Origin of the sequence: Clostridioides sp. ES-S-0054-01 (assembly GCA_021561035.1) — a bacterium.
Taxonomy (GTDB): Bacteria; Bacillota; Clostridia; order Peptostreptococcales; family Peptostreptococcaceae; genus Clostridioides.
This window is the reverse complement of record CP067346.1, coordinates 3,788,301-3,845,971: the sequence shown is the minus strand read 5'-3', so window position 1 is coordinate 3,845,971 and position 57,671 is coordinate 3,788,301. Positions and strand designations below refer to the sequence as shown.

49 protein-coding genes, 1 rRNA gene and 1 pseudogene (1 of these 51 only partly in view) are annotated in these 57,671 nt (G+C 29.8%); 45 read left to right on the top strand and 6 right to left on the bottom strand.

Translation table 11 applies throughout. The features are described 5' to 3' along the window. The 6 genes from JJC02_17535 to JJC02_17510 form a co-directional block, all read left to right on the top strand. Positions 1-387: the 3' portion of a M15 family metallopeptidase gene (locus JJC02_17535; GenBank protein UDN54636.1), read on the top strand. 330 nt of this gene lie to the left of the window's left edge; only the last 387 of its 717 coding nucleotides appear in the window; its start codon lies beyond the left edge, outside the window; it ends in the stop codon at positions 385-387. A 134-nt stretch (positions 388-521) separates the two neighbouring features. Continuing rightward, on the top strand, positions 522-1,214 hold the full coding sequence (locus tag JJC02_17530; GenBank protein ID UDN54635.1) for a response regulator transcription factor: 693 nt from the start codon (positions 522-524) through the stop codon (positions 1,212-1,214). Further along, positions 1,204-2,391: a GHKL domain-containing protein gene (locus JJC02_17525; GenBank protein ID UDN54634.1), complete on the top strand. Its 1,188-nt coding sequence runs from the start codon at positions 1,204-1,206 to the stop codon at positions 2,389-2,391. Before JJC02_17530 ends, JJC02_17525 begins: the two co-directional genes overlap by 11 nt. Before the next feature lie 275 nt (positions 2,392-2,666). Beyond that, positions 2,667-3,122, top strand: coding sequence for an S-ribosylhomocysteine lyase (locus tag JJC02_17520; protein UDN54633.1), 456 nt, complete (start codon positions 2,667-2,669; stop codon positions 3,120-3,122). Beyond that, entirely contained in the window at positions 3,112-3,837 is a 726-nt protein-coding gene (locus JJC02_17515) for a Vitamin B12 dependent methionine synthase, activation domain protein (protein ID UDN54632.1), read from the top strand. The genes JJC02_17520 and JJC02_17515 overlap by 11 nt, the downstream gene beginning before the upstream one ends. Next, positions 3,809-6,187 carry a homocysteine S-methyltransferase family protein gene (locus JJC02_17510; GenBank protein UDN54631.1) on the top strand — a complete coding sequence of 793 codons (2,379 nt, stop codon included), beginning with the start codon at positions 3,809-3,811 and terminating at the stop codon, positions 6,185-6,187. The genes JJC02_17515 and JJC02_17510 overlap by 29 nt, the downstream gene beginning before the upstream one ends. Positions 6,188-6,391: 204 nt before the next feature. On the opposite strand, the gene JJC02_17505 is transcribed toward JJC02_17510, so the two are convergent. Next, positions 6,392-7,621, bottom strand: coding sequence for an aminopeptidase (locus JJC02_17505; protein ID UDN54630.1), 1,230 nt, complete (start codon positions 7,619-7,621; stop codon positions 6,392-6,394). A gap of 861 nt (positions 7,622-8,482) precedes the next feature. Here JJC02_17505 and JJC02_17500 point away from each other — a divergent pair. The 9 genes and pseudogenes from JJC02_17500 to carB (JJC02_17460) all read left to right on the top strand — a co-directional run bounded on the left by JJC02_17500 (position 8,483) and on the right by carB (JJC02_17460) (position 21,833). Next, positions 8,483-8,572: pseudogene (locus JJC02_17500) on the top strand (transposase). A gap of 10 nt (positions 8,573-8,582) precedes the next feature. Continuing rightward, positions 8,583-9,701, top strand: a complete 1,119-nt coding sequence (locus JJC02_17495; protein UDN54629.1) for a transposase — start codon at positions 8,583-8,585, stop codon at positions 9,699-9,701. 443 nt (positions 9,702-10,144) lie between these two features. Next, positions 10,145-11,059: a hypothetical protein gene (locus JJC02_17490; protein UDN54628.1), complete on the top strand. Its 915-nt coding sequence runs from the start codon at positions 10,145-10,147 to the stop codon at positions 11,057-11,059. A 24-nt stretch (positions 11,060-11,083) separates the two neighbouring features. Continuing rightward, complete coding sequence (locus tag JJC02_17485; GenBank protein UDN54627.1) at positions 11,084-11,719, top strand: DUF1847 domain-containing protein; 636 nt, start codon at positions 11,084-11,086, stop codon at positions 11,717-11,719. A 374-nt stretch (positions 11,720-12,093) separates the two neighbouring features. Further along, positions 12,094-12,810, top strand: coding sequence for an orotidine-5'-phosphate decarboxylase (pyrF, locus tag JJC02_17480; GenBank protein UDN54626.1), 717 nt, complete (start codon positions 12,094-12,096; stop codon positions 12,808-12,810). Positions 12,811-12,835: 25 nt separating this feature from the next. Continuing rightward, a complete protein-coding gene (gene carA, locus JJC02_17475; GenBank protein UDN54625.1) occupies positions 12,836-13,879 on the top strand; it encodes a glutamine-hydrolyzing carbamoyl-phosphate synthase small subunit in 1,044 nt (347 codons plus the stop codon). A gap of 52 nt (positions 13,880-13,931) precedes the next feature. Continuing rightward, complete coding sequence (gene carB, locus JJC02_17470; GenBank protein UDN54624.1) at positions 13,932-17,138, top strand: carbamoyl-phosphate synthase large subunit; 3,207 nt, start codon at positions 13,932-13,934, stop codon at positions 17,136-17,138. 257 nt (positions 17,139-17,395) lie between these two features. Beyond that, positions 17,396-18,445, top strand: a complete 1,050-nt coding sequence (gene carA / locus JJC02_17465) for a glutamine-hydrolyzing carbamoyl-phosphate synthase small subunit (protein UDN54623.1) — start codon at positions 17,396-17,398, stop codon at positions 18,443-18,445. Positions 18,446-18,626: 181 nt separating this feature from the next. Beyond that, positions 18,627-21,833: a carbamoyl-phosphate synthase large subunit gene (gene carB / locus JJC02_17460; GenBank protein ID UDN54622.1), complete on the top strand. Its 3,207-nt coding sequence runs from the start codon at positions 18,627-18,629 to the stop codon at positions 21,831-21,833. A 178-nt stretch (positions 21,834-22,011) separates the two neighbouring features. Here the strand turns inward: carB (JJC02_17460) and JJC02_17455 are convergent, their stop codons facing one another. From JJC02_17455 to JJC02_17445, 3 genes are read right to left on the bottom strand one after another with little or no spacing between them, the layout of a single operon-like run. Continuing rightward, positions 22,012-22,869, bottom strand: a complete 858-nt coding sequence (locus JJC02_17455) for a MerR family transcriptional regulator (protein ID UDN54621.1) — start codon at positions 22,867-22,869, stop codon at positions 22,012-22,014. Positions 22,870-22,889: 20 nt separating this feature from the next. Continuing rightward, complete coding sequence (locus tag JJC02_17450; GenBank protein ID UDN54620.1) at positions 22,890-23,555, bottom strand: RluA family pseudouridine synthase; 666 nt, start codon at positions 23,553-23,555, stop codon at positions 22,890-22,892. Beyond that, complete coding sequence (locus tag JJC02_17445) at positions 23,555-24,427, bottom strand: class I SAM-dependent methyltransferase (GenBank protein ID UDN54619.1); 873 nt, start codon at positions 24,425-24,427, stop codon at positions 23,555-23,557. Before JJC02_17445 ends, JJC02_17450 begins: the two co-directional genes overlap by 1 nt. 167 nt (positions 24,428-24,594) lie before the next feature. Here JJC02_17445 and JJC02_17440 point away from each other — a divergent pair, with 167 nt between their 5' ends. Continuing rightward, entirely contained in the window at positions 24,595-25,338 is a 744-nt protein-coding gene (locus JJC02_17440; protein ID UDN54618.1) for a DUF3298 domain-containing protein, read from the top strand. 218 nt (positions 25,339-25,556) lie between these two features. On the opposite strand, the gene JJC02_17435 is transcribed toward JJC02_17440, so the two are convergent. After that, the gene (locus JJC02_17435) at positions 25,557-25,784 is read right to left on the bottom strand and encodes a single-stranded DNA-binding protein (protein ID UDN54617.1); all 228 of its coding nucleotides are present in this window, start codon (positions 25,782-25,784) and stop codon (positions 25,557-25,559) included. Between the two features lie 623 nt (positions 25,785-26,407). On the opposite strand from JJC02_17435, the gene JJC02_17430 reads away from it, so the two are divergent. The 5 genes from JJC02_17430 to JJC02_17410 all read left to right on the top strand — a co-directional run bounded on the left by JJC02_17430 (position 26,408) and on the right by JJC02_17410 (position 33,340). Next, positions 26,408-26,836, top strand: coding sequence for a family 1 glycosylhydrolase (locus JJC02_17430; GenBank protein UDN54616.1), 429 nt, complete (start codon positions 26,408-26,410; stop codon positions 26,834-26,836). Positions 26,837-27,496: 660 nt separating this feature from the next. Continuing rightward, on the top strand, positions 27,497-28,651 hold the full coding sequence (locus JJC02_17425) for an aminotransferase class I/II-fold pyridoxal phosphate-dependent enzyme (GenBank protein UDN54615.1): 1,155 nt from the start codon (positions 27,497-27,499) through the stop codon (positions 28,649-28,651). 50 nt (positions 28,652-28,701) lie between these two features. Further along, positions 28,702-29,931 carry an MFS transporter gene (locus tag JJC02_17420; protein ID UDN54614.1) on the top strand — a complete coding sequence of 410 codons (1,230 nt, stop codon included), beginning with the start codon at positions 28,702-28,704 and terminating at the stop codon, positions 29,929-29,931. A 782-nt stretch (positions 29,932-30,713) separates the two neighbouring features. Then, positions 30,714-32,129, top strand: a complete 1,416-nt coding sequence (locus tag JJC02_17415; GenBank protein UDN54613.1) for an MBOAT family protein — start codon at positions 30,714-30,716, stop codon at positions 32,127-32,129. A gap of 14 nt (positions 32,130-32,143) precedes the next feature. Then, entirely contained in the window at positions 32,144-33,340 is a 1,197-nt protein-coding gene (locus JJC02_17410; GenBank protein UDN54612.1) for a hypothetical protein, read from the top strand. A gap of 13 nt (positions 33,341-33,353) precedes the next feature. Here the strand turns inward: JJC02_17410 and JJC02_17405 are convergent, their stop codons facing one another. Continuing rightward, positions 33,354-34,061, bottom strand: a complete 708-nt coding sequence (locus tag JJC02_17405) for an SGNH/GDSL hydrolase family protein (GenBank protein UDN56454.1) — start codon at positions 34,059-34,061, stop codon at positions 33,354-33,356. A 530-nt stretch (positions 34,062-34,591) separates the two neighbouring features. Here JJC02_17405 and JJC02_17400 point away from each other — a divergent pair. From JJC02_17400 to JJC02_17285, 24 genes are all read left to right on the top strand, one after another. Next, on the top strand, positions 34,592-35,302 hold the full coding sequence (locus JJC02_17400) for a UPF0489 family protein (GenBank protein ID UDN54611.1): 711 nt from the start codon (positions 34,592-34,594) through the stop codon (positions 35,300-35,302). A gap of 115 nt (positions 35,303-35,417) precedes the next feature. Further along, on the top strand, positions 35,418-35,915 hold the full coding sequence (locus tag JJC02_17395) for an SEC-C domain-containing protein (GenBank protein UDN54610.1): 498 nt from the start codon (positions 35,418-35,420) through the stop codon (positions 35,913-35,915). 9 nt (positions 35,916-35,924) lie between these two features. Beyond that, the gene (locus JJC02_17390) at positions 35,925-36,086 is read left to right on the top strand and encodes a hypothetical protein (protein ID UDN54609.1); all 162 of its coding nucleotides are present in this window, start codon (positions 35,925-35,927) and stop codon (positions 36,084-36,086) included. Positions 36,087-36,195: 109 nt separating this feature from the next. Then, positions 36,196-37,137, top strand: a complete 942-nt coding sequence (locus tag JJC02_17385) for a dipeptidase (protein ID UDN54608.1) — start codon at positions 36,196-36,198, stop codon at positions 37,135-37,137. An 83-nt stretch (positions 37,138-37,220) separates the two neighbouring features. Continuing rightward, complete coding sequence (gene yabG / locus JJC02_17380; protein UDN54607.1) at positions 37,221-38,081, top strand: sporulation peptidase YabG; 861 nt, start codon at positions 37,221-37,223, stop codon at positions 38,079-38,081. Positions 38,082-38,228: 147 nt separating this feature from the next. Then, positions 38,229-38,495, top strand: a complete 267-nt coding sequence (locus tag JJC02_17375; protein ID UDN54606.1) for a Veg family protein — start codon at positions 38,229-38,231, stop codon at positions 38,493-38,495. Between the two features lie 92 nt (positions 38,496-38,587). Next, the gene (locus tag JJC02_17370) at positions 38,588-40,138 is read left to right on the top strand and encodes a DUF3794 domain-containing protein (GenBank protein UDN54605.1); all 1,551 of its coding nucleotides are present in this window, start codon (positions 38,588-38,590) and stop codon (positions 40,136-40,138) included. A gap of 117 nt (positions 40,139-40,255) precedes the next feature. Then, a complete protein-coding gene (locus tag JJC02_17365; GenBank protein ID UDN54604.1) occupies positions 40,256-41,146 on the top strand; it encodes a 4-(cytidine 5'-diphospho)-2-C-methyl-D-erythritol kinase in 891 nt (296 codons plus the stop codon). Beyond that, on the top strand, positions 41,094-41,810 hold the full coding sequence (locus JJC02_17360; GenBank protein UDN54603.1) for a GntR family transcriptional regulator: 717 nt from the start codon (positions 41,094-41,096) through the stop codon (positions 41,808-41,810). Before JJC02_17365 ends, JJC02_17360 begins: the two co-directional genes overlap by 53 nt. A 210-nt stretch (positions 41,811-42,020) precedes the next feature. Further along, a complete protein-coding gene (spoIIR, locus tag JJC02_17355) occupies positions 42,021-42,680 on the top strand; it encodes a stage II sporulation protein R (GenBank protein UDN54602.1) in 660 nt (219 codons plus the stop codon). A 50-nt stretch (positions 42,681-42,730) separates the two neighbouring features. After that, positions 42,731-43,216, top strand: coding sequence for a cell wall hydrolase (locus JJC02_17350; protein UDN54601.1), 486 nt, complete (start codon positions 42,731-42,733; stop codon positions 43,214-43,216). A 201-nt stretch (positions 43,217-43,417) separates the two neighbouring features. After that, a complete protein-coding gene (locus tag JJC02_17345; GenBank protein UDN54600.1) occupies positions 43,418-44,224 on the top strand; it encodes a glutamate racemase in 807 nt (268 codons plus the stop codon). Positions 44,225-44,240: 16 nt separating this feature from the next. Next, positions 44,241-44,669: a DUF1934 domain-containing protein gene (locus JJC02_17340; GenBank protein UDN54599.1), complete on the top strand. Its 429-nt coding sequence runs from the start codon at positions 44,241-44,243 to the stop codon at positions 44,667-44,669. Positions 44,670-44,851: 182 nt separating this feature from the next. After that, positions 44,852-46,240, top strand: coding sequence for a tRNA lysidine(34) synthetase TilS (tilS, locus tag JJC02_17335; GenBank protein UDN54598.1), 1,389 nt, complete (start codon positions 44,852-44,854; stop codon positions 46,238-46,240). 9 nt (positions 46,241-46,249) lie between these two features. Further along, positions 46,250-48,241, top strand: a complete 1,992-nt coding sequence (ftsH, locus tag JJC02_17330) for an ATP-dependent zinc metalloprotease FtsH (protein ID UDN54597.1) — start codon at positions 46,250-46,252, stop codon at positions 48,239-48,241. A gap of 305 nt (positions 48,242-48,546) precedes the next feature. After that, a complete protein-coding gene (locus JJC02_17325) occupies positions 48,547-49,524 on the top strand; it encodes a biotin--[acetyl-CoA-carboxylase] ligase (GenBank protein ID UDN54596.1) in 978 nt (325 codons plus the stop codon). After that, positions 49,517-50,476: a P1 family peptidase gene (locus JJC02_17320; GenBank protein ID UDN54595.1), complete on the top strand. Its 960-nt coding sequence runs from the start codon at positions 49,517-49,519 to the stop codon at positions 50,474-50,476. The genes JJC02_17325 and JJC02_17320 overlap by 8 nt, the downstream gene beginning before the upstream one ends. Positions 50,477-50,659: 183 nt before the next feature. Continuing rightward, positions 50,660-51,250 carry an ECF transporter S component gene (locus JJC02_17315; GenBank protein ID UDN54594.1) on the top strand — a complete coding sequence of 197 codons (591 nt, stop codon included), beginning with the start codon at positions 50,660-50,662 and terminating at the stop codon, positions 51,248-51,250. An 18-nt stretch (positions 51,251-51,268) separates the two neighbouring features. Next, positions 51,269-52,039, top strand: coding sequence for a type III pantothenate kinase (locus JJC02_17310; GenBank protein UDN54593.1), 771 nt, complete (start codon positions 51,269-51,271; stop codon positions 52,037-52,039). 135 nt (positions 52,040-52,174) lie between these two features. Continuing rightward, complete coding sequence (gene dusB, locus JJC02_17305) at positions 52,175-53,143, top strand: tRNA dihydrouridine synthase DusB (protein UDN54592.1); 969 nt, start codon at positions 52,175-52,177, stop codon at positions 53,141-53,143. Between the two features lie 108 nt (positions 53,144-53,251). Beyond that, positions 53,252-53,731, top strand: coding sequence for a transcription elongation factor GreA (gene greA / locus JJC02_17300; protein ID UDN54591.1), 480 nt, complete (start codon positions 53,252-53,254; stop codon positions 53,729-53,731). Between the two features lie 14 nt (positions 53,732-53,745). After that, complete coding sequence (gene lysS / locus JJC02_17295; GenBank protein UDN54590.1) at positions 53,746-55,275, top strand: lysine--tRNA ligase; 1,530 nt, start codon at positions 53,746-53,748, stop codon at positions 55,273-55,275. A 308-nt stretch (positions 55,276-55,583) separates the two neighbouring features. After that, entirely contained in the window at positions 55,584-55,778 is a 195-nt protein-coding gene (locus JJC02_17290; GenBank protein UDN54589.1) for a hypothetical protein, read from the top strand. 284 nt (positions 55,779-56,062) lie between these two features. After that, positions 56,063-57,565: ribosomal RNA gene (locus JJC02_17285) — 16S ribosomal RNA — on the top strand. The last annotated feature ends 106 nt before the right edge of the window (positions 57,566-57,671 follow it).

The following is a 57,671-nucleotide window of genomic DNA, read 5'->3' as shown; positions in this document are numbered from 1 at the left end:
GCTAATGAAGAAGGAGTACAGTTTTTAGGGTCTTCAGCATACAGATCTTACGATACTCAGCTAGATACTTATACAAGAAGGGTAAAATCTCAGGGTCAGAAAAAAGCAGATGAATATGTAGCAAAGCCTGGTTACAGTGAGCATCAAACTGGGCTGTGTATCGACCTAACAAATCCAGAAAGATGGTTTGTTGGAAGCACAAAAGAAGCTATATGGTTGGCAGAAAATGCTCATAAGTTTGGATTTATAATAAGGTATCCTAAAGATAAAGAAGATATAACAGGTACAGCATACGAACCATGGCATATTAGATATGTTGGTAAGGATGATGCTGAGGAAATTTATTCAAAAGGGCTAACTTTAGAAGAATATTTACAAAATAAATAGTATAAATATATAAAATAAATTTTGTGATATTGTAAATTGCGAAATGAATAAATTTATAGATTACACTAACTAAAATATAGTATAATTTTGTATGAACAAAACTATATACAAAGATTAAGTTAGGATGTGTAAAAGTGAATAATACAATTCTTGTTGTGGATGATGAAAAGGAAATAAGAGACCTTATAGAGATATATCTTTTAAATGGTGGATATAATGTAATTAAAGCTGAAGATGGAGAAGAAGCTCTAGATATTTTAAAAAAGGAAAATATTCATTTAATGGTGTTGGATATAATGATGCCCAAAATGGATGGGATAGAAGTTTGCAGAAGAGTTAGAGAAAGTTTGAATATACCAATACTTATGTTGAGTGCAAAATCAGAAGACATGGACAAAATACAAGGGATAATGACTGGTGCAGATGACTATCTAACAAAACCATTTAATCCACTTGAACTCACTGTGAGAGTGAAATCATTGATTAGAAGAGCATATTATTTTAGTGGTGCTAATAATGAAAATAAAAATCTCATAGAAGTTGGAGTGGTATTGATAGATAAGGAAAAGCATAGTGTAACAGTAGCTGGAAAGGAAATAACTTTAACATCAAGAGAATTTGATATACTGTACTTACTGGCAAATAATAAAGGAAGGGTATATAGTACAGAAGAAATATTTCAAAAGGTATGGAAAGAGAAATATTATCAATCTAATAATACTGTAATGGTTCATATGAGTAGAATAAGGGATAAAATTGAAAAATATACAGATGGAGAAAAAATAATTCATACTGTATGGGGAGTAGGATATAAAATTGAAAAATAAAAGCTTATTAAATCATATGTTTCGCCCTATAATAGATTTCACTATAAGTTGTATTATTACCTTAATAATTATGCTAACAAGTATCTATATAATAAAAGTGTTATATTTTAATACTGGTTTATCTACAATTAATTATCTTGTATATAATCTAAGAAATTTAAGAACGCTTATAGGAGAGGGATTATTTTATCCATCTTTATTTCTAACCTCATCATTAGCAATTTATTTTTTAATATCATACAAGAGAAATAAGCAAATTGTAGATTTTATAAGAAGAACTAATAAAAAAAATCAGAAGTTAGAAATCATTATAGATGCGGTAAATTCAATGGCTGAAGGTGATTTACAAAAGAATATAGATATTGAGTATGATTTAGATGTGTTAAAAGATAAAGAAATTGATAATATTGATGAACTGGCGCGTAAAATTAATAGTATCATTAATCAACTTAGAAACATAACTATTGAAGAGAGACAAGCTCAACAGACTAAAACAGATTTAATAACAAATGTGTCACATGATTTAAGAACACCTTTGACATCAATAATGGGTTACTTAGGATTGATAGAAGAAGGTAAATATAAAGATGAAGTACAGATGATGTATTATGTTAATATCGCATATGAAAAATCGAAAAGTTTAAATGTACTTATAAATGATTTGTTTGAATTGACTAAAATGCAAAATAATACGATAAGATTAAATAAAATAGAAGTAAATTTAGTAGAATTATTAAGTCAGATAGTATCTCAATTTGAAATTTATTTTAAACAGGAGTTTATGGTTAGTAGAGTTAATTTTAGTGAAGAAAAATTAATTGTAAAAGCTGACCCAAATAAATTGGTAAGAGTATTTGAAAATCTTATGACTAATGCTATGAAGTATGGAAAATATGGACTTTATGTAGATGTAGTCACAGAGAAAAAAGGAGATATGGCAGTTGTAAAAGTCATAAATTATGGAGAACCAATTCCGGTATTAGATTTACCAAATATATTTAATAGATTTTATAGAGTTGAAAAATCAAGAAATAGAAATGCTGGAGGGTCTGGTCTAGGTCTTGCAATTACAAAAAATATTGTGAATTTACATGATGGGGAAATTACCGTTTCAAGTGATAAACATCAAACTGTATTTGAGGTACAACTACCACTAATACAATCAGATGAGTTATAAAATAAAAGCATATTTTAGATGTACAAATAATATGGCAATAAGGTATTTACAAAAATAAAAAAGTAATATATAATTTAAGTCAGTTTAATAAGATACTTATCAAGAGTTAGGGGAGAGAGTTAGCTCAGTGATCCTATACCAACCTTTTATTAGGTGGTCCTGCTAACAACGATGAGACGATTTGAAATAATATACTCTTCTTATCAATAATGGATAGGGGGAGTTTTTTTTAGAATTAATGTAATAAATTTTAAATGATGATGGAGGATTAAATAATGGAAAAAGTAGAAAGTTTTAAATTAGACCACACAAAAGTAAAAGCTCCTTTTGTAAGAAAGTGTAGCGTTCTTGATGGAGTAAAGGGAGATAAAGTAAGTAAATTTGACTTAAGATTTTTACAGCCCAATGTAGAGAGTTTTGGAACTGCTGCTATGCACGGTTTAGAGCATCTTTTAGCTACTTATTTAAGAGATACACTAGATGGTGTAATAGACTTATCTCCAATGGGATGTAGAACAGGCTTTTATTTAATACTATGGGGAGATGTGGATGCCAATACAGTTAAGATTGGTTTAGAAGAAGCATTAAAAAAAGTTCTTGAATCAGATAAAATGCCAGCAGCTACAGCTATAGAATGTGGAAACTACAGAGACTTATCTTTATTTGGAGCAAAAGAATATGCAAAAGATGTTTTAGATAAAGGATTTTCTTTAAATATATATGGAGAATAATTTAATTGGCAGAGAAAATATAAACATAAATCAAAGTGAAGTTTTAAGATATTTACAATATAGGGGTCAAGAGATAGATAAAGACCTTAGAGATACTATTGGTGAATGTATAGCTATAACTAAAAATAAAATAAATCCTAGATATCTATCTAGGATTTATCCTATTAAAATAAATAAAGATAATATTGTAGAATTAGAGGGGACAAATTTAAATTTAGAGAGTAAAGATATATATGAACTTTTAAAAAAATGTAGTGAATGTGTAATTATGGCAGCTACTATAGGAATAGATATAGAAAAAGAAATAAAGAGATATTCTTACTCAGATTTAACAAAAGGACTAATAATTGATTCATGTGGAACAACAGCAATAGAAGAAGTGTGTGACATTGTTCAAGATAATGTAGAAAAGATTTTTTTAAAACAAAATAAATTTATAACTATGCGATATAGCCCAGGGTATGGCGATTTACCAATAGAGAAAAATATAGATATATTAAACGTTTTAGATGCTCAAAAGCAAATAGGTCTAACAATTACTTCCAATGGAATTATGATACCTAGAAAATCGGTAGTGGCTATAATAGGTATTTCTAATACAAAAATAGATAAATCTAAGAAAGAAAAATCGTGTGAAAATTGTAAAAACTATAGAAATTGTACATATAGAAAAGGAGCGAATTCTTGTGGAAATAAGACAATATATGAAAAATAATATATTAATATTTGATGGTGCAATGGGAACAATGCTTCAGCAAAAAGGTTTAAAGTTAGGTGAAAATCCAGAAGTATTTGGCCTTCAAAATCCAGACAAACTTATAGAAATACATACAGCATACTTAGATGCAGGTTCAAATGTAATTCTTACAAATACTTTTGGATGTAATGAATTAAAATTATATAAGTATACAGTAGAAGAAGTGATTGATAGTGCTGTTTCAGTGGCTAGAAAAGCTATAGAAAATGTAGATAATACTAAACCTAGATATGTAGCATTAGATATTGGTCCTATAGGAGAAATGCTAGAGCCTATGGGGACTTTAAGCTTTGATAAGGCATATGAAATATTTAAAAGACAAGTGCTACAAGGTGTTAAGTCTGGAGTTGATGTAATAGTAATAGAGACTATGATGGATTTATATGAAGCTAAAGCAGCTGTATTAGCAGCTAAAGAAAATTCTGATTTACCTGTTTTCTGTACTATGACATTTGATGAAGGCGGAAGAAGCTTTACTGGATGTATGCCAGAATGTATGGTGGCTACTATAGAAGGATTAGGTGTAGATGCAATAGGAGTAAATTGTTCATTAGGACCAAAACAGCTTTTACCAATAGTTGAAAAAATAGTATCAAGAGCTACAATACCTGTGATGGTTCAAGCAAATGCAGGTCTACCAAATATAGTTGATGGAGAGGCTATATATGATGTTGATGCAAAAGAATTCTTTGAAGGGGTTAAAAAGTTCGTTGAGGTTGGAGCTACTATAATAGGTGGATGTTGTGGTACGAATCCAAGCTTTATAAAAGAAATATCTGATAATATAAATTCTGTTACTAAAGGAAGTATCAAGAAGATTGACAAATGTGTGGTTTGTTCACCATCAAAATTTGTAGAAGTAGAACCGCCTACAGTGATTGGAGAAAGATTGAATCCTACAGGTAGAAAATCTCTACAAGAAGCATTGAAAAATGAAAACGTAGATTATGCGATAAATTTAGCATTAGAACAAGTAAATGCTGGAGCACAAATATTGGGAGTGAATGTTGGTTTACCAGAGATAGATGAAAAAAAATTAATGCCAAAATTAATAAAAGAAATTCAGTCAGTAGTAGATACACCTTTACAAGTCGATTCTTCCAATGTAGAGGCGTTAGAGCAAGGTCTTAGATATTATAATGGTAGAACAATAGTAAACTCTTTAAATGGCAAAGAAGAGTCTTTAGAAAGCATATTACCAATAGTCAAAAAGTATGGTTCATGTGTGGTTGGACTTACACTCGATGAAAAAGGTATACCTAAAAAAGCTGAAGAAAGATTTGAAATAGCAAAAAGGATAGTTGATAGAGCAGTTTCTTATGGGATAAAACCAAAAGATATATTTATAGATTGTTTATCATTAACTGTTTCAGCACAACAAGAAGAAGCAATAGAGACTATAAAGGCTATAACAATGGTAAAGACACTAGGAGTAAAAACTATATTAGGTGTTTCAAATATTTCATTTGGCCTTCCAAATAGAAAAGCACTTAACGCTTCTTTTCTAACATTAGCTTTAGGGGCAGGGCTTGATTTAGCAATTATAAATCCAAATGAATGCAGTATGATGGAAGCTATCAATTCTTTTAAAATATTAAATAACACAGATAAAGGATGTGTAAACTATATAAATCAATATAGTAATATAAATAATTCAAAAAATTTGGATTTGTCTACGAAGATTGACAAAGATTTGTCTCTAGATGTTTTAGTTGAAAGAGGATTAAAAGATGAAGCAAAAAATGTAACATTGAATCTTTTGAAAGAAAAGGATGAAAATTATATATTAGATGAGATTTTAATTCCTGCTCTTGATAAGGTAGGAAAAAGATATGATAGTGGAGATATATTTTTACCACAATTGATTCAATCAGCAGAAACGGTAAAAGTTTCATTAAATACAATAAAGGAAGTTTTATTAAGTAAAAGTAGCAATAATGTATCTAAAGGAAAAATAATAGTTGCTACAGTAAAAGGTGATATCCATGATATTGGAAAAAATATAGTAAAAATAATGCTAGAAAATTATGGATATGAGGTTGTAGATTTAGGTAAAGATGTCCCTATTGAAGAAGTAGTAGAAGTTGCTAAAAAAAGAAATATAAAATTAGTAGGATTAAGTGCACTTATGACTACAACTGTTCAAAGTATGAAAGATACAATTAAGTCATTGAGAGATAATGAGATAAATGCAAAGGTATTTGTAGGTGGTGCAGTTTTAACAGAAGAATATGCTGAAGAAATAGGTGCTGATTATTATTCAAAGGATGCAAAGTCTGCTGTTGAAATAGCAAAGTTAAATTTTTAGCATGTAAATTAAAATAAAGGTTTTACTAAATAGGATATTTTATATATAATATAAATATAAGTTTTAGATACTTATGTTTAAAACAATAGGAATTAATCTATAATAATGAGATTAATTAATATAAAAAATATTTATCATCAACATTAAAAAGGGCTGGGAAGTCTGGTATAACTTCCATCAGCCCTTTTTAGTTAAAATCATATGTTAAAAAGCCCAATTACCATTTTTAAAAATCTGTATTTGCTTTCCATCATAAGTCTCACCAATAATATCCATATCAGCAGAACCAATCATAAAATCTACATGTGTTAAACTGTCATTTACACCATATTCATCTAATTCTTCATCTTTTAAATTGTTTCCACCCTCTAGACAAGTTTTATAAGCAGAACCAATTGCAAAGTGGCAAGAAGCATTTTCATCGTATAGAGTATTATAAAAAATTATATCTGTATTGGATATTGGTGAGTTGTATGGAACAAGAGCAACTTCTCCTAAATAATGAGAGCCTTCATCCGTTTCAATAAGTTTTTCTAGTGTATCTAGTCCCTTTTCAGCAGAGAAATCTATTATTTTACCATCTTTAAAGGTTAAGAAGAATTTGTCGATTATGTTTCCACCATAAACAAGAGGTTTTGTACTATAAACAGTTCCATTTACTTTAAACTTATGTGGCATTCCAAAAATCTCTTCAGTTGGAATATTTGGATTAAAACTTATTCCATTAGGGTCTTTGGATGCTCCACTTAGCCAGATATGACCTTTTGGTAAGTCTAGAGTCAAATCAGTTTTTGAGGATTTATATTTTAAAGTTTTAAAGTTATTTTTATTTAGAAAGTCCATTTTAGACTTAAGATTTTCATTATGCTCTTCCCATGCTTTTATAGGGTCTTGACCATCTACTCTTGAACATTTAAATATAGCATCCCACAGTTTTTCTATTGCTTTATCTTCTGATAAATTTGGAAACACTTTTTTTGCCCAATCTTTTGTTGGCACAGAGACGATACTCCATTTACATTTATCAGTTAGAGTATAAGAACGCCATTCTTTTAAAGCTTTTCCAGATGCCTTTTGAAAATTTGCAACTCTTTCAGGGTCAACATCTTTTAGTAAGTCAGGGTTTTGGGCATAGACTGATAAAAATGCTCCACCTTCTTTTGCTATATCTACATATTGTTCTGCTGTCCATTTTGGGAACTCATGAAATGCTTCATCTGGAGCATATAAGTATTTAATAAGAGTACTTTCTTCATCAGACCACTCTATATATACATTTTTAGCACCACACTTATATGCTTCTTTAAGTGCATTTCTTGCAAAATCAGCACATTCTATTGGTGACTTTATAAGTAGAATTTGACCTGGCTGTATGTTAACTCCAACTTTTATTGCTAACTCAGCGTATTTTTCTAAATTTCTATTTAAATTCATATTTATCCTCCTATATTTTTAATATTGAATAACTTATAAAGTATTATAACATTACTTATGTTTTTAATATTGAACAACTTATAAAATATTATAACTTTACTTAGATTTTGGGTCATATTCAAAATATTTATACTTTATAGATTGAGAAATAAAAAAATATTTTAATTAAAACAGATTATGAGGATAACAAACTTATTTAAGCAGTATGTTTTTTTGTTGATTAAAAAATAGCTACGCACACTCGTGACTTTAGTCATGAGTTAGTAGCTAAAATAGTCAGCATATAGGGAAACCTATATGTAGAGATAGGATAGAACCTATCCAATACTACTTGAATTGCTAAAAACCCCTAAAGTTAACCAAACTAAAACATAAGGATGAAATAAACCTAAGTGTGAAAGTTACGAAAGTAGAAAAAATTGGTTAGATGGTATAAGGTTAAACCCTAAGTACTTTAAAATGGGCAATCAGCAGGTAAACTCCGAATAGGAGAAACTTCAACGACTATTCCTCTTGAGGGAAGTACACTACAAGTTATCGGTAGTGGAAGTGTGTAGACCTTAACGGATAATGCCGAAGGATAAGATATAGTCTGTGCTTGCATGAAAGTGTAAGAAGTTCATAAGAGAACTTCATAGGTAGTAGCGAACTTATGTGAACGACAACCTCAAAAATGATAAAAGTAAAGACTTACGGTTCTTATATAGGTTATTTAAAAATAAATATAAAAAACCTTCAAAATACTTGTTTTAAGTAATTGAATATTTTAATCTTATGATAGGTGATGAAAAGTAGAAGTTACTCATAGTAGAGGATATGCATATAGTATGTCAAATATAGACATCCAGTATTATGGGGAGGCATCTTTGGAATCCTAGTTATTTCGTTGCTACTGTATCAGAAAATACAGAAGAACAGATAAGAAAATATATTAATAATCAGAAAAAGTAAGTAAAGTGAGGTGGTAGTAGTGGAAAAAGCTTATAAGTTTAGAATATATCCAAATAAAAAACAGCAAGAGTTAATTAACAAAACTTTTGGATGTTGTAGATTTGTATATAATAAGTATCTTGCTAAAAGAATAGAAGTTTATAAAAACGATAAAGAAACTTTTACTTATAAACAGTGTAGTTCTGATTTGACCAACTTAAAAAAAGAATTAAAGTGGCTTAAAGAACCTGACAAATTTTCACTACAAAACGCCTTAAAAGATTTAGATAATGCATATAAAAAATTCTTTAAAGAAAAAGTAAGATTTCCTAAATTTAAATCAAAGAAAATTAATAGATTTTCATATAAAACTAACTTTACAAATGGAAACATTATGTATTGTGGTCAACATATAAAACTACCTAAACTTGGTATGGTTAAGATAAGGGATAAACAAGTACCTCAAGGTAGAATACTTAATGCCACTATATCTAAAGAGCCAAGTGGTAGATATTATGTATCATTATGCTGTACTGATGTAGATATTGAAGCATTTGAAAATACTAATAATCAGATAGGTTTAGATTTAGGAATTAAAGAATTTTGTATCTCAAGTTGTGGAGAATTTATAGAAAATCCTAAGTATCTTAAGAAGTCATTAAACAAACTTGCTAAATTACAAAGAGAATTATCGAGAAAAACAATCGGTAGTTTAAATAGAAATAAAGCAAGATTAAAAGTTGCAAGACTTCAAGAACATATAGCTAATCAAAGAAATGATTTTCTACAAAAACTATCTACTAAACTAATAAAAGATAACGATATTATTTGCATAGAAGATTTACAAGTAAAGAATATGATTAGAAATCGTAAACTATCTCGCTTAATTTCTGATGTGTCATGGTCAGAATTTGTTCGTCAATTAGAATACAAGGCTAATTGGTATGGTAGACAAATTTTAAAGGTGGGTAAATTCTTTGCAAGTTCACAAATATGCAATAAATGTGGGTATAAAAACGAGGAAGTTAAAAACTTAAATATAAGAGAATGGATTTGTCCTAGTTGTAATGAAACTCACGATAGAGATATAAATGCAAGTATAAATATATTAAAAGAAGGATTAAGACTAATAACAATTCAAAATAAATAACGTATGTAAGAACCGTAGGAACTACGGGGATGGCCTGTGGAGAATTAGTAAGACATATTTTAGTATGCAAAATTCTATGAAGCAGGAACCTTGTGACTTTAGTCATAGGAGGTTCAGAATAGTATTAAAGTAGAAATAAAAATACTTTTTTAGTGAAAAGCTATACAAGAATACCAAAAAAAACTTATAATATAATAATGAGATAGATATTTATAAATGAAAAAAATTTTTATAGAAAATCAAATAAAAAAATTATGCTAATGTATAGACATTGATAAGGTAGAATTTAAGCCTTTTGAATGCTATATTAAACTAGAGTAGATATTCTTATGAATTTCAAAATAGGGCAGGAGGAAAAAGGAAATAAAACTATAAAAAATATAAAGTATTTATATAAATTTATAGAGTTTATACGTCAGAAGATTTCAGTTAGGAGGGCATAAATGGAGCTTTATGAAGCCATTTTTTATAGAAAATCTGTAAGAAATTTTTCCAGTAATAAGATAAAAAAGCCATTAATGGAAGAAATAAAAAGAAGTTGTAAAAATTTAGAATACTTAAATGAAGATTTAAGTATTAAAGCACATGTTGTTGATAGAGGGCATATAATACATTTTTTAATGGGTAAGGAATGTAAAGTAAAGGCACCTCACTATATAGTAGTTACATCAGATAAAGGTGAAGACTATTTACAGAATATAGGATTTGCTACAGAAGGTGTAGTTTTACGTCTTACAACATTGGGAGTAGCTACTTGCTGGTTGGAAGGAAACTTAAAGAGAGAAGATATATTAGAATTTGTGGATATTGGGAATAAGAACTTTGAAGAAGATGAAGAAGATGATTTAGACTATTTAGCTGGATTAAAAACAGAAGTAGAAGATGAAAACAAAATAGAGAATCCTTATATAATAATAGCTTTTGGATATCCAGCAAAAAATGAAGATTTGTTTAGGACAAGATATGCTAGACCTGATAGAAAGCCAATAAAAGATATGATAAATAAGATAAATAGGAATAGAAAATGGAAAGAAGTATTAGAATTGACAAGAAGGGCTCCATCTGTAAAAAATTCTCAACCATGGTATTTCCACAAGGATGAACGAGGTCTTCATTTATTTGAAAAGAAACCTAAGAAACACTGTGAAGATATGAATAAGGTTAGCTTAGGTGTAGGTTTAAGACATTTTGATATAGCTTGTATAAAAAATAAAATAGATGTTTCATATGAAAAACTTCCTATAAGAAATAAAATAGGAAAATCATATTTTATAACTGTAGTTGAGCATGTGAAACCAGAAGAAGAAATCCAAGAAGAAAATGTAAGTAGTGAAAAAGAAGAATCACAAGATGAATAAGATTTTGGAAGGTGGATATTGGATATGTATAAGTGCGGGAAATGTAACCTTAGAGGCTGTTCTGATGGAAATATGGATAAGTTAATGAAGATATGTCCAACTAGAGAAATTGAGCTACAACAAAAATCAAAACAACTTTATGAAGAAGAAGAGAATAGAAAAATAGCTTATAACGCTGGGCTAGTTGAAGCAGAAGGATACTGTGAATATACTAGACTAAAAGAAATTATAGAGTTTTCTAAGAAATGTGGTTATAAAAAGATTGGTATAGCATTTTGTATTGGATTAAAAAGAGAAATGCAAACAGTACAAAAGATATTTGAACATCATGGATTTGAAGTATTTTCTGTTATATGTAAAAATGGAGCAATGCCTAAGAGTACAATTGGACTAGAAGCATCTCAAACAATATCAAAGTGTGCAGATGAAATAATGTGCAATCCAATAGGACAGGCTTTATTTTTAAATGAAGCTAAAGTTGACCTTAATGTAATTCTTGGATTATGTGTTGGTCACGATACCTTAGCCATGAAATATATGGAAGCTCCTATAACAACTCTAATTGTCAAAGATAGAGTAACTGGGCATAATCCAGCTGCTGCGATATATAATGCAGAGTCATATTTTGAGAAAAAATTGTTTGATAAAGTTGAAGAATAATTCAAAGACTTATTGACATAAAAAGCAATTAGTGGTTTAATTATAAAAAAGATAAAACTTTAAATTATCCTAGGGATACATAAAGTTATGAGAATAAAGAAAAATATTACAGCTAAATTCCTTAAAGTAGTCCAGAGAGACTAAAGGGTTATAGATAATGTTAATATATAACCTCTAGTAAATCTTCTAGAGGTTTTTGATGAGTATAAAATAAAAATTTAAATATAATAAAGTCTTTTAAACTAGTCCAGAGAGACTGGGAAAGATATCTCATAGCTAAGAATTGAGTTATGTATAGATAAAATCCTTGTGCCTCTTTTGGTGTAAGGATTTTTTTATGAGGATTTAGGCTTTATTAAAAAGGAGATGTAAAAATGATAAATGGAAAAGAGAAGTTGATAGTTGCAATTGATACTGACGAATTTGATAAAGCTAAAGAACTAATAGACAGATTAGAAGATAGTGTAGACATATTTAAGGTAGGGCTAGAGCAATACGTTGCCACAAAAGGGAAAACAATAGATTATCTTAAAGAAAAAGGTAAAAAAATATTTTTAGACCTTAAATTCCATGATATACCAAATACTATGAAAAGTGCAGTGAGAGCTGCAGTGAGAGATAATGTTTGGTTAATGACAATACATGTATCAGATATGGAAGGAATGAGACAATGTGCATTAGTTGCTAAGGAAGAAGCAGAAAGATTAAATATAGAAAAGCCATTAGTAGTTGGAGTAACGGTTTTAACTTCATTAAGTAACCAAGATTTACAGGACATAGGATGTAATATGACAACAGAAGAGTTAGCTATAAAGAGAGCTAAACTGGCAAAAGAAGCAGGAATAGATGGGGTTGTTTGTTCAGCTCAAGAAGTTGATAAGATAGTGGAAGCATGTGGAACTGATTTTATAACAGTTTGCCCAGGAATAAGACCTAAATCAGCAGAGGTTGGAGACCAAAAAAGAGTTGTGACTCCATCAGATGCAATAAGAAGAGGTGCTCATTATTTAGTTGTTGGAAGACCTATAACAAAAGCAGAAAATCCAAGAGAATCAGCTATTAATATTGTAAAAGAAATAGAAAATGCTTAGATAAAATATTTGGGAGGTAGCTTACATGAAGGGGAAATTAATTTTAGAAGATGGAACAGTATTTGAAGGAAAAGCATTTGGATATCTAAAGGAAACTGTTGGAGAAGTTGTATTTAATACTTCAATGGCTGGATATGGAGAAATATTGACAGATGCAACTTATTATGGACAAATAGTTACTATGACCTATCCACTTATAGGAAACTATGGAATAAATTTAGAAGATGTTGAATCAAATAAGGTACAAGTAAAAGGACTTATTGTAAGAGAAAAAAGTGATAACCCAAATAATTTTAGATGTGAGATGGATATAGACACATATTTAAAGCAAAATAAGGTAATAGGACTTGAAGGAATAGATACAAGAGCATTAACTAAAATTATTAGAAACAATGGAACTAAGAGAGGAATTATAACTTTAGAAAATACATCGTTACAAGATGTTCAGTCTAAACTAGAAGAGCATTGTAACAAAGATTCAGTAAAAAATGTTACAAGAAAAGAAATTGAAAATATCAAAGGTACTGGTGCTAAGGTTGTAGTTATAGACTTTGGTGTTAAAAATAGTGTACTAGAGTCTCTTAAAGCTTGCAACTGTGATATAACTATAGTACCAGCAATGACTACAGCAGAAGAAATTTTAAATATAAATCCTGACTTAATCTTACTATCTAATGGACCGGGAAATCCAGAAGATGTAAATGATATAGTTGAAAATATAAAAAACTTAGTAGGCAAAAAGCCATTGACAGGAATAGGTTTAGGACATCAAATTTTAGCATTGGCATTAGGAGGAAAGACTTCAAAGCTTATATTTGGACATAGAGGAGGCAATCATCCAGTTAAATGTTTAGAAACTGGAAAAGTATTTATAACTTCTCAAAATCATGGATATAATGTTTCAGAAATGCCAGAAAATACAGAGGTAACTCACATAAATTTAAATGACAATACTATAGAAGGAATGAGACATAAAGAATTGCCAATATATAGTGTTCAGTACATTCCAGAATACACAACAAAAGAAGATTTAGATTGTATATTTAATAAATTCTTAGCATTAATATAGATTTAGTATTATTTACAGATAGTAAAAACCATTTAGATAAGGAGAAAAATTTATGCCTAAATTAGATAGTATAAAGAAAACTTTAGTATTAGGGTCAGGACCAATAATAATAGGTCAAGCAGCGGAATTTGACTATTCAGGAACACAAGCTTGCCAATCTTTAAAAGAAGAAGGAATAGAAGTTGTATTAATAAATAGTAATCCAGCTACAATAATGACTGATAAAGAAGTGGCAGATAAAATATATATAGAACCATTAACAATAGAATTTATAGAAAAAATAATAGAAAAAGAAAGACCAGATAGTTTACTTGCAGGTATGGGTGGACAAACAGGGCTAAATTTAGCAGTTGAACTTTATGAAAAAGGCATACTAGATAAATATGGAGTAAAGATAATAGGTACTTCAGTAGAATCTATCAAAAAAGGTGAAGATAGAGATATATTTAGAGAAGTAATGAAAGAAATAAATCAGCCTGTAATAGTTAGTGATATAGTTACAGATTTACAAGCAGGTCTTGATTATGCACTTACAATTGGTTATCCAGTAGTTGTAAGACCAGCATACACACTAGGTGGAACTGGTGGAGGTATAGCTGAGAATGAGGAAGAATTAAGAGAAATACTTTCACATGGACTACAATTAAGCCCTGTTGGACAAGTATTAATTGAAAAGAGTATAAAAGGCTGGAAAGAAATAGAATATGAAGTAATAAGAGATTCAAAGGGAAATTGTATAGTTGTATGTAACATGGAGAATATAGACCCAGTTGGAGTTCATACAGGAGATAGTATAGTTGTTGCCCCAACTCAAACTTTAAGTAACAAAGAATGTGCGATGCTTAAAAAAGCATCTTTAGATATATTAAATGCAGTAGAAGTTCAAGGTGGATGTAATGTTCAGTTTGCATTAAATCCACACAGCTTTGAATATGCAGTTATTGAGATAAATCCAAGAGTTAGTAGATCATCAGCTCTAGCATCAAAAGCTACAGGATATCCAATAGCTAAAGTTTCATCAAAAATAGCTTTAGGTTACACTTTGGATGAGATAGAAAATGCAGTAACTAAAAAAACTTATGCTTGTTTTGAACCAACTATAGATTACGTAGTAGCAAAAATACCAAAGTGGCCTTTTGATAAATTTAAAAAAGCAAATAGGAAATTAGGAACTAAGATGATGGCAACTGGTGAAATCATGAGTATAGGAAGCAACTTTGAAGCTGCTATTCTTAAAGGGATAAGATCGCTTGAAACAGGAAAATATTCATTAGTTCACACACCATCTGAAGAGAGAAGTATTGAGGAGTTAAAGAAAAGAGTTGTAGTGCCTGATGATGAGAGACTATTTGACTTAGCTGAAATGATAAGAAGAGGCTATAAAGTAGAAATGATAGAGCAAATTACAGGTATAGATAAATGGTTTATAAATAAATTTAAATGGATAGTAGAGCAAGAAGAAAAACTAAAAGTTATGAAGATTGAAGATTTAACGAAAGATTATCTTCTTGAATTAAAGAAAAAAGGATTCTCTGATAAGGGTATATCTGACTTAATGAAGATAAGCCCAGAAAAATTATATGAATTGAGAAGTCTATATAATATAAAACCAGCATATAAGATGGTTGATACTTGTGCAGGTGAGATAGATGCTATATCTCCTTACTATTATTCAACTTATGAGCAATATGATGAGGTAGTTGTTAGTGATAAGAAAAAGGTGATAGTATTAGGTTCTGGTCCAATAAGAATAGGTCAAGGTATAGAATTTGATTATTGTTCAGTTCACTGTGTAAAATCTTTAAGAAAGATGGATATAGAAACTATAATCATAAACAATAATCCTGAGACAGTGAGTACAGATTTTGATACATCAGATAAGCTATATTTTGAACCATTAACAGAAGAAGAAGTTTTAAGTATAATCGAAAAAGAAAAACCAGAAGGTGTAATATTACAGTTTGGTGGACAGACAGCTATAAAATTGGCTAAGTTCTTACATGAAAAAAATATACCTATATTGGGTACTGATTTTGATGATATAGATGCAGCAGAAGATAGAGAAAAGTTTGATGATTTACTAGAGAGACTAGATATAAATAGACCAAAAGGAAAAGGTGTATGGTCACTTAGTGAAGGTATTGAAGTTGCTAATGAATTAGGTTATCCAGTATTGGTTAGACCATCTTATGTACTTGGTGGTCAAGGTATGGAAATAACTTATAACGAAGAAAAATTATCTCAATACCTACAAGATGCATTTGATAGAGACCATAAGAATCCAGTACTTATAGATAAATATCTAACTGGTAGAGAAATAGAAGTAGATGCTATATGTGATAAGGAAGATATATTAATACCTGGTATAATGGAGCATTTGGAAAGAGCTGGGGTTCACTCTGGAGACAGCACAACAATGTATCCAAGTCAAAATATTTCTGATGAAATAAAAGAAAAGATAGTAGAATACACTAAGAAGATAGCTTTAGACCTTAATGTACTTGGTATGGTTAATATACAGTTTATAGAATTCCAAAATGAATTATATATAATTGAGGTTAATCCTAGAGCTAGTAGAACAGTTCCATATATAAGTAAAGTGAGTGGAGTACCAATAGTTGACTTAGCAACTAAGTGTATGTTAGGGTCTAAATTAAAGGATTTAGGATATGGTACAGGAGTTTACAAAGAGCCAAAACTAGTATCAGTAAAAGTGCCAGTATTCTCAATGTCTAAATTATCTAAGGTTGAAGTAAGTCTAGGTCCTGAGATGAAATCTACAGGAGAAGTTCTAGGCGTAGGAGAAAATTTAGAAGAAGCTTTATATAAAGGATTCTTAGCAGCAGGTAGACATATGTCTGATGAAAGAGGAGTAGTGCTTGCCACTGTCAATAATCATGATAAAGATGAGTTTATAGAGATAGCAAAAGATATGAAAGAGTTAGGATATACTTTTGTTGCTACAGAAGGGACAGCTAAGAGTCTAAGAGAAAGTGGAATAGAAGCTAATATAGTAAATAGAGTAGAAGAATCTAGACCAAATATACTAGATGCTATAAGAAATAAACAAGTTGATATAGTAATAAATACACCAACTAAAGGAAATGACTCTACAAGAGATGGGTTTAAGATAAGAAGAACGGCTATTGAATTCTCTACTGAAATAATGACGTCTTTGGATACACTAAAAGCTTTAGTAGAGGTTAAGAAGAAACACTTAAATAAAGATAAGTTAAAAGTTTACAATATAGCTGAATAGAGGTTAAATTGATTGTATAGTTTAAGAATTTAATTATTAAATTAAAAAGAAGAAGTTATTTTTTCTATGAGTTTTTACTTTTGAGATAACTTCTTTTTTTTAAGAAATTTGTAGTATAATAGAAAAAGATAAAAAATAAATGTAAATAAGTATAAAACTAGAATGTAAAAGTGAAAAATAGATATAGATATTTAAAAGCTTATATTTAGCTAATGTTCTTTAGCTTGCCTAAAGAGAATTATAGGAGGTACTGTAATATGAAAGCAAGGTTAATATTAGAAGATGGGACAATTTTTATAGGAAAGGCATTTGGATATTTAGAAGAAAGTGTAGGCGAAGTAGTGTTTAATACTTCTATGATAGGATATGGTGAAGTTTTAACAGACCCTTCTTACTATGGTCAAATAGTTACTATGACTTATCCTCTTGTAGGAAATTATGGTATAAATTTATCATCAGCAGAGTCTGAAAAAGTTCAAGTAAAGGGATTTATAGTAAGAGAAAAAAGTGATTCTCCAAGTAATTTTAGATGTGAAATTGATATAGACCAATATTTAAAGCAAAATAAAGTTATTGGACTTGAAGGAATAGATACAAGAGCTTTGACTAAAATACTTAGAAATAATGGAACAATGAAAGGGATAATTACATTAGAAGACAGTACGTTAGAAGATGTTAAACATAAATTGGATAAGTTTTCAAATACAGAAGCAGTTAGAACAGTTACAAGAAAAGAAGTAGAGCATATAAAAGGAAATGGTCCAAAAGTAGCTGTTATGGATTTTGGAGTTAAAAGAAATATATTAAAATCATTTATAGCTCGTGGATGTGATATAACAATATTTCCAGCTACAACATCTCCAGAAGATGTATTAAGTATAAATCCTGACTTGATATTCTTGTCAAATGGACCTGGAGACCCAGAAGACCTAGAAGATGTTATAGAAAATATAAAAGCTCTTATTGGTAAAAAGCCTATAGTTGGAATCTGCTTAGGACATCAACTTTTAGCTTTAGCTCTTGGAGGAAAAACTGCTAAGCTTAAATTTGGACATAGAGGTGGAAATCATCCAGTTAAAGATTTAGAAGAGGGAAAAGTATTTATAACTTCTCAAAATCATGGATACTATGTTTCAGAAGTTCCTGAACAAATGAAAGTGACACATATAAATTTAAATGATAATACTGTTGAAGGAATGAGACATGAGAAGCTAGGTGTATACAGTGTTCAATACCATCCTGAGGCTTGTCCAGGACCAAAAGATAACGACTATATTTTTGATAAATTTTTAGAGTTAGCAAAATAAATAGTATTAGAATGTATAACTAGAAAATAAGAATAACTTAAATCAGAAAAATTTGATTTAATTAATATAGATGTATATAATGAGTAAACTTAAATTTAAAATGAAATAAAGTAATTAAAATTGATTATATAGATGATGAAGATAAGAGCTGTGAAAATTGTTTAGATAAGGAGAAAGAGTTATGCCTAAATTAGATAGTATAAAGAAAACTTTAGTATTAGGGTCAGGACCAATAATAATAGGTCAAGCGGCAGAGTTTGATTATTCAGGAACACAGGCCTGCCAAGCATTAAAAGAAGAGGGAATTGAAGTTGTATTAGTTAATAGTAATCCAGCTACGATAATGACTGATAAAGAAGTGGCAGATAAAATATATATAGAACCATTAACAATAGAATTTATAGAAAAAATAATAGAAAAAGAAAGACCAGATAGTTTACTTGCAGGTATGGGTGGTCAGACAGGATTAAACTTAGCTGTAGAATTATATGATGCTGGTATATTAGATAAATATAATGTAAAAGTTATAGGGACATCTATAGAGTCTATAAAAAAGGGCGAAGATAGAGATTTATTTAGAGAGGTAATGAAAGAAATAAATCAACCTGTAATAGTTAGTGACATAGTTACAAACTTAGAAGCAGGTCTTGAATTTGCCAATAAAATAGGATATCCAGTGGTTGTAAGACCAGCATATACGTTAGGTGGAACTGGTGGAGGTATAGCTGATACAGAGGAAGAATTAAGAGAAATTCTTACACATGGATTGCAATTAAGCCCAGTAGGACAAGTTCTTCTGGAAAAGAGTATAAAAGGTTGGAAAGAAATAGAATATGAAGTAATGAGAGATGGAAATGGAAACTGTATAACTGTATGTAATATGGAAAATGTAGACCCAGTTGGAGTTCATACAGGAGATAGTATAGTTGTTGCCCCAAGTCAAACTCTAAGTGATGAAGAGTATCAATTACTTAGAAAGGCATCAATAGACATAATAAATGCAATAGAAGTTCAAGGTGGGTGTAACGTTCAAATAGCTTTAAATCCACATAGTTTAGAGTATGCAATAATAGAAATAAATCCAAGAGTTAGTAGGTCATCAGCCTTAGCATCAAAAGCTACAGGATATCCAATAGCAAAAGTAGCAGCTAAGATAGCTTTAGGTTACACTTTGGATGAGATAGAAAATGCAGTAACTAAAAAGACTTATGCTTGTTTTGAACCGACATTAGATTATGTAGTAGTAAAAATACCAAAGTGGCCATTTGATAAATTTAGACATGCTAATAGAAAATTAGGAACTAAGATGATGGCTACTGGTGAAATAATGAGTATAGGTAGTAACTTTGAGGCTGCTATTCTTAAAGGGATAAGATCACTTGAAACAGGAAAATATTCGTTGGTTCATGCACCATCAGAAGGTAGAACATTAGAAGAATTAAAGGCTAGAGTTGTAGTACCTGATGATGAGAGACTATTTGACTTAGCTGAAATGATAAGAAGAGGCTATAAAGTAGAAATGATATCAGAAATAACTGGTGTTGATAAGTGGTTTATAAACAAATTTAAATGGATAGTAGAGCAAGAAGAAAAATTAAAAGTTCTAAAAATAGAAGACCTAGATAAAGAGTATCTACATGAATTAAAGAAAAAAGGATTCTCTGATAAAGGTATATCTGACTTAATGAAGATAAGCCCAGAAAAGTTATATGAATTAAGAGGTTTATATAATATACAGCCAGTTTATAAAATGGTTGATACATGTGGAGGAGAATTCGAAGCTCTATCACCTTACTATTATTCAACTTATGAGCAATATGATGAGGTAGTTGTTAGTGATAAGAGAAAAGTGGTAGTATTGGGTTCTGGTCCAATAAGAATAGGTCAAGGTATAGAATTTGACTATTGTTCAGTTCATTGTGTAAAATCTTTAAGAAAAATGGGAATAGAAACTATAATTGTAAACAATAACCCTGAAACAGTGAGTACAGATTTTGATACATCAGATAAGTTATATTTTGAACCATTAACAGAAGAAGAAGTTTTAAATATAATCGAAAAAGAAAAACCAGAAGGTGTAATACTACAGTTTGGTGGACAAACAGCTATAAAATTGGCTAAGTTCTTACATGAAAAAAACATCCCTATATTGGGTACTGATTTTGATGATATAGATGCAGCAGAGGATAGAGAAAAATTTGATGACTTACTAGAAAGATTAGACATAAATAGACCAAAAGGAAAAGGTGTATGGACGACTAACGAGGGTGTTGAGGTTGCTAAGGAGTTAGGTTATCCAGTGTTAGTTAGACCATCTTATGTACTTGGTGGTCAAGGTATGGAAATAACTTATAACGAAGAAAAATTAATTCAGTATTTGGATGATGCATTTGATAGAGACCACAAGAATCCAGTACTTATAGATAAATATCTAACTGGTAGGGAAATAGAAGTAGATGCTATATGTGATAAGGAAGATATATTAATACCTGGTATAATGGAACATTTGGAAAGAGCTGGAGTTCACTCTGGAGATAGTACAACAATGTATCCAAGTCAAAATATATCTGATGAGATAAAAGAAAAGATAGTAGAATACACTAAAAAAATGGCTTTAGAGCTTAATGTACTTGGTATGGTTAATATACAATTTATAGAATTCCAAAATGAATTATATATAATTGAAGTTAATCCTAGAGCTAGTAGAACAGTTCCATATATAAGTAAAGTGAGTGGAGTACCAATAGTTGACTTAGCGACTAAGTGCATGTTAGGAGCTAAATTAAAGGATTTAGGATATGGCACAGGAGTTTACAAAGAGCCAAAACTAGTATCAGTAAAAGTGCCAGTATTCTCAATGTCTAAATTAGCTAAGGTTGAGGTAAGTCTAGGACCTGAGATGAAGTCTACAGGAGAGGTTCTAGGTGTAGGAGAAAACTTAGAAGAAGCTTTATACAAAGGATTCTTAGCAGCAGGTAGACATATGTCTGATGAAAGAGGAGTTGTACTTGCTACTGTTAATAATCATGACAAGGATGAGTTTATAGAGATAGCAAAAGATATGAAAGACTTAGGATATACTTTTGTTGCTACAGAAGGAACAGCTAAGAGTCTAAAAGAAAATGGAATAGAGGCAGATATAGTAAATAGAATTGAAGAGCCTAGACCAAATATACTGGATGCTATAAGAAATAAACAAGTTGATATAGTAATAAATACACCAACTAAAGGAAATGACTCTACAAGAGATGGATTTAAAATGAGAAGAACGGCTATTGAATTCTCCACTGAAATAATGACATCCTTGGATACACTAAAAGCTTTAGTAGAGGTTAAGAAGAAACACCTAAATAAAGACAAGTTAAAAGTTTACAATATAGCTGAGTAGAAGTGATAAAGTTTTTATATAAGAGATTATAAATTTTATACAACAAAAGATTCTAGATAAATTTTATATTTTACACAAATTTATTTACATTCTCAAATATTTATACTGAAAACATGTGGAAATTGGCATTAGCTATGTTCCCACATGTTTTCTTAGAAATTTTACTGAGAGAAGACAATTACACTAAACATCTTAAGTCAATTTCTCTCTTTTTAACTTGTATCTGAATTTCAGTTAGAAGTTCTTCTTCGTTGTTTGTAGACAAAGGGTCTATTATAGGTATTTCATATATATAATTTTCAATAGGTATTCTTTTATACTCAACATAATCAACCAGCTTCTTAAAAGCAGTATAATTTTTTTTGTAAGGTCCTTTATATGTCATACAAATAAAGTCACCAGCTGAAATTTCTGTTATATATTTTTGTGATTTTATATCAAATAAATCTCTTTCAACAGTTACAAAACTATTATCATAAATAACTTTATCTTCTTTTAAAAATTTATCTATAGATACAAGTCCACTTACTCCACCATAAAACACAGATATATTATCTTCTAATATATTTGCTATTTGTCTTCTGGAAAGTTCCATAGTTTCTTCACTACTTAATCCTTCTTCGTATTCTATAGATAAGATACTTCTTCGTGGAATATGTTTTCTCACTATTTTGCCGACTTCATCTACTTTCATACCTTTTTCCATTGTTTCTTTCTTTGTACTTAGTACTTTTTTTATAAGTTCTAATTCTTTAATTTTTTCGTCCACTATATTAATTTTATTAGTCAGTAGCTTTAGAATTTCTTCATTATTTTCATCAAGCTTTGATTTAATTTCTTTTAAAGGCATACCTAAATACTTTAAGTATTTTATAATATCTAATTGTGAAAATTGGTCAATTGAGTAATATCTGTAATTGCTTTCTTGATCAACATGAACAGGCTTAAATAAACCTATTTGGTCATAGTACCTTAGTGTCTGTATACTTATTTTATGAAGCTTTGACATTTCGCCTATTGAAAATTTTTTACTCATATAATCACCTCATTTGAGATTTAAAATATATTCCATGGATATTTATCCGATGGATGACATGTAAATTCCATTTTTTCTTTTGTAGTAGGATGGTAGATTTCTATCTTATTGGACCAAAGAGATATTTGTTGTCCAACTTTATTTATTTCTTTGCCATATTTTTGGTCTCCGTATAATGGATGTTTTCTGCTTGCAAATTGAACTCTTATCTGATGAGAGCGACCAGTCTTTAAATCAACTTGGACTAAGCTTAAATTTTCTTTAAAGTCTAATACCTTATAGTTGAGTTCAGCTTCTTTGGCATATTTATGATTTTTTTTCACTACAGTTACCATATTAGTCTTTTTATTCTTATATAAAAAATCCCTTAATGTATCTGAATTAGATTTTAGCATACCATGAACAACAGCTAGATAGGTTTTTTTAAAGGTCTTATTTCTTACTTGCTCAGATAATCTAGAAGCAGCCTTTGATGTTTTTGCAAAAACCATAACTCCACCTACTGGTCTATCCAATCTATGTATTAAACCAATGTATACATTTCCAGGTTTGTTATACTTTTTTTTAATATAGTCTTTTAAAAGATTTACCATATCCTTATCATTAGTATTATCCCCCTGAGATAATATGTTAACTGGTTTTTCTACAACTAATAAATGGTTATCTTCATATATGACTTTTATCATTATTTTTTCTCCCATCTTCCAAATATACCACAAGGAAGTATCTTACCATCTCTAGAAGCTGGTATTCCTAATTCTCCACCATATATATATCCTGTATTTGTCCTCTTACCTATTGTTGTAGACAATACATTTTCAAGAACTATTGGAGAAAACCCTGTTGTATAAGAATTAATCAAGAAAAACAAAGGATTATCTGATAAAACTCCCATACATAAATCTACAAAACTATATAACTTTTCTTCTATTTGCCATACTTCTCCTTTAGGACCTCTTCCATAAGAAGGTGGGTCCATTATTATTGCATCATATTTTTTACCTCTTCTTATTTCTCTTTCAACAAACTTTACAACATCGTCTACTATAAATCTTACTGTTTGATTTTTAAGACCTGATAATTCTATGTTTTCTTTTGCCCAATTAACCATACCCTTTGCAGCATCAACATGACATACTTCTGCACCAGCAGATGCACAAGCTACAGTAGCCCCACCGGTATATGCAAAAAGATTTAACACTTTTATAGGTCTGTTAGCTTTCTTTATTTTGTCTATCATCCAATCCCAGTTGGCTGCTTGCTCTGGGAACAAACCAGTGTGTTTAAATCCAGTTGGTTTAATGTGAAACTTTAGGTTTTTATAATTTATAGTCCATTGCTCTGGGTATCTTTTTTTGTGTTCCCATTGACCTCCACCTTTATTGCTTCTATGATAGTGTCCATGAGGGTTTTTCCACAAAGCCCATTCAGATTCCATTGGCCACACAACCTGTGGGTCTGGTCTTCTAAGTACATAATTACCCCAACGCTCTAATTTTTCTCCATTTCCCATATCTATAAGTTCATAATCTTTCCATTTATCTGCTAATAATAACATATACTTCCTCCTATAAAATAACTCTCAATCCTATGTATTATACCACAAAATTAGTCATTTTTTGTTGTTTTAGATACTTTCTATTCTTTACATTTACTATTAACATTATTACTGTTTTAAGCATATTATATTGTATCTGATTTTTTTAATAAAAGGGGAGGGTTTTAATGGAAAATTATCAATCTACAAATACTTGTACATATAATATACTATATGTGCAATTTAATGAAGACTTTGAAAGAAGTAAGTATTTTTCGTATGATGTAAAATATCCTATTATATACAATATTAGAAATCAATCTACCTATGTAAATCCAGTGATTTTAAATAACATAAACAATGCTGTAAAAATGACTGTAAACAATTTTAAAAATGGTTTACAGGAAGAAGAACAAGAATATAATAATGCAGCTTCTCAAAACTCACTTCCAAAGCAGAGTTATTGGGTATCTACTAGTTATGCAGTTACTTTTAATAAAAATTATGTGCTAAGTATGATATTAAGTCTTATGGCTTTTACTAGCAACTCTGGACCTAAGTATAATACATTGAATAATTACAATATAGATTTGACAACTGGAAAAGAACTTTTGCTTGGGGATATTTTTAGAGATGGGGTTGATTATATAAATATAATAACTGATTATATAAAATCTCAAATAAATGAAAATAGAGATATGTACTATTCTAATGTGGAACTAGTCATACCTGAGGACCAAGCTTTTTATATTACAGATGATGGAATTGTTGTTTATTTTGGTGTTGATGAGATAGCACCCGAAAGCTTTGGAATACCTAAGTTCAAAATTAAATTTTCTGATTTTGGAAACTTTATAAATTCACGCATATATTGTATTTCTCCAGACATATATGTTCAATCAAGAGTAAGAACTAAACATTTTAGGGGATAAAAATATAGATAATTCTAAGCCCTATTTTAGTACTTATGCTGGAGTAGGGTTAAGATTTATCTATCCTAAATAACATAATTTAAACAGTACTATTTATATTTGTTAATTATATAAATTTAGATATATTGATAAATGTTAAAATAGCACAATTGTTTTGTATTGAAAGCTTTAACTTTTGAATCAACGAGAAGATTATATTATCATATATATTTAAACCATTATTTTTTTTTATACATTTGTTGATAAGCAGAGTTTTTATTGATGACTTCTACATTTAAATTGGGATTACTTACTACTTCACACAAGAAAAGTTTTCCTAACTTTAATCTGATATTCATCTCCAATCTGTTCCATTCATAGCCTTTGAACAATTCTTTTAATAAAAAAACTTCTCCGCAATGGATGTTTTTTAATTCATCTATTGCATCTTTTAACAGAATATTCATATTATTTCCTCCAATTTATATAAACTCATTAATTTCATTATATTGATAATTTTTTACATAGTCAAACAAATTATAAATGAATTACTATGTTATTAAAAGTAACGCTTTTATAATAAAGTATCTATATCTTTTATTTCTTAATACCTTTTTTTTAACATGAAATTTTTCTATAACTCTTGCCATTTTCCTTCCTCCTATAGAGTAATTAATTTATATATAGGAAATTTAGAAATATCAGAGAAAGATAGTGACAATTATTATTCATTTTACAGTGGAAAGCTTAAAGATGGAGAAGGATATGGTAGAGTTGATTGAAATTGTGTTAGTCGTGCACTAGAGATAATTGAAAGAAAAAGTAAAGGAGATGATGAGAACCCTTTTTTTATTTATTGTACTCTTTCATTTCCGCATCCTCCTTATGCTTGTGAAGAACCATGGTATTCAAGTATAGATAGAAAGAAACTTCCAAAAAGAAGAGAAAATATAAATAATTTAAAAAATAAAGCTAGTATGCTTTATGCAATAAATTCAAAGCAAAGACTTAATGAGTGGTCAGAAGAAAGATTTGATGAATTAAGAGCTACTTATCTAGCAATGGTTCAAGGTTTGATTATCAATTTGGGATGATTGTTGATAAATTAAAGAAAACGAATCAATATGATGATACTAATATATTTGTATTTAGTGCTCATGGAGATTTTACTGGAGATTACTCAATAACAGAAAAAGCCCAGAATTCGTTTGAAGATTCTATTTCAAAAGTTCCATTATTAATTAAGCCAGCAAATAATATTAATGTTAAACTAAGAATATCTAAAGCATTAGTAGAGCTTTTAGATATACTAGTTACTATTGCTGAAATGGGATTTAAATGTTTTAGAACTTCAATTAATTGGACAAGAATTTTTCCAAATGGTGATGAAGAAATAGCAAATGAAGATGGGTTAAAATTTTATGATAATTTATTTGATGAGTGTCTAAAATATGGAATAGAACCAGTAGTAACAATTTGTCATTATGAGATGTCTTATGTATTAGTTGAAAAATTATAATATAGTATATAGGTTTACTAAACACAATTATAATACAAGGAGGAAATTTGTAGCAATTAAGAATATAATCAAACACAGTATAATATAATCACAGAAAGTTTTGCTTATATTAGTAAGCATTATAAGCTTAAAGAATTTGCAGAATTATTAAATATGTCAGTTATAACTATGGGATAATGACGGTAAATTAAAGGCATTAGAATGCCTACGAATAGAAGGTATTACACTTAAACAACATCTAGAATGTACATAATACATAAAGAAACAGATGGTAGAAAAATAGTTATTTATTCAAGGGTTTCAACCTATAATCAAAAAGATAGTTTAAAAAATCAAATTGAATTTCTTTTTAATTACATTACTTTTAGTTGCAGAACTTGAGAGAAATATGATGATGGAATGTACTCAATTAGGGAAGGTGTTTTGCTAGAAAGAAAAAGAATTTTAAACATTGTAAAAAAAATATCAAAAACATATTGACTCTATAGTTACTATAGAGTTTATAATTAGAACTGTAAAAAGACAAAATAAGTGTCAGATTTTTAGGAATTATAACAAATATAAAAGTATACTTGAAAAAAGTTATTAAGATTAAGCCAAATTGGTGAAATTTGGCAGGGAAAACGTTGTATAAATAAGCCGAAACGGGAGGGAATCAAAATGAGTAATAATATTAATCAAGATTTAGAGACAAAAATAATACATTGGGGACATAGTGCAGACCCAACAACAGGTGCATTAGCTACACCAATATGTCAAACAGCAACATTTGCTGCAAAGACAGTAGAACATTTTGAAGAGTTGTGTATGACATGGGGATATGTTTATACAAGAGAGTGTAATCCTACACTTACAGAGTTAGAGGATAAATTAGCTATGCTTGAAAATGCGGAAAGCGCTATATCTAGTACATCAGGTATGGGGGCAATAACATCTACTATATTGGCATTAGTAAAAAGTGGAGACCATATAGTTAGCTCAGATGGAATATTTTCACACACTAAACTATTTATGTCTGAGTTGTTATCTAAATTTGGAGTTGAAGTTACATTTGTAGATGCAGTAAATCCACAAAATGTAAAAGATGCAATGAAACCAAATACTAAGATAGTTTATATAGAAAGTCCCTTAAATCCATCATTAGATTTAGTAGATATAAAAACAATAGCAGAAATTGCTCATGAAAATAAAAGCTTAGCTATAGTTGATAGTACTTTTGGCACACCAATTATACAAAGACCGATAGATTTAGGTGCAGATTTAGTAATACATAGTCTTACTAAATTTATAAACGGACATGGGGATACTCTAGGGGGAGCAGTAGCAGGTTCAAAAGAATTAATAGATTTAGTTAGATGGCCAAGTCTATGTTGTTTTACAGGAGCATCTTTACCACCAATGAGTGCATGGATGATTTTAAGAGGTATGAAAACGTTAGATATGAGAATGAAAAAGCATTGTGAAAATGGATTAGCAGTGGCAGAGTTTTTAGAGAAAGAGGAAAATGTGGAATTAGTAAAATATCCAGCATTAAAATCTCATCCTCAATATGAGCTTTGTAAAACTCAAATGAATGGTTTAGGTGGAGGTGTAGTTTCATTTAAACTTAAGGATGGTATCAATGGTTTGACAAGAGACCAAGCTAGTAGAAGATTAATGAACTCTTTAGAGCTTGCTACAATAGCAACAAGTCTAGGAGAGGAACATACATTGGTTCAAATGAATGGAGAAAATCTAATAAGAATAGCTGTTGGATTAGAATCTTCGAATGATATAATAAATGACTTTAAACAAGCAATAGAAAAATTAAAATAAAACTATATGAATAAGATTATAAACAATAAAATTTTAAGGAGATAAAATCAATGGAAAACAAAAGTAATGTTAAAAGATTTTTGATAATATTCATATTGGCATTTGGAACAACAGCTATGTATAGTTTACCATATATGAAATCATCATTTTATGACCCAATGCAACAAGCTTTAGCATTAAGTCATACACAAATAGGGAACTTATTAAGTTTATATGGATTAGTAGGAATGGTATCCTATTTTATAGGAGGATGGTTTGCAGATAGATTCTCAGTTAGAAAACTGATAACTTTTTCTTTAATTGCTTCAGGAATACTTGGGTTTTATTTCTCAACATTCCCGTCATATACTATGATACTTTTAATATTTGTATTATGGGGGTTTACAACAATATTAACTTTCTTCTCAGCATCTGTTAAGGTTGTTAGAATGCAAGGAAGTGAGTCAGAGCAAGGAAGAATATTTGGTTTTTATGAAGGATTATCAGGCGTATCAGGTACATTAATTTCTTTTATAGGTCTTTACTTCTTTGGTAAATTTGCTGAAATAACAGTAGGATTTAAATATGTAGTATGGTTATATTCTGCAGCATCTATAATATGTGGTATACTTCTATTTTTCTTAGTAGAAGAGAAAAAAGATAGTGGAGCATCAGATGAAGGATTAAGCATTAAATCATTACTAAAAGTAGTTACAATGCCAAAGGCATGGTTAATTGGTCTTATAATATTTTCAACTTATTTAGTATTCTCAAGCTTAACTTATTTAAGCCCATATTTATCAGAAGTTTATGTGATGCCAATGACTCTAGTTTCTGCTCTATCAATAATCAGAACTTATGTTATAAAAATGGGAGCATCTCCAGTTGCTGGTGTCATAACAGATAAAGTTGGGTCATCTATAAGAGTAATGTTTGTAGGATTTATACTAATGACAGTAAGTACAGCTGCTTACTTGGTGATTCCTAAGAGTGCAGGATTTATATGGATAGCTGTAATAAATATGATAATACTAAGTGTAATATTATTTGGATTTAGAGGTATATACTTTGCATCTGTTTCAGAGTCTAATATATCTTTAGAAACTACAGGAGCAGTAGTTGGATTTGCTTCATTTATAGGATTTTCTCCAGATGCGTTTTATTATACTATTGCAGGTAATTGGTTAGATAAATATGGACAAACAGGTTATACGTATATATTCATTTTATCTGTGGTATGTGCAGTTATAGGTATATTTGCTACTTATGCTTTAAATAAAATAAATAAAAGAGAAAAATAGGAATTTGGGGAACAAAGGTTGTTTAATAACAAGATTGCTTAAATACTTATAATTATTTATATGGGGATGACTCAGATTTTAATTTTGAGATATCTCCTTTTACTTTTTTGTACAACAAATAGAAAATAGATTCTAAGAGCCCCTTTTCTATGTGATAATTGTTCTGTGAAAAAGCAAAAACAACATTATGATTATAGCAAATACGGGTGTTATAAATAAGTGGTATTTCCATTAGACATTTAAAAAATTATTATAGAGGATGATTCAGTAAGACTACTTAACCTAATTTTAGTTTATGCATATATACTATGTTCAAAACCTTCTAGACGCTACTCATTATTATAAGATTTTGTGTCGGGAGGGGGATGTATAAAGTATATTTTTGATAAAAGAGATGTAAATAATTACAATTAGATTGAAACTATTTGCAAAATATATTTTTTATGTTATTATGTTAAATTATAATATTAATGTAGATAGGCTCATAGCAAGAAAAATATTGTGATTTTATGTGTATATATCAGTACATATTTATAAGTATGTCCAAAATAACCTTTATGATTATCAAGCGATGGATTTAATTATAAAATTAAGTTCTACTATTACTTAAATTTACAAGCCAACCCATTTCGTACCTAAATATAACTATGTTAGTCCAACGTTATACATTTTTTTAAAACAAAGTTTTTTCAAATGTAGTTATACAATAAAATAAGTCTATAAATGGGTCAATTAAAGGAGGTGAATATATCAATTAAAGGGATTTAAATTGATATAAAAATATGATTTTTAGTAGCTTAACATTTTTGTTCGCGTTTTTACCTGTAGTTTTTATACTTTACTATTTAGTTAATGATAAACTTAAAAATTTTGTGTTATTACTTGCAAGCCTATTTTTTTATGCATGGGGGGAACCTAGATATATATTCTTAATGCTTGGGTCTATAGCAGCCAATTATATATTTGGACTTAAAATATCTTCAGATAATAAGAAAGAAAAGAAATTATGGTTAACATTATCTGTGATTTTTAACGTATCATTATTGGTGATTTTTAAATATTCTAATTTCTTTGTAGACAATCTTAATGCGTTATTTAATATTCATATAAGTATTCCAACAATAGCACTACCTTTAGGTATATCATTTTTTACATTCCAAACAATGAGTTATGTAATTGATGTGTACAGAAAAGACGCAAATGTTCAAAGAAATATATTTGACTTAGCTCTATATGTAAGCTTATTCCCACAACTTGTAGCAGGTCCTATTGTTAGGTATCAAACAGTAGATGAGCAAATAAGTAAAAGGACTCATTCTAATGAAAAATTTGCAGTTGGAGTAAATAGATTTGTATGTGGTCTAGCTAAGAAAGTTATTTTATCAAATCAACTTGGTGTGGTAGCAGATGGAGTTTTTTCAGCAAATATAGCTAATCTTTCAATAGCTGAATCGTGGCTGGGAATAATATGCTATACACTTCAAATATACTTTGATTTTTCAGGTTACAGTGATATGGCTATAGGTCTTGGTAAAATGTTTGGATTTGATTTTCTTGAAAACTTCAACTATCCATACATATCGCAATCTGTATCTGAATTTTGGAGAAGATGGCATATATCGCTAAGTAGTTGGTTTAAAGACTATGTATACATACCTTTAGGTGGCAATAGAGTTTCTCCTATTAAGCAATATACAAATTTATTTGTGGTATGGTCTTTAACAGGAATATGGCATGGAGCTAATTGGACATTTCTTACATGGGGTATATATTATGGAATCTTAATTAGTATAGAAAAAGTATTTTTAGGTAAATTACTAAAAAAGGTACCACAGATATTTAGACATATATACTTAGTGCTAATAGTAATGATTGGATGGGTCTTTTTCAGAGCAGATAATATGGTACAAGCATCTGAATTTATACAAGTTTTATTTGGAGTTGGCTCAAGTCCAATATACAATAACTCCTTTATTATGTATATAAATGATTATGGATATATTATAATTTTATCTATTATATTTGCAATACCTATAATACCTAAACTTAAGTCAATATTAAAATCAAAAGCTAAAAAGCTGATTGAAAGTAATTTTATATATGCACTTCACTCAATTTTTTTAGTGTCACTAATGTTTATAGTAGTTGTAATATTGATAAATTCTACATATAATCCATTTTTATACTTCAGATTCTAGAGGAGGAAATTAAAATGAATAATAAGAAATCAAAATGGATATCCATTCCTTTTGTAGTTATAATAATAGGAATATTCTTTATACACATAATAAGTAAAGATAAAGAAATTAGTGAATCTGAAAATCGAACGTTGGCTCAAAAACCAACCCTACAAGATTGTAAATCTGGAAAATATACAAGCAAATTTGAAAGTTATTTTTCAGACCAGTTTCCATTTAGAGAAGAGTTATCTGAAATATACTCTAGGGCACAAATAGTTCTTGGTAAGAATAAAATTAAAAGCTATTATCTACTAGATGATAACTGGATTATGCCAACACCATCAAAATTAATGTCTGAAAAAGAATTAAAAGATGCTGCAAATGAAATAAATGAATTATCCAAAATAGCAGCTGATTCAAATAAAAAAGTTTATTATACTTCTACTCCAAATAAAGAAAGTATGCTAGCACATTTATACCCAAAATATACTGATGGGATAAAAAATGATATTAATAATAAAAATGCTTTCAAAAGTTATTTGGATTTAGAAACTATAAACGATATAGATGTAGATGAACATTTTCTAAAAGAATTTAATGAATCTCAACGAGAAGATTTGTATTTTAAAACAGACCATCACTGGAATGGAATAGGAGCTTATGAAGGCTTTAAATTTATAATTGAAGATATGAATATAGTAAATAATGTTTCTTGGGATAACTATACTCAAACAATGTATGATAAAGGATATTTTCTAGGAAGTTACAATAAAAATTTAAATAAACTAGTTAAAGAAGATGAGACTATTCCATACGTTCATCTAAAGGATAAGCCTAATTACGAATACTATAAATTTGATGGAAAAACAGAAACAAAATGCAAGGAAGAAGATGTTATAGCTACTCGTAAAAATGAAGAAGATATTTTATATGGTGGTGCATATATGTTTGGTAATGCTTGCTCTATTTTAAAAATTAGAAATGAAGATGCATTATCTGATAAAAAAATACTTATCATAAGAGATTCATATCAAGCTCCTACATCATGGTTATTCGCGGACATATTCTCAGAGGTGCAACTAGTAGATCCTAGATATATTGATAAACTTGATATATCTATTGATGATATTATAAGAGATAGTGATGCTGATTTAGTAATGTTTATGTATAATACAAGGGATTTTAAAATGATGATAGATGTAATGAAAGAACAAAGGGAGAAGAGTTAATCTTCTCTCTTTGTTATATACTTAATAAAAATCTATACATTTTCTCTGATATACGATCATATCCAACATCATTTGGATGAAGACCATCTCTTGTAAATGTACTCATATTCTCCTTTGATATACCGCCTTCAGAGTATAAATCTAATACAGGAAGCGAATACATTTCACCTAAAGATTTTATAACATTTACATAATCTATTAGCTTACTTCCAACTTCATTGGTAAAGTTAATATCATATCCATCACGAATTCTTTGGGGAGGAGTAATCAAAACCAAATCTATACTAGGATTTGATGACAATATTTTCTCTATCAATAGCTGATATGATCCTGTAAAGGTAGTTTCATCAAACTTAGCACTTCCACTCGCTTTAATTTTTCCAAGCTTTTTATTATACCTAAAATCATTCGTTCCAATAAAAATTGTCGCCAAATCGTATACTTTATAATCAATTGTTTTTCCAAGTGTATATGTTGACTTGTTTTTAGATTGGGATGCCATTGTTTGACCATTTTTACTAATATTATCAATTCTTGAGAACCCTAATATATTCTTAAGTTTATCCTGATATCCATTAGCCCTTGTTATACTATCACCTAGAGTTATCCATGACTTGTCCTTCCACTTGTTAAAGTACATCAATTCTAACGATGTATTGTTTTGTGTATAACTAAATACAGGTGATGAATTATTTAAATCAATTAATGTATATGAAGTAATACAGCTAACTACTGCAACTAATAAAAAACATATGGTGCTCTTTTTCATATAATACCACTCCTATATGTTTTATTATGTATTGAGTATTTATAAATTATTCCTACCATAATTTAGATACAAATAAAGCAGGAAATTTATGGATACCTCAAATATACCTATAAAAATTGGAATAAAATATATAAATATATTGCTTTGCCTGGTTTGTATTGTTATTCTTTTTTTAAGTGGTGAAAATAAATGAAATGGATATTTCTTTGACTGACGGAAATGACTTTGTGGTTTGCAAGGATTGAATGTTACAAAGTTTTCACTAAACTTAAGGAACATAGTCAAGATAATATTAAAAGTAAATTAGGAGTTTTACTTAAAATGAATCATTTTATTCAGGTAGAATGAGTCTTAGGTGTTACAAAATAAAATTATAAATTTAGGAGATTTCTTATGAGAGGTTATAAATTTATCTATGAGGAAAATATAAAAATAGGTGAATTTATGCTTATATATTATAACAATGGAGGAATTTAATTTTTATGGAAAACTATGAATATATTGGATTTCATATAAAAAAACCAGTTGGAAATAATGTGTTTTCATATGAAACACGAGAAGATAAGAGTATATATGTTCCAAAACTTATAAGTGGAACATTGAATGATGTGAAGTTAGGTGATGAAGTAGTATTTAATGAGATTGAAGAGGGTAAAGAGATAAAAGCAAAAGGTCTGGAGAATATGGTTGAATATGTCCTGGGAAATAAAAAGATATATGTGTTTGATAATCATAACCATGCATTTTATTTTTGGATAAGGTCTCTGATGAAAAATGAGTTTACAAAGGGGTGTAAGTTAGTACATGTGGATCAGCATAAGGATACTAGAGAGCCTGATAACTATAATGTAGATATAAATAATATGAGGGATGTATTTAGATATACAAATGAAGTTTTAAATGTAGGTAGTTTTATAAAGCCAGCACTAAGATACAATGTATTTTCAGAATTAATAATAATAGATAGTTCATATGGATTTGATTTAGATATAGAGTCAGAGTTTGTTCTTGATATAGATTTAGATATATTTTCAAGCGATATGGATTATATACCATTTGATTTTAAGCTAGAGAAGATACAAAATTTAATTAAAAAAGCTAAAGTAATAACAATTGCTACAAGCCCTTACTTTATAAACCAAGAGTATGCTATAAAAGTATTAAAAGAATTGTTTAATTATGATATAATATAGGAGTTAACTTTAAATAGAATATGGTATAATTAAAAAAGAAGAAACTTCCAATCTAACTAAAAGATTTTATACTATAAAAACTATAAAAATATAGGTATACTTAGGAGGAAAAAGTATGAGTTTATATACTGAATGGAGAAATTTAAGTGATAATCATGAAAGTCAAGAAGAAGAGGTAAAATTTTGGGAAGAATATTTAAAAGTTGAAGCTGGAATATACAATGAAATATTAAATAATAAAATGGATGTTGTTGAAGGTAAAGTAAGCGAATTAGCTGAAAAGTTTGGAACTACTAATGAATTTTTCATGGGATTCATAGACGGAATAAGTGAAAGTTTAAAAGAAGATATAGTTTTAGAAGATGTAGAAACTGATAAAGAAGTTTCTATAAAAATAGATTGGGAAAAATTATATAACAATATGGTAACTGTTGAAGCTCATTGGTTATATAATTTACAAGGTTGGGAAGATATACTACCAGCAGACCAAAGAAAAGAAATAATAAAGTCTTATAAGAAATCTAAAACAATAGTTAAAGAAGCAAAAATAGGAAGAAACGATTCATGCCCATGTGGAAGTGGAAAAAAATATAAGAAATGTTGTGGAAAGTAAGGTAGTATCATGTTTATTTTAAGATTTGCAGATGATGATGACAATTTATCAGTTAAAGATTTTACATCTTTAACTGATTTAAAAAAATATATTAGTGAAAATGATATAGATAAAACATGGCATCAAATTGAAGAAGTTAAAAAAGTAATACCTAATTTAAAAGAAGAATAAGATTGAGTAATATAAAAAAGAATATTAAAAAATAGTTGTCAATAGTTGTCTATAAGGACAGCTATTTCTATTTTTAGATATAAATATAAAATATGCAGGGGGTATAAATATGAAATTTATTGATTTACATTGTGATACTATAGCAAAATTAATGGAAAATGTAGAAACAAGTGAACTTAAGTCTAATAAATATTCTGTTGATATAGACAGATTGAAAAAGGGGGATTCGTTAGCTCAAACATTTGCTCTTTTTGTTGATACTGAAGAAGTAAAGCATCCTTTTGATTATTGTATGAGCATGGCAAATAAATTTCATGAGGAAATGAAAAAAAATAGTGATGTAATAGCTTTAGCTACTAACTATGAAGAAATTATGAAAAACCAATCAGAAGGTAAACTTACAGCACTTTTATCTATTGAGGAAGGTGCAGTACTTGAAGGTAAACTAGAAAATTTAAAGAAATTTTACGACTTAGGGGTTAGAATGATGACAATAAGTTGGAATCATGTGAATGAATTGAGTTTTCCTCATAATAAAGTAGAATATAGAGAAAAAGGACTTACTAATTTTGGAAGAGAAGTGGTACATAAAATGAATGAATTGGGAATGCTAGTTGATGTTTCTCATATTTCAGATGGTGGATTTTATGAAATTGCAAAGCTTTCTTCTAAACCAATAATTGCTACACATTCTAATTCGAGAGCAATGATGAATCATTCTAGAAATCTAACTGATGATATGATTAAAGTATTAGCAAATAAAGGTGGAGTTACAGGTATAAATTTCTTCCATTTATTTTTAAGTGATAATAAAAGCGAAAGTAAACTTGAAGATATGGTTAGACATATAAAACACATTGTAAATGTTGGAGGAATAGATGTTGTATCTCTAGGTTCAGATTTTGATGGAATAGATTCAAAGGTTGAGATTGAAGATATATCTCAGATGGGTAAATTGTATGAACCTCTAAAAAAAGAAGGATTTAGTGAAGATGAGATAGAAAAGATATATTATAAAAATGCTTTAAGAGTGATAAAAGAAGTATTATAAGAAATGTTTTTTTGACATTAGGAAACAAAGTTTTATATCGAACATAGTATAAACTAAGATAAAAATTTATTGGAGGTTTAACTATGAAGGTAGGAGACATTGTAGCTAGAAAGTCACATAACAAAGATATAGTATTTAAAATAGTCTCTTTTGGTGTAGATGAAAATAATGAGAAAATAGCTATACTAAAGGGAATTGCATTTAGAGTAATAGCAGATGCTTATATTGATGACTTAGAACTAGTAAAAGCACCTGATATAAAAGATATATTAATAGATAAAAATGTAGAAAATTTATTATATAAGTCAGTAAGAAAAGCTAAAGAAAGACAAAAAAGAATGACAAGAGCAGTTCCAAAACTTCAATTAAATCCTAACACATATGGAATGCCTGGAAAGGTATTACAGATAGATGGAGATAAGGAATATTTAAAAATTTGCTTGGATGTATATGCTCAACTTGGAATACCTGCAGTAGGTGTAGCCGTCTCAGAACAAAATCAGTATAAAGAAGTAAGAGCATTACTAGAAAAATATAATCCGGATATACTAGTAATAACAGGTCATGATGCAATGACAATAAAAAGAGGTGATATAGAAGATATGAGTAACTATAGAAACTCTTTAAATTTTATTAAAACAGTAAAAGAAGCACGTAAATGGCAACCAAATTTGGATAATCTTGTTATATTTGCAGGAGCATGCCAATCAAATTATGAAAAAATAATAAGTGCAGGAGCAAATTATGCAAGTTCACCTGGAAGAATAATGATACATGCTTTAGACCCTGTTTTTGTAGTGGAGAAAATTGCTTGTTCAAGAATTGATGTAGTAGTGCCTATTGATGAGGTTATAGAGCAGACTATTACAGGTGTTAAGGGTATTGGTGGTTCTGAAACAAGAGGAAAATTTAGATGGGCAATGCCAAAAACAATACTACATTAACAAAAATTAGCATAATTATACTGTATATCTTCAAAAATAGTATTGACATTTTTGCAAAAAATATATAAAATAATTAGTTTAAACATTTGACAAAAATGTTTATATGTGATATTATGTAAACATATAAACGTTAAAGAAGGTGATATTGTGGCTACTGTTCAAACTCTAGACAAGATAAGAGTAAGCTTAGAGAGACATATAGGAAAGAAAATATTGTTGAAAGCTAATAAAGGAAGAAAGCAGATTATTACAAAAGAGGGTATACTAGAAAAAGTTTATCCAAGCGTGTTTGTTATAAAATTAGATGATGAAATTAATGGGTATCCTAGAGTATCTTATAGTTACTCGGACTTATTAACATCTAATGTAAAGTTGCAAGTTTTTAGAGATCAAGATAAATTACAAATAAGTTAAAATTATACCTATTAAAAATAGGTGTAATTTTTTTTTTGCTCCTTAAATATAAATATAGTGTGATATTTTTATAATACTCAAGGAGGTAAGCTATGGAATTAATTAAAGATGTAATTAAGGTTGACAATAGAATAGACTTTGGAAAATTTCAAACATTCATCGAGGCGGAGGCAGTTGTACCAGACAAAAAATTAGATGTATATGAAATTGTAAAAACAGAAGGATACATATCACTTAAAAAAATTGAGATGGCAGATGGGAAGATACTTTGTAGAGGAAGTTTTAATTATAATGTAATCTATATTGCAGATGACAAAAATACTATTTCTAATGTAGACGGAAAAGTAGATATAAACGAGGTAATAGAAAAAGATAATGTTGTTCAAGATATGGAATACATGTTATTTTCAGAAGTAGAGCATATGGATTGTACTATAATGAATGAGAGAAAAATTAAAGTAGGAGCTCTTATGAATATAAGAGGTAGTTTGTTTGAAAAGCAAAGATTAGACATTGTAAAAGATGTGGCACAGGTAGAAGGCATACAAAAACACAGAAAAGAAATCTGTTTTCAAGATATAGTTGGAATAGAAAAAGCAGAAAGTTCTATAAGAGATACTATAACTATAAACACAGAAGAAATTCAATCTATAATAAGTTTGAATCCATGTGTTAAAGTAAAAGAAAGTAGAGTAACTGACAATAAAGTTATTATTGGTGGAGTATTAGAAATAAATCCATTAGCTTGTACATATGAGGGTGAACTTGTAGAGTTGGATAGAGTAGGTATTGAGTTTACTCAATTTGTAGAAGTTCCGGGAGTTAGTGATGGTATGACTGAGGAAGTATTGTTGTCTATGTCAGACTTTAATCATATTTTCAAACAAAATAGTGAAAGTAATACAGGGCTTTTAGAAATAGATTGTGTGGTTTGTTGTAAAGTAAAGGTTACAGATGAAGTGACGAGAGAAGTATTACAAGATGCATATTCTCCTCAAAAAATAATAAAATTTGACCATAAACCTATTCAATTAAATAAGACTTTAAGAAATAGTGAAGAAACGTTTATGGTTAGAGAAGGCATAAGAAATGATAATGATGATATACAAATAAAAGATATTGTAAGCGTTTGTCCGACTATGTCTATAGAAAATAGCTATATTGAAGGAAATAAAAGCATTATACAAGGAATCATAAAAGTTGAAATTTTATTTGTTCCAGTTGAAGGTTTAAAATTAGTTTATAAAATTAGTGAAGAAATTCCATTTGAACATGATATAGAAATGGATAACTTAACTGATACAGCATCTGTTTTTAATACAGCATGTATTGATAAAGTTGAGGTTGATTTGAATAGAGACCAGATAGACTTGATTATAAAAATTAAGAGATTTACTGAAGCATTAGATAAGAAAGCAGAAAACTTTATTATCAAGGGTGAAGACCAAGGTGTATATGATTTATCTAAAGCTCCTAGCATAATCGTATATATATGTAAAGAAGGAGATACTTTCTGGAACATAGCAAAAAAATACAATACAACAGAAAATGAGATTGCAGAACTTAATGATATAAAACTTGATGAACCAATTAAGCCTGGCAAGTGTCTTATTTTAGAAAAAAAAGTCGTATTAGTAGACTAATGTTAAAAAATTTAAAGTAATTAAATATAATAGGGTATTATAATACCCTATTATTTTATTTTTTGTAGTATAATATTATTGTTAGTGATGCATTATTCTTTAAACAAGGAGGATAGAATGGATTTTATAAGACTAAAGAGTAGAGCAAAAATAAATTTATCCATTGATGTCTTAGGAAAAAGGCAAGACGGTTATCATTTTGTTGAAATGATAATGCAAACGATAGATTTATACGATATAGTAAAGATAAAAGAATTAGATGAAGATGAAGTAAAGGTAAAAAGCACTAGTTTAGATATTCCTTTAGATGAAGATAATATTGTTTATAAAGCTGCTAAAATACTTAAGAATAAATTTTATATAAAAAAAGGTGTAGAAATATTCATAGAAAAAAATATTCCTGTAGCAGCAGGAATGGCTGGAGGAAGTTCTAATGCAGCCGCAGTATTAGTAGGTCTAAATCAACTATGGGAACTTGGATTATCTGAAGATGAATTAAAAGAAATAGGATTTAATTTAGGAGCAGATGTTCCTTTTTGTATATCAGGAAGACCTGCTTTAGCTCAAGGTGTTGGAGAAAAGCTAACAAACATCAAAGGTTTACCATGTGATATAAATATATTAATATGCAAACCAGACTTATTCGTTTCTACTAAAGAAGTTTATCAAGGATTGGATTTGAATAATATTAAAAAAAGACCAAATAATAAATATTTGATAGAGTGTTTAAAATCTGAAGATATAAAAGCTGTATCAGAAAGCATGGTAAATATTCTTGAAAATGTTACTATAAGTAAACATAAAGAAATAAGTGATATAAAGCAAGTAATGATGAAAAATAATGCTTTAGGTTCTATGATGAGTGGAAGTGGTCCTACAGTTTTTGGACTATTCAAAAATAAAGAGGATGCTCTAATTGGAAAAAAAGAATTATTAAAAAAATATAAACAGGTGTATGTTGTTAATAGCAGTCAAAAAGGGGTTGAAATTTGTGGAGAATTTAACTAAACTGAACTTGGATAATTACAAGCCATTAAGAGATGTAGTCTTTGAGAATTTAAGAGAAGCAATCTTAGAAGGAAAATTAAAGCCTGGTCAAAGGCTAATGGAAGTGCAACTAGCAGAACAATTAGGAGTAAGTAGAACTCCAGTAAGAGAGGCAATAAGAAAGCTTGAATTAGAAGGTTTAGTTGTTATGTTGCCTAGGAAAGGTGCGTATGTGGCAAATATGTCATTAAAGGATATTATGGATGTATTAGAAGTAAGAGCAAGCTTAGAAGGCTTAGCAGCATATCTTGCCGCCGAAAGAATTAGTGATGAAGATATTAAAAAGCTTAAAGATATATCAGAAGAATTCAAGAAAAGTACTTTAGAATCCGATGTAGATGCGTTATTAAAACTTGATGTAGAATTTCATGAATGTATATTTAGAGCAACCAACAATAAAAAATTAATCCAACTAATAAACTCATTGTGGGAACAAGTATATAGGTTTAGAGTTACTTACATGTCTGCTTATGATACATCACATAATATTGTTGAAGAACATAGATATTTACTTGATGCTATAATTAAAGGTGATAGTGAGTTATCTAAGAAGTACGCTACAGAGCATATAGAAAAAGCAGAGCAGTTTATGATAGATAAGGCTATGATTAGTAAAGACTTATAAAATATAAGACTTGGGGCTGTCACACTAGAAAATAGTGCTACGCCCTTTTTTTGTATAAAAAAATAAATCCCAAGTTCAAAAGAGCTCTCACAGAATAAATTTAATTTGCTCATGCGACAGTCTTTTATTAATATTAAAAAATATTATGAATAAATTAAATTTAATTGGACATAATTGATGATATAAATTTATCTTAAGGGGGAATTTGCAATGAGAAAAATTAAGATTAGATTGGGACTATTAATATTAAGTCTTATATCAGTCATATCAATAATGACAATAGTAATAAATGGTGAGGTAAAAAAAGTAGACAATATATCAAAAGATTATAAAGATAAATTAATAAGATTTCATGTTATAGCAAATAGTAATACAGATAAAGACCAAGAACTTAAACTAAAAGTTAGAGATGAAGTAATAAAATATTTACAACCAAAGCTTCAAAATTCAAAAAGTATAAAAGAAAGTGAAACTATTATAAAAAAGGAATATAGTAGCTTGGAAGAAATAAGCAAAAATATTATTCTTAAAAATGGATATAATTACAGTGTAAAGGTAGGTATACAATATAGCAATTTTCCTACTAAACAATATTCTAATATAGTTCTTCCAGCTGGTGAATATAAAGCATTAAAGATTATTATTGGAAAAGGTGAAGGAAAAAATTGGTGGTGTGTTATGTTCCCTCCACTATGCTTTGTTGATGAGTCTAATGGAGTAATAGATAAATCTACAGATGATAAGTTGAAAGAAGTTTTAACTGATAAAGAATATAAGTTAATAAAACAAGATACACCGAAGAAAACAAGTAGAGTAAAAATTAAGTTTAAAGTCCTTGAAGTAGTAAAGGATTTAGAGAAAAAATTTTAAAAATAAGATTGTAAGGAGTGGTTTTAATCATGGACAGGTGGAGTAAACTGATGGCTACACTATTAGCTTTGACTTTTATATTTATGCCTATTAAAGAGGTATTTGCATATGAACCAACAGAGAAGATTACGAAAGTAAATAAACAAGAAAAAAATATAGCAAAGAAAGAAGTCATAAATTTATCTGATGATGACTTGATGCTATTATCTAAGTTGGTTGCAGGAGAAGCTAGAGGAGAAAGCTATGAGGGACAGGTTGCTGTAGCAGCTGTAGTAATAAATAGAGTATTGGATTCTAGATTTCCAGACACAATAGAAGAAGTCATATATCAAAAAAATGCTTTCTCAGTTGTGCTTGATGGTTCAATAAAGATGGCACCAACAGACTCAGCATGTAAAGCAGCTCAAGAAGCTCTTTATGGAACTGACCCAACTAATAAAGCAGTATATTTCTGGAATCCAGAAATAGCCACTTGTAAGTGGATAAATAGACTAAATCCGTATATGAGAATAGGAAATCATGTATTTGCAAAATAAATTTTAATTTTTAAGTAGTGAAAGGAGTTGTCTTTTTATAGAAATTATTTTCTAATTTGAGATAGCTCCTTTATTTTTTGTGCAAAATAAACTATAATAATCATTTAGGTAATAATATATTAATTATGAATATAAATAAAAATTTTAGCGATAAACGAGTTGTTGTTAAACACAAAAATGTAAAGTAGGTGTTGTATAAAGATGAGCAATAAACCAATAGGAGTTTTTGATTCGGGATTAGGCGGATTAACAGTTTTAAAAGAGATAATGAAGATATTGCCAAATGAGAATATAATATATTTTGGAGATACTGCTAGAATACCATATGGTTCAAGATCTAAAGAGACTATAATTAAATATACTTTTCAAGCTATAAACTTTTTAAAAACAAAGGATGTAAAAGCTATAGTTATAGCATGTAACACTGCTACTGCAAGAAGTTTAAAAGAAGCTAAAGAAAAATATGATATACCAATAATTGGTGTTATAGAAGCAGGAGCTAGAACGGCTGTAAGTTCTACAAAAAACAAAATTGTAGGAATAATAGGAACTGAAGGAACTATAAGTTCAAAAGCATACAACTTGGAAATATCTAAAATAGATGAAAGTATAGAAATTGTTAATAAAGCATGCCCTCTATTCGTACCTATTGTTGAAGAAGGATGGGCAAATACAGAAGTAGCTAAATTGACAGCAAAGATATATTTACAAGAATTGAAAGAAAAAAATATAGATTCTTTAGTATTAGGATGTACTCATTATCCTATTTTGAAGAGAACAATCGGTGAAGAAGTTGGAGAACATATAAAACTGGTTAATCCAGCTAAAGAGACTGCTAAAGATTTAAAAACGATTTTAGAGGTGCAAAATATTATAAACAATACAGAAGTTCATGGAACTTATCAATATTATGTATCAGATATACATGAGAAATTTTCAGATATAGCAAGAGAATTTTTAAAGAAAAAAATTGATAAGATTCAAAACGTAGAAATACAAAAATACTAGTTTATATGAAAAATCTATGGAGGAAAAATCGTTGAGTGTAAAAATAAGTATAAATACTAGACAATATGATGAAAAAGGAAATATGGACACCATAGAGATAACTGCCTTTGGTAAAATTTTTTATAAAAATGATGGAATATATGTTATTTACAAGGAAAAGGAAGAAAACATAGAAATAACTAATACCATAAAGATACTTAAAAATGAAGTTAGTATAAAAAAGTTTGGTGCTATTAACTCAACAATGCTGTTTAAATGTGGAGAGAGTAGTACTACGAAGTATGTGACCCCACAAGGTACTTTATTAATTGATATTGATACAAGAGAATTAGATATAAATATACAAGAAGGGGAACACATAAAATTGAAAATAGATTATAATATAAAGATACAAGATTTATTTTTAGGTAGGAATAAAATAGATATATACATAGGTATTAAATAATAACTATAGCTATTTTCCAGAAATTTTATAAAGGTAGTGAAAAAACTACCTTTTATTTAATTTATTTGGTATTATTATATTTATATTAAACTTTAATTTCTTAAAATTGATACAAGGGTTTAGCGTTTTTTTATAGAAAGTATACTTAAAAGTGAATAAAACTAAGTGTAAGAGGGATAAATATGATATTTGATAAGGTACTAAGTACTATAAATAAACATAATTTAATACAAAAAGGCGATAAAATAGTTTTAGGTCTTTCTGGAGGACCTGATTCAGTTTGTTTATTGCATGTACTAAATAGATTAAAAAAAGATTTTAATATAGAAATATATGCAGCACATTTAAATCACCAAATAAGAGGGATAGAAGCTCAAAAAGATGCATTATATGTATCTAAACTTTGTGAGGATATGGGAATTATATTCTTTGTAAAGTCTATTAATGTACCAAAATATTGTGAAAATGAGGGATTATCATTAGAAGAAGGAGCAAGGAAGCTAAGATATGAAATGTTTTATGAAATTAAGGATAAGATTAAAGCCAATAAAATAGCAATAGGTCATAATCTCAATGACCAAGCCGAAACTGTTATGATGCGTATCATGAGAGGAACAGGTTTAAAAGGTCTAAAGGGAATTGATTATATTAGAGATAACTGCATAATTAGACCTATATTAGACGTAGAAAGAAGTGAAATAGAGGAGTATTGTGAAGCTTATAATTTAAATCCGAGAATAGATAAAACAAATTTAGAAAATATATACACTAGAAATAAGATAAGGTTAGACCTTTTACCATATATGAAGGATAATTTTAATTCAAATGTAATAGAATCTATAGTGAGGATGAGCAATAGTTTAAAAAGTGATAACGATTATATTGAGAAAGAGGCAGAGGCTAAATTTAGAGAAGTTTCAAATGTAAAAGAAAAAGGCTTTGTAGAGATAAATTTAGACGATTTTGTTTGTTTACATGAGGCTATCAAAGTTAGGGTTCTTAGAAATTCTATAAAACATATACTAGGAGATACTAATTTTGTTGACCAAAGACATATAGAGGATATAATGTCTTTAGAAGATAATTCAAAAGTAAATAAAATGTTAACTCTTCCAAGAAATATATTTGTTTATAGAAAAAAAGACAGTATAATATTAACCAATGAGGAAATTGTTAATGAGGAAATTGAATTTTATTACAATGTACCTAGTAATGGGTTTATTAAAATAAAAGAATTAAAACAAATTATTGAGACCCAAGTAATGAGTATAGATAGGTATAAAAGTATGAAATTAGACAATTCATCTAAAGGGTTTGATTTTAATAAGGTAAAAGGGGGTATAGTAATAAGGAGCAGAAGGCAAGGGGATAAGATAAAGCTTGCTATGGGAAGTAAAAAAGTGAAAGATTTATTCATAGATTTAAAAATCCCAAGAGAAGAAAGATGTAAAATTCCTATAATCACAGACAGTGAAGGAATAATATGTGTTGGAGATTATAAAATCAGTGAAAATTATAAAATTGATGAAGGAACAAAAGAAGTATTAAAAATTAATTTTAACAAATTATAGAGCAAAGCAATGTATGAAAGGAGGGCTTCTATATTGAATAAGTTGCTAAAAGGGGCAGGTTTTTATCTACTTGTTTTTATAATTATAGTAGGTATAGTTCAATTCTCAGGTAAGCCTACAGAAAAAATAAAAGATTTAAAGTTCTCTGAAGTATATAGAGAATTAACAGATGAGAATATATCAAGATTATACTTTGTAAATCAAACTTCTGTAGAAGGTACTATAAAAGATACAAATACAAAGTTTAAGTCATATGTTCCAACAGAAGTGATGGGAAATAAACTTGCAGATGAGGTGTTAGACCAAGCTAAGGCTGGAAAACTAACTTTTGGTGGTGAAGCTAAGCCATCTACACCTTGGTTTGTCGAAATGTTGCCTACATTACTGTTAATATTCTTCATGGTAATTCTTTGGTTCGTGTTTATGAATCAGTCTCAAGGTGGAGGCGGAAAGGTTATGAGCTTTGGTAAATCAAAAGCTAAGGTTCATAAAGATGATGAAAAAACTAGAGTTACATTTAAAGATGTAGCTGGGCTAGATGAGGAAAAAGAAGATTTACAAGAGGTAGTAGATTTCTTAAAGAACCCTAAGAAATATATTGAATTGGGTGCAAGAATACCAAAAGGGATGCTTATGGTAGGACCTCCTGGAACTGGTAAAACATATCTATCAAGAGCAGTTGCAGGAGAAGCAGGAGTTCCATTTTTTAGTATAAGTGGTTCTGATTTCGTTGAAATGTTTGTTGGGGTTGGTGCTTCGAGAGTAAGAGACTTATTTGAACAGGCTAAGAAAAGTGCTCCTGCTATAATCTTTATAGACGAGATTGATGCAGTTGGTAGAAAAAGAGGTGCAGGTCTTGGTGGAGGTCATGATGAAAGAGAGCAAACTCTTAATCAACTTCTAGTTGAAATGGATGGATTTGGAGTAAACCAAGGTATAATAATCATGGCAGCTACAAATAGACCAGATATACTTGACCCAGCTTTACTTAGACCAGGAAGATTTGACAGACAAGTTGTTGTTGGTACGCCAGATGTAAAAGGCAGAGAGGCTATATTTAAAGTTCACTCAAGAAATAAGCCATTAAGTGATGATGTAAAAATGGATGTTTTAGCTAGAAGAACACCAGGATTTACTCCTGCTGATATAGAGAACTTAATGAATGAAGCAGCTATACTAACAGCTAGAAAAAGAGAAAAGAAAATTAAGATGGCTACTATAGAAGAAGCTATAACAAAGGTTATAGCAGGTGTGGCTAAAAAATCAAAAGTAATAAGTGAAAAAGAAAGAAAACTTACAGCATATCATGAAGGAGGGCATGCAGTTTGTGCCCATGTACTTGAGGAAGTAAGCCCAGTTCACCAAGTTACAATAGTACCAAGAGGAAGAGCTGGAGGATTTACAATGCAACTTCCTGTTGAAGATAAGTTCTATGCTACAAAAAATGAAATGAAAGAAAATATTGTAGTTTTACTTGGAGGTAGAGTAGCAGAAGAGTTAGTACTTAAAGATGTGTCTACAGGTGCTTCAAATGACTTGGAAAGAGTTACGGCTACTGCAAGAAGTATGGTAACAAAATATGGAATGAGCTCTAAGCTTGGTCCAATGTCATTTGATAGTGATGATGAAGTATTCTTAGGGAACAGCTTTTCAAGTAAGAGAAATTATTCTGAAGAAGTTGCTTTTGAGATAGACCAAGAAACAAAACGTATAGTTGATGGTGCATATGATAAGACAAGAAGTATATTACAAGAAAATATGGATAGATTAGAGTATGTGGCACAAGCTTTACTTATATATGAAACTCTAGATGCAGAGCAATTTGTAAAAGCATTCAATAAAGAATTACCACTAAATGATATTGAAAATGCAATTACAGAGGAAAATTCTTCTAAAGAAATTGAAGAGCAATTGACTATAAAGTTAGAAAAAGATGAAGAAAGAAACAATGTTATTGATATAAATAAAAATTTAGAAGATAAATCTGATGAAGATAAATAGTTTTAAAATATTGACCATTTTAAGAATATTATCTGATATGGATTAAATACTAAAACTGAAAGTATAATATTAAATTGATAAGCAAAGTATATTTGCATATGTTAATTTGATTGATACTTTCAGTTTTTTATTATTTTAAAAATATTTAAGTAAAATATAAAATCATCAATATAAAATATAAACCTAACTATGATAATAATTAAAAAGGAAATTTAAAATTAATAGTATTAAAAGTAGATTAATAATGTATAATTATTTATTAGAAGAAAATAAGTCATGAAATCATGTCATATTAGAGGTGAAATATGCGAGATAAGATAATAGAAATTATATTAAATAATAAATCTGAATTTATTTCAGGAGAGGAATTATCAAAACAATTAGGGGTATCACGTGCAGCTATATGGAAACATATGAAGGCTCTAAAAGAAGAAGGATATAATATAGAGTCTGTAAATAAGAAAGGTTATAGATTATCAGAAAACCCGACTGATTTATTAAGTCCTCAAAATATTTATTATAAATTAGATACGGAGTTTATTGGAAAGAATATCATACATCTTGAAACTATAGACTCAACTAATGAATATGCAAAAAGAATAGCTACAAATAATATAGATGGAACTGTGATTTTAAGTGAACATCAGGAAATGGGAAAAGGTCGATTGGGAAGAACATGGGAATCCAAACCTCATGAAGGAGTCTGGATGAGTATTATTTTGAAACCAGATATGGAGCCATTTAAAGCACCATTTATAACTTTAATAGCAGGAGCAAGTGTAACAAAGGCTTTAAATAAATTAGGAGCAAATACCCTAATAAAATGGCCAAACGATGTTATTTTAAATGGTAAAAAAATATGTGGTATATTAACGGAGTTATCTGCTGAGATTGAAAGAACGAATTATGTTGTTCTTGGAATTGGAATAAATGTTAAGACAATGGATTTTGAACCAGAAATAGCCGAAAAAGCTACATCACTATATAAAGAAGGATATAAATTATCTAGAGTAGATATTGTTAGAAATGTATTGACTGAATTTGAAAAATTATATTTAGATTATATTGTAAATAATTCTAGAGAAAAAACTTTAAAAATGTGTAGAGATTATTCTGCAATTATAGATAAAAATATATATGTATTAAAAGGCACTGATAAGGAATTAGTGAAATGTTTGGACATAAATGAGGATGGAAATCTGCTAGTTCAAAGTAGTGATGGAAATGTAAAAGAAATCATTTCAGGTGAAGTTTCTATAAGAGGAGAAAAAGGATATGTATAATAATATTTTGGATGTAGAAGGTCTAAAGGTTGGGCAAGTGGAGGATAGAGATGGTCTTACTGGATGTACAGTAGTAATATGTGAAGAAGGAGCTACTTGTGGTGTTGATGTAAGAGGTTCTGCTCCAGGAACTAGAGAAACCGATTTATTAGACCCTATAAATATGGTTCAAAAAGTTCATGCAGTAGTTTTAGCTGGAGGTTCTGCATATGGTCTTGAATCTACTTGTGGTGTAAGTAGATACTTAGAGGAAAAAGGAATTGGATTTGATGTAGGTGTTGGAAAAGTACCTATAGTTGTTGGAGCAGTTTTATTTGATTTAGGTGCAGGAGATTTTAAGTGTAGACCAGATTTACAAATGGGTTATAGAGCTTGTGAAGTTGCAAGTAAAGATATTTTAAATCAAGGAAATTATGGAGCTGGATGCGGAGCCACTGTTGGAAAGATAAGAGGTCAGGAATATGCTATGAAAGGTGGCATAGGTAGTTATTCCATAAAATTAGATAATGGTCTAATTGTATCTGCATTAATTGCTGTAAATGCTCTTGGAGATGTTTATGAAAATGGTAAGGTTATAGCTGGTGCTTTAAATGATAAAAAGACAGAAACAATTGATACATATAAATTAATGAAACAAGGCGAAAGTAAGGGTGGGTTTAGTATAGATAATACTACAATTGGGATAATTGCAACAAATGCTAAGTTAACCAAAGCTGGATGTAAAAAGATATCTCAAATGGGACATGATGGATATGCTAAAGCTATTTTTCCTATCCATACACCTCATGATGGAGATACAATATTCACAATATCAACAGAAGAAATAGAAGCAGATATAACATTAGTAGGTTCATTGGCTGTAGAGGTTGTGGAAAAAAGTATAATAAATGCAGTAAAAAAAGCGGATAGTGTAGAAAATATAATAGCATATAAAGATATAGTAAAAAAATGAGAAATATGATGAAATTAGCATATTTTTCTTGTCAAATTGTTGACAATAGCAACTCATCTTGATAAAATTATTCTTGTTAGAGCGGGCATCCTACAATGGTAGCTTGACTCATAATTACAAGAAAAAAGACAAAAAATTAAGTAGTCCGGCATCGTAATGAGCTGGAACGGAGGTGTATTTTTTATGATGAACACAAGTGCATCAGTAAGAAAAGTAAATGTAAGAAAGATGACTATAATAGGAGTACTATCAGCTATTTCTATTATGCTATCTATGACTCCATTGGGATTTATTCCAGTTGGACCTACAAAAGCAACTATAATGCATATACCAGTTATTATTGGAGCTATTATGGAGGGACCAATAGTTGGGGGAGCAATAGGATTTATATTTGGGATATCAAGTCTCTTAAATGCTATAATAAACCCAACAGTAACATCTTTTGTTTTTATAAATCCATTAGTTTCAATATTACCAAGAGTTATGATAGGTGTATTGGCTTATTATGTATATCAGCTAGTAATTAAGTCTACAAATAAGGTATACGTATCAGGCTTAATTACAGGAGCCATAGGTTCTCTGTTAAATACAGCTGGAGTTTTAGGAATGATATATGTCTTATATGCTGACAAGTATCTTCATGCAATGGGTCAAAGTGGTTCAGCAGGAAAAGCAATAATGGCTCTTGCTGCAGCAAATGGAGTGCCAGAAGCAATAGTAGGAGCTTTAGTAGTAGCTGCTGTTGCCACTGTACTTAAGAAAAGCAAAAAATAGAAAGAAGGTTAGTGACATATGCTTCTAGTATTTGATGTTGGAAATACTAATATGGTTTTAGGTATATATAAAGGTGACAAATTAGTTAATTATTGGAGAATTAAAACAGATAGAGAAAAAACATCTGATGAATATGGAATTCTAATAAGTAACTTATTTGATTATGATAATGTAAATATAAATGATATTGATGATGTTATAATATCATCTGTAGTTCCAAATGTTATGCATTCTCTTGAAAACTTTTGTATAAAGTACTGTAACAAACAGCCATTAATAGTAGGTCCAGGCATAAAAACAGGTCTAAATATAAAATATGATAATCCAAAACAAGTTGGAGCAGACAGAATAGTTAATGCTGTAGCAGGAATAGAAAAGTATGGAGCACCAAGTATACTTGTTGATTTTGGAACAGCAACTACCTTTTGTGCTGTCTCTGAAAAAGGTGAATATTTAGGTGGAACAATAGCACCAGGAATAAAAATATCTAGCGAGGCGTTATTTCAAAGTGCGTCTAAATTACCTAGAGTAGAATTAGCTAAGCCGGGTATGACTATTTGTAAGAGTACTGTATCAGCTATGCAATCTGGAATAATTTATGGATATGTTGGCTTAGTTGATAAAATAATAAGTATGATGAAGAAGGAATTGAATTGTGATGATGTTAAGGTTATAGCTACAGGTGGGTTAGCTAAGCTGATTGCTTCAGAGACAAAAAGTATAGATTATGTAGATGGTTTTTTAACACTAGAAGGATTGAGAATAATATATGAAAAAAACCAAGAATAATTAGTATACAGGGAATTGGGTTATATATCCAATTCCCTTTTTATGATAGATTTTTAGATTTGTGTGGTATATTATAATGAGGAAATATGAATTTAAAGTTAAATTACAAAATAAAGGAAAAATAGGAGAAAAACAATGAAAATAGGAAATTTAGAATTGAAAGATAAAGTTTTTCTATCACCTATGGCAGGGGTAACAGACCTTCCATTTAGATTAATTTGTAAAGAACAAGGCTGTGGACTTTTATATACAGAAATGATAAATGGTAAGGCACTTTGCTATGATGATGAAAATACTAAAAAAATGCTTAAGATAGAAGAGGAAGAACATCCTGTAGCGGTTCAGATATTCGGTTCAGAGCCAGATTTTATGGGAAGAGCAGCAGAGATAATGAATGATTATTCAAATGAGATTCTCGATATAAATATGGGATGCCCAGCTCCAAAAGTAGTTAAAAATGGAGATGGTTCAGCACTTATGAAAAATCCTAAGCTTGCAGAGAAGGTATTAAAGGCAGTAGTAAAGAATTCAAAAAAGCCAGTAACTTTAAAAATAAGAAAAGGATGGGATGACAATAGTGTAAATGCTGTTGAGATAGCAAAGATAGCAGAAGCTTGTGGAATAAGTGCTTTAGCAATACATGGAAGAACTAGAGAGCAATTTTATACAGGTAAAGCAGATTGGGATATAATTGCAGAGATTAAGAAAAATTTAAACATACCTGTTATAGGAAATGGTGATGTATTTACAATAGAAGATTCAATAAATATGTTAGACAAAACTGGTTGTGATGCTATAATGATAGGTAGGGGTGCTCAAGGGAACCCTTGGATATTTAAAAGAATAAACCATTATATGAATACAGGCGAGATTTTGCCAGAGCCCACTCTTAACGAAAAAATAAGTACTGCCATTAAACATTTAAAACTTGCAGTAGAAGAACATGGAGAGTATGTAGCTGTAAGGGAAATGAGAAAACACATCGCTTGGTATTTAAAAGGTCTTAGAAACTCTGCAAGATTAAGAGACGAGATTAATAAAATAGAAGATTATCAAGAAGTTGTGTCGAAATTGGAGTACTATATGGAAGACTCCTTGACATAAAAATAATAGTGACTTATAATATAGCGCATAAATTAAAAAAAGATTATAAAATTTTTAAAATATAATTAGGAAAATTCCTAAGAAATTTGTGAAGGAGTTGTATTTACAATGGAAGAGAATAAAGAGTTTTTATTGACACAAGAGGGATATGATAAATTAGAAGAAGAATTAGAAAATTTAAAAGTTGTAAAGAGAAAAGAAGTTGCAGAGAGAATAAAGGTCGCGATATCTTTTGGGGATTTATCTGAAAATGCTGAGTATGATGAGGCTAAAAAGGAACAGGCACAAGTTGAAGAAAGAATTCTAAAATTAGAAAATATGGTTAGAAAAGCTGTTATCATAGATGAAAGCAAAATAGACCTTAATGTTGTTACAATAGGTTCAATAGTTAAAGTTAAGGATTTAGAATTTGATGAAGATGTTGAATATACTATAGTTGGTTCGACAGAAGCAGACCCATATGATGGTAAAATATCAAACGAATCTCCTGTAGGGAAAGCACTTTTAGGAAGAGCTGTAAAAGAGGTTGTGGAAGTGCAAGTTCCTGATGGAGTTGCTAAGTTTGAAATATTAGAAATAAGAAGATAATCTGGAGGAAAAAAATGAAAAATAATCAACAAAGCAATGAAGAAGCACAAATTCAAGAAGACCTTAGTGAAGTACTTCAAGTAAGAAGAGATAAACTAAAAAAATTACAAGAATCAGGTAGAGATCCTTTTAAAGAAAGTAGATATGATAGAACTCATTATTCTATGGAGATAAAAGATAACTTTGATTCTCTTGAAGGTAAAACTACAAAAATAGCAGGACGTATAATGAGCAAGAGAATACAAGGGAAAGCTGGTTTTATAGATATTCAAGACCAAGAGGGAAGAATTCAATCTTATGTAAGACTAGATGCTATAGGAGAGGAAGAATATAGTGTATTTTCAACATATGATATTGGAGATATAGTTGGAATTGAAGGAGAAATATTTAAAACTAAAAAGGGTGAAATATCTGTAAAGGCTAAATCTGTGGTATTGCTATGTAAATCTTTACAGATTCTACCGGAAAAATATCATGGATTAAAAGATCAAGAACTAAGATATAGACAAAGATATGTTGACTTGATAGTAAATCCAGAAGTAAAAAATGCTTTCTTAATTAGAACAAAAGCATTAAAAGCATTAAGAGCATACTTAGATGATAGAGGATTTTTAGAAGTTGAGACTCCAATATTAAATACTATAGCAGGTGGAGCAAATGCTAGACCATTTATAACTAATCATAATACTTTACATATACCAATGTATTTAAGAATAGCAAATGAATTATATTTAAAGAGACTTATTGTTGGTGGATTTGATAAAGTTTATGAAATGGGAAGAATGTTTAGAAATGAAGGTATGGATTTAAAACATAATCCTGAATATACTGCAATAGAACTATATCAAGCATATGCAGATTATACTGATATGATGGAAATAACAGAAAATGTTATTGCACATATGGCTGAAGTTGCTACAGGAAGTATGATAATTAACTATCAAGGAACAGAAATAAACTTTACACCTCCTTGGAAGAGAATGAGTATGGAAGATTGTGTTAAAGAATATTCTGGGGTAGATTTTTCTACTATAAATACAGATGAAGAAGCATTAGAGGTTGCTAGAGAAAAAGGTATAGAGATAAAACCTGGAATGAGAAGAGGAGAAGTAATAAATGCTTTCTTTGAAGAATTTGGAGAGGATAAATTAATCCAACCAACATTTATAACTCATCATCCAGTTGAAGTCTCTCCATTATCTAAGAGAAATGCTGAAGACCCAAGAAGAACTGATAGATTTGAGGCATTTGCTAATAGGTGGGAATTAGCTAATGCATTCTCTGAACTTAATGACCCAATTGACCAAAAAGGAAGATTTATAGACCAATTGAGAAAAAGAGAATTAGGTGATGATGAAGCTTTTGAAATGGATGAAGATTTCCTAAAAGCATTAGAGGTAGGTCTACCTCCTACAGGAGGACTAGGAATAGGTATAGATAGAGTAATTATGTTATTAACTAACTCTCCGTCTATAAGAGATGTATTATTATTCCCTACTATGAAACCTATTGATAACAATCCAAATAAAGAAGAAGAGAACTAAGAAACATTAGCATTCTACTAAATTTTAAATAAAGTTTAGATATTAAATTAGCAATAAATAGCTTTATTTTATTTAAAATGTCAATGTAGAATGCTTTTTATATGCTTTAAAGAGCCTTTTATATATTTAATTTATAAATTCCCAACAAACATTAGAAATTGATATTAGTTTTTGTTGATTGAGACTTTATATTTAGAAAATATGATTGAAAGTAATTTATTATGAAAATATTTAGAGTAATTTTTGAGAAGGTAAAAGGAATAATTTATGAGAATACTATATATAAAAAATTATTGGGGGAATGTCTAATGTTTCAAGTAATTAATTTTTTATGTTTATTTTGTATTGGATTTTTGGTTCTTGATGTTATGATATATTTTTGTAAAGATGCAATGGATATTTTTGAAAGTACAACTAATGTTAATAAAGTTAAGAGTATAAACGTTTGGGCAGATAGAGTTAGAGCTAATTCATATTCTTATGAAAATAAAATTGCAAAATAGGTAAAAGTGTATATGCATGTATTGTTTGTAATATCAAGGGTTATATCTATTAGTTTTAATTAAGTTTATTAAAAAAACAAAAAGTTATAACCTTTTTTAAAATAAAAAATAAAAAAAGTATTGACTAAATGTTTTTAAGATGATATAGTATTACTTGTCCCTAAGAAAAGGGCAAACATAAAAAATGAACTTTGAAAATTAAACAGTAGGTTAATTTATAAAACAAGAAACAAACCATAAAGCCAGATATTTTGATAACAATAGTATCTGAGCCTGATAAACTTTTATTTGAGAGTTTGATCCTGGCTCAGGATGAACGCTGGCGGCGTGCCTAACACATGCAAGTTGAGCGATTTACTTAGGTAAAGAGCGGCGGACGGGTGAGTAACGCGTGGGTAACCTACCCTGTACACACGGATAACATACCGAAAGGTATGCTAATACGGGATAACATATTTGAGAGGCATCTCTTGAATATCAAAGGTGAGCCAGTACAGGATGGACCCGCGTCTGATTAGCTAGTTGGTAAGGTAACGGCTTACCAAGGCGACGATCAGTAGCCGACCTGAGAGGGTGATCGGCCACATTGGAACTGAGACACGGTCCAAACTCCTACGGGAGGCAGCAGTGGGGAATATTGCACAATGGGCGAAAGCCTGATGCAGCAACGCCGCGTGAGTGATGAAGGCCTTCGGGTCGTAAAACTCTGTCCTCAAGGAAGATAATGACGGTACTTGAGGAGGAAGCCCCGGCTAACTACGTGCCAGCAGCCGCGGTAATACGTAGGGGGCTAGCGTTATCCGGATTTACTGGGCGTAAAGGGTGCGTAGGCGGTCTTTCAAGTCAGGAGTGAAAGGCTACGGCTCAACCGTAGTAAGCTCTTGAAACTGGGAGACTTGAGTGCAGGAGAGGAGAGTGGAATTCCTAGTGTAGCGGTGAAATGCGTAGATATTAGGAGGAACACCAGTTGCGAAGGCGGCTCTCTGGACTGTAACTGACGCTGAGGCACGAAAGCGTGGGGAGCAAACAGGATTAGATACCCTGGTAGTCCACGCTGTAAACGATGAGTACTAGGTGTCGGGGGTTACCCCCTTCGGTGCCGCAGCTAACGCATTAAGTACTCCGCCTGGGAAGTACGCTCGCAAGAGTGAAACTCAAAGGAATTGACGGGGACCCGCACAAGTAGCGGAGCATGTGGTTTAATTCGAAGCAACGCGAAGAACCTTACCTAAGCTTGACATCCCAATGACATCTCCTTAATCGGAGAGTTCCCTTCGGGGACATTGGTGACAGGTGGTGCATGGTTGTCGTCAGCTCGTGTCGTGAGATGTTGGGTTAAGTCCCGCAACGAGCGCAACCCTTGTCTTTAGTTGCCATCATTAAGTTGGGCACTCTAGAGAGACTGCCAGGGATAACCTGGAGGAAGGTGGGGATGACGTCAAATCATCATGCCCCTTATGCTTAGGGCTACACACGTGCTACAATGGGTAGTACAGAGGGTTGCCAAGCCGTAAGGTGGAGCTAATCCCTTAAAGCTACTCTCAGTTCGGATTGTAGGCTGAAACTCGCCTACATGAAGCTGGAGTTACTAGTAATCGCAGATCAGAATGCTGCGGTGAATGCGTTCCCGGGTCTTGTACACACCGCCCGTCACACCACGGGAGTTGGAGACGCCCGAAGCCGATTATCTAACCTTTTGGAAGAAGTCGTCGAAGGTGGAATCAATAACTGGGGTGAAGTCGTAACAAGGTAGCCGTATCGGAAGGTGCGGCTGGATCACCTCCTTTCTAAGGAGAATTACCTACTGTTTAATTTTGAGGGTTCGTTTTTACGAATACTCATTGTTAGCACTTTAAGCAACGGGATTTATCCGTTGGCGCTGTGCGTTAGCAC

Bases quoted from the DNA above. Each gene is read 5' to 3' on its own strand.
- JJC02_17520 (UDN54633.1), top strand. From the start codon at position 2,667: ATGGAAAAAGTAGAAAGTTTTAAATTAGACCACACAAAAGTAAAAGCT.
- JJC02_17515 (UDN54632.1), top strand. From the start codon at position 3,112: ATGGAGAATAATTTAATTGGCAGAGAAAATATAAACATAAATCAAAGT.
- JJC02_17505 (UDN54630.1), bottom strand. From the start codon at position 7,621: ATGAATTTAAATAGAAATTTAGAAAAATACGCTGAGTTAGCAATAAAA.
- JJC02_17490 (UDN54628.1), top strand. From the start codon at position 10,145: ATGGAGCTTTATGAAGCCATTTTTTATAGAAAATCTGTAAGAAATTTT.
- JJC02_17485 (UDN54627.1), top strand. From the start codon at position 11,084: ATGTATAAGTGCGGGAAATGTAACCTTAGAGGCTGTTCTGATGGAAAT.
- pyrF (UDN54626.1), top strand. From the start codon at position 12,094: ATGATAAATGGAAAAGAGAAGTTGATAGTTGCAATTGATACTGACGAA.
- carA (UDN54625.1), top strand. From the start codon at position 12,836: ATGAAGGGGAAATTAATTTTAGAAGATGGAACAGTATTTGAAGGAAAA.
- carB (UDN54624.1), top strand. From the start codon at position 13,932: ATGCCTAAATTAGATAGTATAAAGAAAACTTTAGTATTAGGGTCAGGA.
- carA (UDN54623.1), top strand. From the start codon at position 17,396: ATGAAAGCAAGGTTAATATTAGAAGATGGGACAATTTTTATAGGAAAG.
- carB (UDN54622.1), top strand. From the start codon at position 18,627: ATGCCTAAATTAGATAGTATAAAGAAAACTTTAGTATTAGGGTCAGGA.
- JJC02_17455 (UDN54621.1), bottom strand. From the start codon at position 22,869: ATGAGTAAAAAATTTTCAATAGGCGAAATGTCAAAGCTTCATAAAATA.
- JJC02_17450 (UDN54620.1), bottom strand. From the start codon at position 23,555: ATGATAAAAGTCATATATGAAGATAACCATTTATTAGTTGTAGAAAAA.
- JJC02_17445 (UDN54619.1), bottom strand. From the start codon at position 24,427: ATGTTATTATTAGCAGATAAATGGAAAGATTATGAACTTATAGATATG.
- JJC02_17440 (UDN54618.1), top strand. From the start codon at position 24,595: ATGGAAAATTATCAATCTACAAATACTTGTACATATAATATACTATAT.
- JJC02_17435 (UDN54617.1), bottom strand. From the start codon at position 25,784: ATGAATATTCTGTTAAAAGATGCAATAGATGAATTAAAAAACATCCAT.
- JJC02_17430 (UDN54616.1), top strand. From the start codon at position 26,408: ATGATTGTTGATAAATTAAAGAAAACGAATCAATATGATGATACTAAT.
- JJC02_17425 (UDN54615.1), top strand. From the start codon at position 27,497: ATGAGTAATAATATTAATCAAGATTTAGAGACAAAAATAATACATTGG.
- JJC02_17420 (UDN54614.1), top strand. From the start codon at position 28,702: ATGGAAAACAAAAGTAATGTTAAAAGATTTTTGATAATATTCATATTG.
- JJC02_17415 (UDN54613.1), top strand. From the start codon at position 30,714: ATGATTTTTAGTAGCTTAACATTTTTGTTCGCGTTTTTACCTGTAGTT.
- JJC02_17410 (UDN54612.1), top strand. From the start codon at position 32,144: ATGAATAATAAGAAATCAAAATGGATATCCATTCCTTTTGTAGTTATA.
- JJC02_17400 (UDN54611.1), top strand. From the start codon at position 34,592: ATGGAAAACTATGAATATATTGGATTTCATATAAAAAAACCAGTTGGA.
- JJC02_17395 (UDN54610.1), top strand. From the start codon at position 35,418: ATGAGTTTATATACTGAATGGAGAAATTTAAGTGATAATCATGAAAGT.
- JJC02_17390 (UDN54609.1), top strand. From the start codon at position 35,925: ATGTTTATTTTAAGATTTGCAGATGATGATGACAATTTATCAGTTAAA.
- JJC02_17385 (UDN54608.1), top strand. From the start codon at position 36,196: ATGAAATTTATTGATTTACATTGTGATACTATAGCAAAATTAATGGAA.
- yabG (UDN54607.1), top strand. From the start codon at position 37,221: ATGAAGGTAGGAGACATTGTAGCTAGAAAGTCACATAACAAAGATATA.
- JJC02_17370 (UDN54605.1), top strand. From the start codon at position 38,588: ATGGAATTAATTAAAGATGTAATTAAGGTTGACAATAGAATAGACTTT.
- JJC02_17365 (UDN54604.1), top strand. From the start codon at position 40,256: ATGGATTTTATAAGACTAAAGAGTAGAGCAAAAATAAATTTATCCATT.
- JJC02_17360 (UDN54603.1), top strand. From the start codon at position 41,094: ATGTTGTTAATAGCAGTCAAAAAGGGGTTGAAATTTGTGGAGAATTTA.
- spoIIR (UDN54602.1), top strand. From the start codon at position 42,021: ATGAGAAAAATTAAGATTAGATTGGGACTATTAATATTAAGTCTTATA.
- JJC02_17350 (UDN54601.1), top strand. From the start codon at position 42,731: ATGGCTACACTATTAGCTTTGACTTTTATATTTATGCCTATTAAAGAG.
- JJC02_17345 (UDN54600.1), top strand. From the start codon at position 43,418: ATGAGCAATAAACCAATAGGAGTTTTTGATTCGGGATTAGGCGGATTA.
- JJC02_17340 (UDN54599.1), top strand. From the start codon at position 44,241: ATGGAGGAAAAATCGTTGAGTGTAAAAATAAGTATAAATACTAGACAA.
- tilS (UDN54598.1), top strand. From the start codon at position 44,852: ATGATATTTGATAAGGTACTAAGTACTATAAATAAACATAATTTAATA.
- ftsH (UDN54597.1), top strand. From the start codon at position 46,250: ATGTATGAAAGGAGGGCTTCTATATTGAATAAGTTGCTAAAAGGGGCA.
- JJC02_17325 (UDN54596.1), top strand. From the start codon at position 48,547: ATGCGAGATAAGATAATAGAAATTATATTAAATAATAAATCTGAATTT.
- JJC02_17320 (UDN54595.1), top strand. From the start codon at position 49,517: ATGTATAATAATATTTTGGATGTAGAAGGTCTAAAGGTTGGGCAAGTG.
- JJC02_17315 (UDN54594.1), top strand. From the start codon at position 50,660: ATGATGAACACAAGTGCATCAGTAAGAAAAGTAAATGTAAGAAAGATG.
- JJC02_17310 (UDN54593.1), top strand. From the start codon at position 51,269: ATGCTTCTAGTATTTGATGTTGGAAATACTAATATGGTTTTAGGTATA.
- dusB (UDN54592.1), top strand. From the start codon at position 52,175: ATGAAAATAGGAAATTTAGAATTGAAAGATAAAGTTTTTCTATCACCT.
- greA (UDN54591.1), top strand. From the start codon at position 53,252: ATGGAAGAGAATAAAGAGTTTTTATTGACACAAGAGGGATATGATAAA.
- lysS (UDN54590.1), top strand. From the start codon at position 53,746: ATGAAAAATAATCAACAAAGCAATGAAGAAGCACAAATTCAAGAAGAC.
- JJC02_17290 (UDN54589.1), top strand. From the start codon at position 55,584: ATGTTTCAAGTAATTAATTTTTTATGTTTATTTTGTATTGGATTTTTG.